Annotated in this window: 74 protein-coding genes and 1 pseudogene (1 of these 75 only partly in view); 67 read left to right on the plus strand and 8 right to left on the minus strand. The window is 51.0% G+C overall.

The window, feature by feature from the left end:
• Positions 1 to 437: 437 nt before the first annotated feature.
• The 3 genes from OCV61_RS10000 to OCV61_RS10010 are packed head-to-tail and all read left to right on the plus strand — an operon-like array spanning position 438 to position 2795.
• The gene (locus tag OCV61_RS10000) at positions 438 to 950 is read left to right on the plus strand and encodes a prepilin peptidase (protein WP_262582781.1); all 513 of its coding nucleotides are present in this window, start codon (positions 438 to 440) and stop codon (positions 948 to 950) included.
• Positions 947 to 1966, plus strand: a complete 1020-nt coding sequence (locus OCV61_RS10005; RefSeq protein WP_158421687.1) for a P-loop NTPase family protein — start codon at positions 947 to 949, stop codon at positions 1964 to 1966. Before OCV61_RS10000 ends, OCV61_RS10005 begins: the two co-directional genes overlap by 4 nt.
• Entirely contained in the window at positions 1956 to 2795 is an 840-nt protein-coding gene (locus tag OCV61_RS10010) for a TadA family conjugal transfer-associated ATPase (protein WP_158421688.1), read from the plus strand. Before OCV61_RS10005 ends, OCV61_RS10010 begins: the two co-directional genes overlap by 11 nt.
• Here the strand turns inward: OCV61_RS10010 and OCV61_RS10015 are convergent.
• From OCV61_RS10015 to OCV61_RS10025, 3 genes are all read right to left on the minus strand, one after another.
• Entirely contained in the window at positions 2785 to 4356 is a 1572-nt protein-coding gene (locus OCV61_RS10015) for a recombinase family protein (protein ID WP_151199240.1), read from the minus strand. The genes OCV61_RS10010 and OCV61_RS10015 overlap by 11 nt on opposite strands.
• Positions 4357 to 4493: 137 nt before the next feature.
• Entirely contained in the window at positions 4494 to 4988 is a 495-nt protein-coding gene (locus OCV61_RS10020) for a hypothetical protein (protein WP_158421689.1), read from the minus strand.
• 2 nt (positions 4989 to 4990) lie between these two features.
• Positions 4991 to 5527, minus strand: coding sequence for a helix-turn-helix domain-containing protein (locus tag OCV61_RS10025; RefSeq protein WP_256147290.1), 537 nt, complete (start codon positions 5525 to 5527; stop codon positions 4991 to 4993).
• 156 nt (positions 5528 to 5683) lie between these two features.
• Between OCV61_RS10025 and OCV61_RS10030 the strand changes: the two genes are divergently transcribed.
• The 60 genes from OCV61_RS10030 (at position 5684) to OCV61_RS10325 (ending at position 50865) form a co-directional block, all read left to right on the plus strand.
• Positions 5684 to 5866: a hypothetical protein gene (locus OCV61_RS10030; RefSeq protein ID WP_118651291.1), complete on the plus strand. Its 183-nt coding sequence runs from the start codon at positions 5684 to 5686 to the stop codon at positions 5864 to 5866.
• A gap of 172 nt (positions 5867 to 6038) precedes the next feature.
• Positions 6039 to 6281 (plus strand): hypothetical protein, encoded by a 243-nt coding sequence (locus OCV61_RS10035; protein WP_158421690.1) that lies wholly within the window; start codon positions 6039 to 6041, stop codon positions 6279 to 6281.
• A gap of 27 nt (positions 6282 to 6308) precedes the next feature.
• Complete coding sequence (locus tag OCV61_RS10040; protein WP_262582782.1) at positions 6309 to 7100, plus strand: cell wall hydrolase; 792 nt, start codon at positions 6309 to 6311, stop codon at positions 7098 to 7100.
• 111 nt (positions 7101 to 7211) lie between these two features.
• Positions 7212 to 7574, plus strand: a complete 363-nt coding sequence (locus tag OCV61_RS10045; RefSeq protein ID WP_243278978.1) for a hypothetical protein — start codon at positions 7212 to 7214, stop codon at positions 7572 to 7574.
• A gap of 9 nt (positions 7575 to 7583) precedes the next feature.
• Positions 7584 to 7949 carry a hypothetical protein gene (locus tag OCV61_RS10050; RefSeq protein ID WP_151165384.1) on the plus strand — a complete coding sequence of 122 codons (366 nt, stop codon included), beginning with the start codon at positions 7584 to 7586 and terminating at the stop codon, positions 7947 to 7949.
• Positions 7946 to 8140: a hypothetical protein gene (locus tag OCV61_RS10055; protein ID WP_118531304.1), complete on the plus strand. Its 195-nt coding sequence runs from the start codon at positions 7946 to 7948 to the stop codon at positions 8138 to 8140. Before OCV61_RS10050 ends, OCV61_RS10055 begins: the two co-directional genes overlap by 4 nt.
• A complete protein-coding gene (locus OCV61_RS10060; RefSeq protein ID WP_158421692.1) occupies positions 8124 to 9038 on the plus strand; it encodes a hypothetical protein in 915 nt (304 codons plus the stop codon). Before OCV61_RS10055 ends, OCV61_RS10060 begins: the two co-directional genes overlap by 17 nt.
• Positions 9039 to 9051: 13 nt before the next feature.
• On the plus strand, positions 9052 to 10419 hold the full coding sequence (locus OCV61_RS10065; protein WP_158421693.1) for a DEAD/DEAH box helicase: 1368 nt from the start codon (positions 9052 to 9054) through the stop codon (positions 10417 to 10419).
• Positions 10420 to 10430: 11 nt separating this feature from the next.
• Positions 10431 to 10595, plus strand: coding sequence for a hypothetical protein (locus tag OCV61_RS10070; RefSeq protein ID WP_262582783.1), 165 nt, complete (start codon positions 10431 to 10433; stop codon positions 10593 to 10595).
• Positions 10586 to 10849 carry a hypothetical protein gene (locus OCV61_RS10075; protein ID WP_158421694.1) on the plus strand — a complete coding sequence of 88 codons (264 nt, stop codon included), beginning with the start codon at positions 10586 to 10588 and terminating at the stop codon, positions 10847 to 10849. Before OCV61_RS10070 ends, OCV61_RS10075 begins: the two co-directional genes overlap by 10 nt.
• A gap of 92 nt (positions 10850 to 10941) precedes the next feature.
• Positions 10942 to 11130 carry a hypothetical protein gene (locus OCV61_RS10080; protein WP_158421695.1) on the plus strand — a complete coding sequence of 63 codons (189 nt, stop codon included), beginning with the start codon at positions 10942 to 10944 and terminating at the stop codon, positions 11128 to 11130.
• Between the two features lie 12 nt (positions 11131 to 11142).
• Positions 11143 to 11697 carry a MerR family transcriptional regulator gene (locus OCV61_RS10085; protein ID WP_158421696.1) on the plus strand — a complete coding sequence of 185 codons (555 nt, stop codon included), beginning with the start codon at positions 11143 to 11145 and terminating at the stop codon, positions 11695 to 11697.
• A gap of 216 nt (positions 11698 to 11913) precedes the next feature.
• Complete coding sequence (locus tag OCV61_RS10090; RefSeq protein ID WP_151164993.1) at positions 11914 to 12363, plus strand: gp33 family protein; 450 nt, start codon at positions 11914 to 11916, stop codon at positions 12361 to 12363.
• 3 nt (positions 12364 to 12366) lie between these two features.
• Positions 12367 to 12825, plus strand: a complete 459-nt coding sequence (locus OCV61_RS10095; protein ID WP_158421697.1) for a hypothetical protein — start codon at positions 12367 to 12369, stop codon at positions 12823 to 12825.
• Positions 12825 to 13094 (plus strand): hypothetical protein, encoded by a 270-nt coding sequence (locus OCV61_RS10100; protein ID WP_117689777.1) that lies wholly within the window; start codon positions 12825 to 12827, stop codon positions 13092 to 13094. Before OCV61_RS10095 ends, OCV61_RS10100 begins: the two co-directional genes overlap by 1 nt.
• Positions 13095 to 13098: 4 nt before the next feature.
• Positions 13099 to 13932, plus strand: a complete 834-nt coding sequence (locus OCV61_RS10105; RefSeq protein ID WP_158421698.1) for a hypothetical protein — start codon at positions 13099 to 13101, stop codon at positions 13930 to 13932.
• A 52-nt stretch (positions 13933 to 13984) separates the two neighbouring features.
• Positions 13985 to 14623, plus strand: a complete 639-nt coding sequence (locus OCV61_RS10110; RefSeq protein ID WP_158421699.1) for a DUF7768 domain-containing protein — start codon at positions 13985 to 13987, stop codon at positions 14621 to 14623.
• A gap of 4 nt (positions 14624 to 14627) precedes the next feature.
• Positions 14628 to 17360: a DUF927 domain-containing protein gene (locus OCV61_RS10115; RefSeq protein WP_158421700.1), complete on the plus strand. Its 2733-nt coding sequence runs from the start codon at positions 14628 to 14630 to the stop codon at positions 17358 to 17360.
• A 330-nt stretch (positions 17361 to 17690) separates the two neighbouring features.
• On the plus strand, positions 17691 to 18284 hold the full coding sequence (locus OCV61_RS10120; protein ID WP_262582784.1) for a hypothetical protein: 594 nt from the start codon (positions 17691 to 17693) through the stop codon (positions 18282 to 18284).
• Positions 18281 to 18514: a hypothetical protein gene (locus OCV61_RS10125; RefSeq protein ID WP_158421702.1), complete on the plus strand. Its 234-nt coding sequence runs from the start codon at positions 18281 to 18283 to the stop codon at positions 18512 to 18514. Before OCV61_RS10120 ends, OCV61_RS10125 begins: the two co-directional genes overlap by 4 nt.
• Positions 18511 to 19188, plus strand: a complete 678-nt coding sequence (locus tag OCV61_RS10130; RefSeq protein ID WP_262582785.1) for an HD domain-containing protein — start codon at positions 18511 to 18513, stop codon at positions 19186 to 19188. Before OCV61_RS10125 ends, OCV61_RS10130 begins: the two co-directional genes overlap by 4 nt.
• An 89-nt stretch (positions 19189 to 19277) precedes the next feature.
• Complete coding sequence (locus tag OCV61_RS10135; RefSeq protein WP_262582786.1) at positions 19278 to 19691, plus strand: VRR-NUC domain-containing protein; 414 nt, start codon at positions 19278 to 19280, stop codon at positions 19689 to 19691.
• Positions 19672 to 19926: a glutathione peroxidase gene (locus OCV61_RS10140; protein ID WP_158421704.1), complete on the plus strand. Its 255-nt coding sequence runs from the start codon at positions 19672 to 19674 to the stop codon at positions 19924 to 19926. Before OCV61_RS10135 ends, OCV61_RS10140 begins: the two co-directional genes overlap by 20 nt.
• Entirely contained in the window at positions 19923 to 20363 is a 441-nt protein-coding gene (locus OCV61_RS10145) for an ASCH domain-containing protein (RefSeq protein ID WP_158421705.1), read from the plus strand. The genes OCV61_RS10140 and OCV61_RS10145 overlap by 4 nt, the downstream gene beginning before the upstream one ends.
• The gene (locus OCV61_RS10150) at positions 20356 to 20781 is read left to right on the plus strand and encodes a hypothetical protein (protein WP_158421706.1); all 426 of its coding nucleotides are present in this window, start codon (positions 20356 to 20358) and stop codon (positions 20779 to 20781) included. The genes OCV61_RS10145 and OCV61_RS10150 overlap by 8 nt, the downstream gene beginning before the upstream one ends.
• Entirely contained in the window at positions 20765 to 21007 is a 243-nt protein-coding gene (locus OCV61_RS10155; RefSeq protein WP_151198873.1) for a hypothetical protein, read from the plus strand. Before OCV61_RS10150 ends, OCV61_RS10155 begins: the two co-directional genes overlap by 17 nt.
• A 13-nt stretch (positions 21008 to 21020) precedes the next feature.
• On the plus strand, positions 21021 to 21290 hold the full coding sequence (locus tag OCV61_RS10160; protein WP_158421707.1) for a hypothetical protein: 270 nt from the start codon (positions 21021 to 21023) through the stop codon (positions 21288 to 21290).
• Entirely contained in the window at positions 21283 to 21564 is a 282-nt protein-coding gene (locus tag OCV61_RS10165) for a hypothetical protein (protein ID WP_117689788.1), read from the plus strand. Before OCV61_RS10160 ends, OCV61_RS10165 begins: the two co-directional genes overlap by 8 nt.
• Before the next feature lie 35 nt (positions 21565 to 21599).
• A complete protein-coding gene (locus OCV61_RS10170) occupies positions 21600 to 22241 on the plus strand; it encodes a hypothetical protein (RefSeq protein WP_158421708.1) in 642 nt (213 codons plus the stop codon).
• Between the two features lie 707 nt (positions 22242 to 22948).
• A complete protein-coding gene (locus OCV61_RS10175) occupies positions 22949 to 24262 on the plus strand; it encodes a site-specific DNA-methyltransferase (protein ID WP_158421709.1) in 1314 nt (437 codons plus the stop codon).
• A gap of 51 nt (positions 24263 to 24313) precedes the next feature.
• Complete coding sequence (locus OCV61_RS10180) at positions 24314 to 24901, plus strand: hypothetical protein (RefSeq protein WP_117689978.1); 588 nt, start codon at positions 24314 to 24316, stop codon at positions 24899 to 24901.
• Positions 24864 to 26711, plus strand: coding sequence for a phage terminase large subunit family protein (locus OCV61_RS10185; protein ID WP_117689791.1), 1848 nt, complete (start codon positions 24864 to 24866; stop codon positions 26709 to 26711). The genes OCV61_RS10180 and OCV61_RS10185 overlap by 38 nt, the downstream gene beginning before the upstream one ends.
• A gap of 10 nt (positions 26712 to 26721) precedes the next feature.
• A complete protein-coding gene (locus OCV61_RS10190) occupies positions 26722 to 26967 on the plus strand; it encodes a peptidylprolyl isomerase (protein ID WP_151198867.1) in 246 nt (81 codons plus the stop codon).
• 8 nt (positions 26968 to 26975) lie between these two features.
• Positions 26976 to 28583, plus strand: a complete 1608-nt coding sequence (locus OCV61_RS10195; RefSeq protein ID WP_158421751.1) for a phage portal protein — start codon at positions 26976 to 26978, stop codon at positions 28581 to 28583.
• Complete coding sequence (locus OCV61_RS10200) at positions 28513 to 29178, plus strand: HK97 family phage prohead protease (protein ID WP_262582787.1); 666 nt, start codon at positions 28513 to 28515, stop codon at positions 29176 to 29178. The genes OCV61_RS10195 and OCV61_RS10200 overlap by 71 nt, the downstream gene beginning before the upstream one ends.
• On the plus strand, positions 29168 to 30766 hold the full coding sequence (locus tag OCV61_RS10205) for a phage major capsid protein (RefSeq protein WP_158421710.1): 1599 nt from the start codon (positions 29168 to 29170) through the stop codon (positions 30764 to 30766). The genes OCV61_RS10200 and OCV61_RS10205 overlap by 11 nt, the downstream gene beginning before the upstream one ends.
• Before the next feature lie 19 nt (positions 30767 to 30785).
• Entirely contained in the window at positions 30786 to 31121 is a 336-nt protein-coding gene (locus OCV61_RS10210; RefSeq protein WP_117689795.1) for a DUF2190 family protein, read from the plus strand.
• Complete coding sequence (locus OCV61_RS10215; RefSeq protein ID WP_117689796.1) at positions 31122 to 31412, plus strand: hypothetical protein; 291 nt, start codon at positions 31122 to 31124, stop codon at positions 31410 to 31412. It abuts the gene before it with no gap.
• Positions 31409 to 31732: a hypothetical protein gene (locus OCV61_RS10220; RefSeq protein ID WP_118531369.1), complete on the plus strand. Its 324-nt coding sequence runs from the start codon at positions 31409 to 31411 to the stop codon at positions 31730 to 31732. The genes OCV61_RS10215 and OCV61_RS10220 overlap by 4 nt, the downstream gene beginning before the upstream one ends.
• Positions 31729 to 32274 carry a phage tail protein gene (locus tag OCV61_RS10225; protein ID WP_117689798.1) on the plus strand — a complete coding sequence of 182 codons (546 nt, stop codon included), beginning with the start codon at positions 31729 to 31731 and terminating at the stop codon, positions 32272 to 32274. Before OCV61_RS10220 ends, OCV61_RS10225 begins: the two co-directional genes overlap by 4 nt.
• A gap of 10 nt (positions 32275 to 32284) precedes the next feature.
• A complete protein-coding gene (locus OCV61_RS10230; RefSeq protein WP_158421711.1) occupies positions 32285 to 32758 on the plus strand; it encodes a hypothetical protein in 474 nt (157 codons plus the stop codon).
• Positions 32755 to 33069, plus strand: coding sequence for a hypothetical protein (locus OCV61_RS10235; protein ID WP_117689800.1), 315 nt, complete (start codon positions 32755 to 32757; stop codon positions 33067 to 33069). Before OCV61_RS10230 ends, OCV61_RS10235 begins: the two co-directional genes overlap by 4 nt.
• Positions 33069 to 34523 (plus strand): phage tail sheath protein, encoded by a 1455-nt coding sequence (locus tag OCV61_RS10240; protein WP_118531374.1) that lies wholly within the window; start codon positions 33069 to 33071, stop codon positions 34521 to 34523. Before OCV61_RS10235 ends, OCV61_RS10240 begins: the two co-directional genes overlap by 1 nt.
• A 2-nt stretch (positions 34524 to 34525) precedes the next feature.
• Entirely contained in the window at positions 34526 to 35047 is a 522-nt protein-coding gene (locus OCV61_RS10245) for a phage major tail tube protein (RefSeq protein WP_117689802.1), read from the plus strand.
• A gap of 19 nt (positions 35048 to 35066) precedes the next feature.
• A complete protein-coding gene (locus OCV61_RS10250) occupies positions 35067 to 35396 on the plus strand; it encodes a phage tail assembly protein (protein WP_158421712.1) in 330 nt (109 codons plus the stop codon).
• A 142-nt stretch (positions 35397 to 35538) separates the two neighbouring features.
• Positions 35539 to 39543 carry a phage tail tape measure protein gene (locus OCV61_RS10255; protein ID WP_158421713.1) on the plus strand — a complete coding sequence of 1335 codons (4005 nt, stop codon included), beginning with the start codon at positions 35539 to 35541 and terminating at the stop codon, positions 39541 to 39543.
• Between the two features lie 14 nt (positions 39544 to 39557).
• Entirely contained in the window at positions 39558 to 39818 is a 261-nt protein-coding gene (locus OCV61_RS10260; protein ID WP_118531382.1) for a tail protein X, read from the plus strand.
• The gene (locus OCV61_RS10265; RefSeq protein WP_158421714.1) at positions 39818 to 41104 is read left to right on the plus strand and encodes a phage late control D family protein; all 1287 of its coding nucleotides are present in this window, start codon (positions 39818 to 39820) and stop codon (positions 41102 to 41104) included. Before OCV61_RS10260 ends, OCV61_RS10265 begins: the two co-directional genes overlap by 1 nt.
• A gap of 10 nt (positions 41105 to 41114) precedes the next feature.
• Positions 41115 to 41540, plus strand: coding sequence for a hypothetical protein (locus tag OCV61_RS10270; RefSeq protein WP_158421715.1), 426 nt, complete (start codon positions 41115 to 41117; stop codon positions 41538 to 41540).
• A gap of 11 nt (positions 41541 to 41551) precedes the next feature.
• Positions 41552 to 42274, plus strand: a complete 723-nt coding sequence (locus OCV61_RS10275) for a phage tail protein (RefSeq protein ID WP_158421716.1) — start codon at positions 41552 to 41554, stop codon at positions 42272 to 42274.
• 14 nt (positions 42275 to 42288) lie between these two features.
• Positions 42289 to 42597, plus strand: coding sequence for a hypothetical protein (locus OCV61_RS10280; protein WP_117689809.1), 309 nt, complete (start codon positions 42289 to 42291; stop codon positions 42595 to 42597).
• A gap of 7 nt (positions 42598 to 42604) precedes the next feature.
• Positions 42605 to 43750, plus strand: coding sequence for a baseplate assembly protein (locus OCV61_RS10285; RefSeq protein ID WP_158421717.1), 1146 nt, complete (start codon positions 42605 to 42607; stop codon positions 43748 to 43750).
• A complete protein-coding gene (locus OCV61_RS10290; RefSeq protein ID WP_158421718.1) occupies positions 43743 to 44648 on the plus strand; it encodes a phage tail protein in 906 nt (301 codons plus the stop codon). Before OCV61_RS10285 ends, OCV61_RS10290 begins: the two co-directional genes overlap by 8 nt.
• Positions 44649 to 44652: 4 nt before the next feature.
• Positions 44653 to 46599 (plus strand): phage tail-collar fiber domain-containing protein, encoded by a 1947-nt coding sequence (locus OCV61_RS10295; RefSeq protein ID WP_158421719.1) that lies wholly within the window; start codon positions 44653 to 44655, stop codon positions 46597 to 46599.
• 414 nt (positions 46600 to 47013) lie between these two features.
• On the plus strand, positions 47014 to 48168 hold the full coding sequence (locus tag OCV61_RS10300) for a reverse transcriptase domain-containing protein (protein ID WP_158421720.1): 1155 nt from the start codon (positions 47014 to 47016) through the stop codon (positions 48166 to 48168).
• Entirely contained in the window at positions 48128 to 48514 is a 387-nt protein-coding gene (locus tag OCV61_RS10305) for a hypothetical protein (protein WP_158421721.1), read from the plus strand. The genes OCV61_RS10300 and OCV61_RS10305 overlap by 41 nt, the downstream gene beginning before the upstream one ends.
• A gap of 1 nt (position 48515) precedes the next feature.
• A complete protein-coding gene (locus OCV61_RS10310; protein ID WP_158421722.1) occupies positions 48516 to 48677 on the plus strand; it encodes an XkdX family protein in 162 nt (53 codons plus the stop codon).
• Between the two features lie 145 nt (positions 48678 to 48822).
• Positions 48823 to 49197 carry a serine/threonine protein kinase gene (locus OCV61_RS10315; RefSeq protein WP_158421723.1) on the plus strand — a complete coding sequence of 125 codons (375 nt, stop codon included), beginning with the start codon at positions 48823 to 48825 and terminating at the stop codon, positions 49195 to 49197.
• Positions 49194 to 49412, plus strand: a complete 219-nt coding sequence (locus OCV61_RS10320; RefSeq protein WP_158421724.1) for a hypothetical protein — start codon at positions 49194 to 49196, stop codon at positions 49410 to 49412. The genes OCV61_RS10315 and OCV61_RS10320 overlap by 4 nt, the downstream gene beginning before the upstream one ends.
• A gap of 61 nt (positions 49413 to 49473) precedes the next feature.
• Positions 49474 to 50865: a glucosaminidase domain-containing protein gene (locus OCV61_RS10325; RefSeq protein WP_262582788.1), complete on the plus strand. Its 1392-nt coding sequence runs from the start codon at positions 49474 to 49476 to the stop codon at positions 50863 to 50865.
• Positions 50866 to 50912: 47 nt separating this feature from the next.
• Here the strand turns inward: OCV61_RS10325 and OCV61_RS10330 are convergent, their stop codons facing one another.
• The 5 genes from OCV61_RS10330 to OCV61_RS10350 form a co-directional block, all read right to left on the minus strand.
• Positions 50913 to 51155, minus strand: coding sequence for a helix-turn-helix domain-containing protein (locus tag OCV61_RS10330; RefSeq protein WP_117689819.1), 243 nt, complete (start codon positions 51153 to 51155; stop codon positions 50913 to 50915).
• Positions 51156 to 51434: 279 nt separating this feature from the next.
• Positions 51435 to 51668, minus strand: a complete 234-nt coding sequence (locus OCV61_RS10335) for a hypothetical protein (RefSeq protein WP_158421725.1) — start codon at positions 51666 to 51668, stop codon at positions 51435 to 51437.
• 12 nt (positions 51669 to 51680) lie between these two features.
• Positions 51681 to 51848 (minus strand): hypothetical protein, encoded by a 168-nt coding sequence (locus tag OCV61_RS10340; RefSeq protein WP_158555585.1) that lies wholly within the window; start codon positions 51846 to 51848, stop codon positions 51681 to 51683.
• Between the two features lie 126 nt (positions 51849 to 51974).
• Entirely contained in the window at positions 51975 to 52193 is a 219-nt protein-coding gene (locus OCV61_RS10345; protein WP_158421726.1) for a hypothetical protein, read from the minus strand.
• A 13-nt stretch (positions 52194 to 52206) separates the two neighbouring features.
• Complete coding sequence (locus OCV61_RS10350; protein ID WP_158421727.1) at positions 52207 to 52509, minus strand: hypothetical protein; 303 nt, start codon at positions 52507 to 52509, stop codon at positions 52207 to 52209.
• Between the two features lie 37 nt (positions 52510 to 52546).
• On the opposite strand from OCV61_RS10350, the pseudogene OCV61_RS10355 reads away from it, so the two are divergent.
• The 4 genes and pseudogenes from OCV61_RS10355 to OCV61_RS10370 all read left to right on the plus strand — a co-directional run.
• Positions 52547 to 52945: pseudogene (locus tag OCV61_RS10355) on the plus strand (ATPase, T2SS/T4P/T4SS family); the annotation flags it as partial.
• Positions 52942 to 53790, plus strand: a complete 849-nt coding sequence (locus tag OCV61_RS10360; protein WP_262582789.1) for a type II secretion system F family protein — start codon at positions 52942 to 52944, stop codon at positions 53788 to 53790. The pseudogene OCV61_RS10355 and the gene OCV61_RS10360, both read left to right, overlap by 4 nt.
• A 15-nt stretch (positions 53791 to 53805) precedes the next feature.
• Positions 53806 to 54837 carry a type II secretion system F family protein gene (locus tag OCV61_RS10365; RefSeq protein ID WP_158421729.1) on the plus strand — a complete coding sequence of 344 codons (1032 nt, stop codon included), beginning with the start codon at positions 53806 to 53808 and terminating at the stop codon, positions 54835 to 54837.
• Between the two features lie 15 nt (positions 54838 to 54852).
• On the plus strand, positions 54853 to 54915 hold the beginning of the coding sequence (locus tag OCV61_RS10370) for a Flp1 family type IVb pilin (RefSeq protein ID WP_158421730.1). The gene runs 117 nt beyond the window's last position; 63 of the gene's 180 nt are visible here — the first part of the coding sequence; the start codon lies at positions 54853 to 54855; its stop codon lies off the right edge, out of view.

The following is a 54915-nucleotide window of genomic DNA, read 5'->3' on the forward strand; positions in this document are numbered from 1 at the left end:
TCTGTTTTTCCCATACAAATCAGTCCTTTTTCTAACAATTTATATTTTCGACTGACTCTATTATACCACGGATTGTGTCACAGAACAAGCGTTCTTTTCGCTTTTTCGCAATTCATCTCCCACCTGCAGAGGAAGGAGAATTCTTGCTATATTTATGTTAAAGTATATGACGAAATGAACAATCTGTGAAATGGTTCTTGCAGTTTATTGTTTTTTTAGAATAAATACATAAAAATATACTGGACAAATCCAGGATACTGTTCTATACTCTTTTCATCAGCAGGGGCGAATCTTAGATCTGCTGATCCACCGGATATCTTCCGGTATCGAGAACCGTCAGTTCAGACGGTAATTTTCCTATTTTACTTAAGAACTTTATATGAGCATGTACACCCGATAAGAAATCTGAATCACTCATGAGAAACGAGGTGATATTCATGTTTTTCTATACCGGGATTCCGGTAATGATGGCAGCTGCCGCTGTAGTGATGGATCTGCGTACCGCCAGGGTCGATAATGGTTGGATCCTTTTCTGCATGGCAGCAGGCCTGGCAATGCGGATCCTGGCAAATGGAATCATAGGTGTATTTTGGTATTTTACTGGCGCCCTGATTCCTGTCATCCTGCTTGGGTGGCTTTTTGTATTCCGTATGCTGGGACCTGGAGATATTAAACTGCTGTCTGTGATCGGAGGAATTATTGGGGCAGGGGAAATCGTGAAATGTATTCTTGGAGCCATGTTCATTGGCGCTGCCATTTCAGCTGCACTGCTTATATCTAACGGCAATATCTGCCAGCGATTCCTGTATCTTTGGAGTTATATCTGCCAGACGGCCAGAACCGGAAAAAGGAAGCCCTATTACCAAAAGGGGATGTTACCTTTGGAAAATTTTCATTTTACAGTACCGGTATTTTTAAGTGTACTGTTGTATGCAGGAGGTGTGTATTGAAAAAGAATGTTTTTGCAGTGTGTGACCTTGAGGTGGATTATGCCCTGAATTTTATGGAATATCTGAATCAGAAGAGAAATATTCCTTTTGAGATCCAGGCATTTACTACAGTGGATAGTCTGACTGCTTATGGGGAAAAAGTACATATTGAGTTGCTGTTGATTTCCGGGAAGGCAATGTGCCAGAGAGTCCGGGAATTGGATATTGGAAAGATCATAATTCTGTCGGAAGGTGTACATCCACCAGAATTAGATCAATATCCAAGTGTGTACAAGTACCAGTCTTCAGCCAATGTGATCAGGGAAGTGATGGCATGTTATGGAGAAGAAAAGGCAGTTGAGCCCACTGTTTATCCTGTATTGAAGAAATGTACACAGGTTCTGGGGGTATATTCTCCACTGGGTCGCTGCCTGAAAACATCCTTTGCACTTACACTTGGGCAGGTGCTGGCCAGAGAAAAGGCGGTTCTTTACCTGAACCTGGAGGAGTATTCAGGTTTTGGAAGGTTAATGGGAAAGGAGTATGACCATAATCTTAGTGATCTTTTATATTATGTGCGGCAGGGCAGTCAGAATCTGATCCACCGGATGAATGGGATGATACAGACAGTGAATAATCTGGATTATATTCCGCCGGTACAGACACCGGCAGATATCCGTGGGACAGCCTGGGAGGACTGGGAGCAGTTGATACGGGAAATCGTCAGGGACAGCTCCTATGAGATCCTGATCCTGGATATAGGATCGGGCATAGATGGTACATTCCAGATGCTGGATCTATGCAGTCAGATTTATATGCCGGTGCTGGCAGACAGCATATCTGTATGTAAGCTGGAAGAATTTGAAAATCTTCTGAAGGTTTGGGATTTTTCACAGGTGCTGTCAAAGATTATAAAGGTAAAACCGCCTTTTCATATGGGAAACAGTTCCATGGAAACTTATACAGAAGGGCTTTTATGGAGCGAACTTGGGGATTATGTAAGAAAAATAGTAAAGAAGAATGAGAATGAGCGATGACAAATTTGGCAGATTACGGCAGATGCTCATGGAGAAGCTGGACATGGGCCGGGAATTGTCAGATGAAGAAATCCTGGAAGCAATCGATGGACTGATCCTGACTAACCTGCGAGATTCATTTACTACTTTGAAGGAAAAGGTGGAATTGCGCCAGGAACTATTTTACTCTGTGCGCAAGCTGGATGTTCTTCAGGAACTGATCGAGGATGAGACAGTTACTGAGATTATGGTCAATGGACCGGATTCTGTATTTGTAGAACGAGCCGGACGTTTGATCAAATGGGATAAATCTTTCACATCAAAGGAGAAGTTGGAGGATGTGATCCAGCAGATCGTAGGAAAATGCAACCGTGTGGTAAATGAGTCCATGCCTATTGTGGATGCACGGTTGGAAAATGGCTCCAGAGTAAATGCTGTGATTCAGCCGGTGGCTTTAAATGGACCTATTCTGACGATTCGACGTTTTCCTGACAAACCGGTGACAATGGAAAAGCTGATTGCATTGGGTAGTCTGACTAAGGAATGTGCGGATTTTTTAAACGCACTTGTAAGAGCCAGATATTCTATCATTATTGGCGGTGGTACAGGAAGTGGAAAAACCACATTTCTGGGGGCATTGTCGGAATACATTCCGGCAGATGAAAGAATCATCACCATAGAGGACAGTGCAGAATTAAGGCTTCAGGGAATTGACAATCTGGTACGTCTGGAGGCGAAGATGGCAAATATTAACGGAGCCGGGGCAGTGACCATCCGGGATCTGATCAAGACGGCTTTGAGGATGCGTCCTGAACCCCACCATTATGAAATAGTGAGGTTTAGAGCTTAATAAAAAGCCGCTCCCCGTCCCAAGTACACTCCTGAATTACAGCGCGAGCGATCGCGTTTTTTTCTTTGTCGTCGAAGCCATCCAGGCCATGAATCAGCTTCGCGATTTCCGCAGCTGTGGCCTTGGCATCCTTCGCACTGGCAGCAGCCCGGTGGCTTTCCATCTCGGCCAGCGAGGCTTCACGCTTCAGAGCGCCCAGCTCAACGTCCAAGCGTTCCATTTCCGCGATGATATATTTTGATGCAGCGGAATCCTCGGCCAGAGCTAACGATGCAGCCAGGCGGCCGATTTTACGCTCGCAGGCAGACACGCGAGCCTGCGCAGCCTTCAGATCAGGAACATCGGCCGGAGCTTCCGCTTTGACGAATTTCTGAATCAAGGCAGGATCCGCAGTGATGCCGCGGAATAGCTCCAGGACTTTCTCATCCAGCAGATCGCATTTGATCTGCCCCATGTCGCAGGCATCCACACCCTGCCTCATTCGCTTCCTGCAGTAATACCAGGAAGAACAGGTACCGTCGACCTTTTTCTTCCTGGAGACCTGCATCAAGTTTCCGCACTTGCACCGGAGCACGCCCTTCAGGAGAGGCACCGGCCACTTTGCATCCTTGATGCATTTATTCTGAGTAAACCGGGACTGCACCGCGAGCCATTTCTCGGCAGGCATGAAGGGCTTGTGCTTTCCAAGACACACGGTCCACTTCTCCGGCGGCTGCGCCTGGTGCTTTTTGTTTTTCTCCGTCGACCGGCCATAGATGATCACACCGACAGATCCGTCCCACATTTCACGCGGGGAGCCAGGATCCATGATGCAGCCCTTCGCGGCATAGAAGTCGTACACTTCCGGAGTTGCCTCGACACAATACGGCATGGTCAGCATTTTATGCAGCTGCGTGGTCGAGAAGAACTTCCCGCTTTGCGTCCGGATGCCCTGGTTTTTGAATCGCGTCTCCATACCCTGCAGGCTGCAGTTATAAGCCAGGAAAGTATCGAAGATCTGCGTCACGTAGCGAGCCCCGTCCGGATCCACCTCAATGGAGCAGTGCTTCTTCCCATTCACAACAATATGCTTCCTGACGTAACCAACCGGAGGATTGCCGCCGGTCCAGTATCCCTTTTTAGCAAGGCCCAGCATATTATCCGTAACACGGGCCGCGATGGTTTCACGCTCCATCTGAGCGAAGACCACCGTGACATACATCATGGCACGCCCGATCGGCGTCGTGGTGTCGATATTTTCCTTTATTGAGATGAACATCACGCCATGCTCCTCCAGGAGCGCGTAAATGTTCGCAAAGTCCCGGACATCCCTGGAAAGACGATCCAGCTGATAGACTACCAGGACATCGCAGAAGCCACCCTTTATAAAAGACAGCATGCGCTGCAGATCTGGCCGGGACGTATTCGCACCGGTGAAGTCTTCATCAGAGAACTGCTGCCAGGAATCCACCTGGCCGGAAAACTTCGACTCGCAGTATTCCCGGTTCATCCGGAACTGATTATCGATTGAATCTGATTTATCAGAAAATACGGATTTTCGTCCGTAGGAAAAGAACCTCATCGTCCCACCTCCCAAAAAAGAGTATAAAAAATAAACCCTTGCGGATTTATCGGAAACGCTGTAAAATTTATTCGTAGAGTTTACAGCTTCCGCAAGGAAGAACAGGTCGCCTGGTGTTCGCAGCACCGGGCGATTTTTTATTTACAATTCTTAATCAGAGCCCGTAATCCGGGAAAACTTTCCACTAATTCATCTTCCAGATCTGACAGAGTCAGCCAGGAAGATAAAAGCAATTTGTTATCGATTAAAAATTGAAGTATTGGCCGCGGCAGGCCCCGGTCTGGAAACAGCGGCTTCTCGTCAAGAGCGTGCTGGATCAGAGCTGACGCATCAGCGCGATACATCCCGTCAAGCATCGGAACTCCTAACTTTTTCATAAGCTCAAGCTGAGCCTCCGTAACTTCTGGCATTTCCAGTTCATGAGTAAACGGAGGAAGCAAGCCTGTGCGCGCTTCCACATCGGAGATCGCCTCCCAGGAGCCACAAAGAACGCGCCTCGTGTTGCGTCTTCTGGTCCCTGGGTTTTTTCCGGTTATTTTATACCGAAGGATGCGATCATTCGGCAGCTTCACGATTGGAGCCGCAGGTTCGGCTTCGGCTTGCCGCGAGAAAATTCTGCTGAAGAATCCCACGACTACGCCTCCTTTTTACCTGCCCCTTCGTCGTTTCCACCACTGGAGAGAGACGATTCTGCCGCCGCTTTTTTCTGAAGTTCAAGCTGCTGCCGGTATGCTTCGACTTCCGCATCGATGTCGATATCAGGAACCGAAGATCTAGGAGCGGCGTCGGCGGTACCAGAAACGCCAGAGTCTCCGATCGCAGAGCACACATCCATAATAAAATCAAACACATTGTCGCGCTCTTCACGTTTTAGTTTCAAATATTTTTCAAGGAATATGTACTCGCCGTGGCTCAGGTTGAATTTATCAGCCAGAGAATCTAACTCGTCGCACGGTTCCGGGTTAAACATTTCACCGGTCCCATTTCGGAGCCATTCCTCATTGACATTAAATTCTTTACAAATAAGAGAGATCACCGGAGCCGACGGATTACGTCGTCCACTTTCATATCCAGTAATCGTATTCTGAACAGAACCAATTCTGGTAGCGAACGCCTCCTGCGTCAAATCAAGCGATTTTCTTACTTTTTTTATTCGATCGCCAATGTTCATTTTCTCACCTCCACACCTGAATTATAAGCTAAAAATAGCGCACTGTCAACAAAAAATCGCAAAGGCAACAAAAAAGTATTGACAGATACCGCGCTGACAATATATAATAATCGCAGAGACAACAAAACAACGCACCAAACGGAAGGAGGAAACACCATGGCAAAAGCTAAGAGATACACAGCCGAGCAGCTCAGAGACGCTGAGAAGATGGCAGCAACCCTCGCGAACGTTCCGGAGGAAAAGAGAACTCTCGTCATAATGATGACAAACTCATTCATGGCCGGAATGGAAGCACAGAAAGCCATTGACGATACAGCCAAAGCAGCAGCGCTGGCATAAACACACAACTGAATAAGAAGCAAGAGGAAGCATGACACCTCAATAAAAACTGTCTGGTCTGGCGGAGCCGATGCAATAAATCCGCTCGGCGGATAACCGGAGCCTGCGGCCAACCGTCGTAATTGGGAGAGATAGCGTGAGCCCAAGTAAAACAATGGCGGCTAGGAGGCAGATGAGAACACCAGGAGAGAGAACATCCGGAGCATGGACTGGTGGGTGCGTAATACACCCGGATGGCGGCGATGAAACAGACCGCACTGCAGGCAACAGCTATACGGCTACCCCACACAATACTCAGGGAGCAAACAGCGGACAGGTTCTTCTTCAACCCTATGGAGAACCTGTCACAGACTGCCGGGCCCAGCCAAGCCTAGAGAGCAATATAAACAGCTCCGGAAGTCAACTACTAAATTAAAGAATTTATAAGAAGGAAGTGAGTAAGATGCAGAGGTATCAGACAGAGGATGAACGCCGGAAAGCAATGAGAGCTAAGATCAATAAAACAATAAAGAGAGGAAGACGCCGGAAACGAATCATCCGAAGATTGAGGAAGGCAGTGCCAGGAATCTGCATCGGAGTACTTATCGCAGGCATGGGAGCCTGGTGCATAGCAGCTCCACTCCCGGATCCAGACGACTATGAGCCCTACCGATTCCAGGCGGAGAACGGTCAATGGTACACCCAGGAAGAATACGAACAGATGAGCCGAGAAAGAGATGCATACCATCAGCGGGAGCGAGAGGAAGCAGAGAAGGAAGCTCAGATGATCAGAGACTACCAGGAACAGTACCAGAAGGACCAGGAAGCAGAATGGAAGCTCTACCAGGAGCAAATGCGGACAGGGCTGATACATAGCATGGACTTTGATGCAAACGACGCCTACCTGCTAGAGAAGATCGCAATGGCCGAGGCTGAATCAGAGGACACCGAAGGCAAGGCACTGGTCATGCTGGTAGTTCTGAACCGAGTATGGGATGCAAGATTCCCGGACACGATCGAAGAAGTGATCATGCAGGACGGAGCATTCACACCGGTGAGCAATGGCAGATATGACAAGGTGGAGCCGGACGCCGACTGCATGAAGGCAATGGAGCTGATCACAGTAGAACACTGGGATGAAAGTCAAGGAGCCCTCTACTTTGAAAAGGCCAGCGACGAAAGCACCTGGCATAGCAGGAACCTGCAGAAGTTATTCACACACGGAGCGCACACCTTCTACACAGAGAAAGAGTGAGGACAATGGGAATCAGAATGGAAGTCAAGCTGACGGATGGGTACCAGCAGCGCTTCACAAGTGCGTGCCTGGCTCAGATCGGAAGCAGAAAAGAGGTAACGAAGATTGAAAATGGCAATGAAGGACGGAAAGATCATGCTGATCGAAGTGGACAACACACAGATGGCGATCATAAAATCCTGGAACTCAATGAAGTACGACCGGCGCAAGAACATGATGATCGGAGACTGCAGCAAGGAACTGCTGGACAAGCTCTCCAAAATCGTGAGACTGCCACCGGCCATAGAAAGCTACAGGCAGCGATTGGATGAAACACAGCGAGCCGTAGATAAGATGCGAGTCGAGAAGGAACCGGAGGCCCTGGTCAAATACCCGGTGCAGGGCAGTCTTTACGAACACCAGGTGAGAGCAGCCAACATGGCGCTCCTGACGTTCGGTCTCGCAGATCCCAAAGAGGTACTGAAATCAGAATAGGAGGCAACTATGACATACGATGAAATCATCGAACAGCTGGAGATCACCAAGAGCAAAATCAAAGAGATCGCCCGGAACGAATATGGTGGAGAGTCATGGAACGACGACCTGGATGCGCTGACAGAAGCAGCGGACATCGTCGCAGACTACAGCAAAGCAACAGCTCAGGCATCAGAGATGAGCCAGAAGTACGAACAGCCAGCAATGGCGGTCAGACGTGCAGCAGGGCTTTATACCTGCCCGCTTTGCGGCAAGAGAACACAGGTCGGCCACACGCACTGTCACTGGTGCGGAAAGAAGCTCTCCTGGGACAGAGAAGCATACGCAGACCGCGACTACCCACATATGAGCACGAAGGGAGGCAGGAGACGATGATCATACAGTTAGAGATTCCAAAGGAATTCGCAAAAGACTACGCAAACAATAGATTTGATGACTTCTTCAGGAGAGTCTATGCGGATATTGATAACGAAGGAATGTGCGGCAATTACGAAGGCGAAACAGCTCAGATGATGGCGCGCGCGTTCAAAGAATCGAGGTGCCTGGACTATGAGAAAACTCGTTGATGCACCCAGGAAAAAGAAGCAGTGGACCGAGAAAGAGGAAGCCTACCTGCAGGATAAATGGGGCACGGTCTCCATCAAAGGACTGTCCAAAGCTCTCGGCCGATCAGAGAATGCAATCATCGTCAGAGCGCAGCGGCTCGGATGCGGCGCACACTTGGCCGGAGACACAAGGATATCCCTGAACCAGCTCATGCTTGCAATCTACGGAAAGAACATGCTCGGCTACACCAGCGACAGGCTGATCCGGTACGGGCTGCCGGTCAAATGGCACGTAGTGAAGAAGAACCGGTTCAGGGTGATCGACATCGATGCATTCTGGAAATGGGCCGAGGATAACAAGAGCATCCTGGACTTCTCCCGGTTTGAGAAATACGGTCTCGGAGCAGAACCGGACTGGGTGGATGTGAAGCGCAAGGCAGATTATAAAAAGCTGCAGCTTCACGGCCAGCACAACGCAGCATGGACGAAGACGGAAGACGACAAGCTCCGGTACCTGCTCAGCAAAGGGACATATACATACAGCGACCTGGCAGCAGAGCTGAGACATTCGGAAGGAGCTATCAAGCGCAGGATCCTAGACCTTGGAATCAATAAGAAGCCCGTGCGGTGCCCCCCCCGAAAATGGACGGAGGACGAGGTGGAAACCTTATGCCGCATGGTAGACGAAGGCTACGATTTCACACTGATCGCAGAGAAGCTGAACCGGACAGCGCTGGCCACGCGCGGAAAATACGAGCGGCTGCAGAATCCGGAATATAACAAACGATACAACCGCGGGCAGAATGAGGACTACGAATACCAGGGAATCAGAAGCATAAGCGGAAAAGACATCCTGAAAGACAGAGAGCTGATGGATGGAGCCGAGTTCCAGGAGCTGGAGCCGGTAGTAAATAAGTGAAGGAGGAAAGTAAATGGCAGCCAACACAAATAAGGGCTTCGGTCTTTTATTTGAAATGGGATGCGGCAAGACCAGAACTGCGATTGCCATCGCAGGAGCCGCATATGAAAAAGGCGCGATCCAGAGAGTCCTGGTAATCGCACCAACGTCCGTCGTGTCGGTCTGGCCAAAAGAGATCGCAGAGGTCGCAGATTTCAAAGTGACCTGCAAGGCGCTCCTGGGAACGAAGCAACAGAGGATCCGAATGATTGAAGACCTGCAGGCGTTCCCATTCAAAGCGCTCAAGGTCGCCGTGATCAACTACGAATCAACCTGGAGAGATGGACTGTTTGAGAAGCTCCAGGAATACGACGCTGACCTGATTATATGCGATGAGAGCCAGCGAATCAAGACACACGACGCAGAGCAGAGCAAAGCAATACATAAGCTAGGAGACCAGGCAAGGTACAAGCTCATCCTCTCCGGAACACCGGTACAGAATGACGCAATCGACATCTGGAGTCAGTACCGGTTCCTGGACGCTTCGATCTTCGGCCGGAACTTCTACCAATTCAGAAACCGGTACGCGATCATGGGAGGCTTCAACCGAAAGCAGATCGTCGGATACAAGGACCTGGACGGTCTGATCCGAAAAGAGCATTCGATCGCATTCAGAATCACGAAGGAAGAAGCAATCGACCTGCCGGAGCAGACGTTCATCAAGAGAAAAGTCCAGCTCGGCAAAAAGGAAAAAGACCTATACAACCAGATCAAGCGAAGCAGCTATGCAGAGTTATCCAACGGAGACAAGATCACGGCCACAACCGTACTGACAAGGCTCCTGAGACTGCAGCAGCTGGCCGGAGGTTTCCTGGTCACGGACGACAGCGACAAGCCGGAGCTCGTCAACACAGCGAAGCTGGATGCGCTCCAGGATATCATCGAGGACTACGTACTAGGCGCAGGAAAGAAGCTGGTGATCTTCGCAAGGTTTATCCCGGAAGTAACCGCCATCATGAAAATGATAGATAAGACCTTCCAGAAGACAGGAAAGAAGCAGGTGGCCATCTACGGAGCGATTAAGAAGGAAGACCGCGGACCGATCATCAAACAGTTTCAGGAAGATCCGGACACCGTGATCATCGTCGGACAGATCGACACCCTCGGCGTCGGAGTTACCCTGACAGCTGCAGATACATGCGTCTACTATTCAAAGAACTTCAACTACGCCACGTATGAGCAGAGCCTCTCCAGGATCCACCGAATCGGCCAGAGAAACACATGCACATACATCGACCTGGAGACCGAAGGAACCGTGGATGAGATGATCGGCAAGGCGCTGGCCAGAAAAGAAGACATGGCCAAGACGGTCGTGGATGACTGGCGCGCGTACTTTGAATAGGAGGTAGAGAGATGAAACTGAATGACGTATACACAAAGCCACTGAAAGACGTCGTAGAGGAACTGAACCTCACGGACATGAAGGTTCACACAGACGATGATGGAGAAGTGAGATCCATAGAGCTGAAATATGAGCCGAACAATCGCATCACGAAAGGAGCTCAGTCATGCTATTAAAAGAAATCGGCCGCAAGATAGCTCAGGCATTCAGATTAGCAAGGGCCGCGGACGAGAAGGCAGCGTCCAGCATAGCTGCGGCGCTGGATGCCAAGGCGGAGCAAATAAAGGAATACGAAAAGCGCTTCGAACCAGAACATCCGGAACCGGAACCATTACCAATGCAACAGGTGATTCAATCATTGGCGGCGTATGGATTTAGTACAGATGAAGCAGCATGCGCAATCGCGAAAGCCATGGCACAGAAGCCTTAAGCTGCTGCGCAACCTAACAAACAACTGGCGCAAGATGCACGGTCTGCCGATGCATCGAAAACCTGCATCGTTCAGGAGAAGGAGGAAAGTCAATGAAACAGGAAAGCAGAGTAAATAATCCAAAGCCGTGGATCGCGCAGCTATTCTGCAGACACCATGGCGAGTGGTTCAGAAGACAAGAGCCGTACTTCAACCTGAGCGGCGAGACGCAATATAAAGTCTGCACAAAGTGCGGAAAGAAACTAGATGAGAGATTTATTCCGAACTTTGACGGAAGCTAAGGAGGTGCCTAGATGGGCGGAAGGGCATGGAGCCAGGAGGAACTGATCCGGCTCGAAGAATTAACAGAAACATATCCGCTCGCCACGGTAGCCAGGAAGCTGAACCGGTCGGAAAATGCGGTCTTTCTTAAAAGGCAGCGGCTCGGCATTGGAGGATTTATGGCGAACACAGACATGCTGACCAGGAACACCCTCTCGCGGATCCTGGGAGTTGAGAACCGGACAATCCAATACTGGGAGCGCAAAGGACTGAAAAGCGTCCGAAAGAATCCATACGTGATGTACCGGCAGCAGGACATCATCAGATACATGAAAGAACATCCGGAAGATTGGAATGCGGCCAGAGTAACCGATGACACACTGTTCATGCAGTACCCCTGGTTTAAAGAAAAAAGGAAGAATGACATATCACACAAATACAACTGGACGCAGACCGAAGTAAGCCAGATGAAGATGCTCCGGAAGCAGGGATTCACAATCAGAGAGATCGCAGAGAAGATGAACCGGTCAGAATCAAGTATCAAATACAAACTCTACGGAAGGGAGAAAAGCGATGGCAGAAGTTAAGATTTGGCCGCGAGGCCAAAACGAAACCGGAGGCATCCTGCTGATGCCGATGAAGAAAAACATCCCAAAAGGGCATCCGGAATGGAGCCCGGTAAAATGTCCGATCTGCGGACAGGAATGCTGGAGACCAATGTCAAGACAGGAGCTCCGGCAGAAGAAAATGCAAGCAGCCTGCACAGAGTGCGGACTCAAAATAGAAAGTAGGAGGACAAACCCATGAAACTGACAGAAATGCTCGGCCAGTACGAAGAACTTCTCGACAAGAAGGATCAGCTGGCCAAAGACACCAAGGACAACAATGCAGCCATCGATAAGCTGAAGGCAGAGATCGCAGAAATGATGATCGACGAAGATATCCCGTCCCAGGGATACGGCGACTACATCTACAGCCTCCAGGATAAGGTCAAATACTCCAAGCGTGGAGAAGCCTACCTGCAGGAACGCGGCCTGGACTTCTTCGAAGTACTCAGAGAACAGGGCCTCGGCGAGCTCATCAAAGAAACCGTCAATGCAGGATCCCTGCAGAGCGCGATGAAAGAAATCGCCGAAGAAAACGACGGAGAGCTGCCGCCGGAGCTGGATGAGGTCGTAAGCAGCTATGAGATGACCGACATCGCCAGACGCAAGTCAACCAACAAAGCACTCAAAAGAGCGAAAGGAGAATAAACCATGGAACAGTTAGAATTTGATTGTCGCCTCGAATCAGAGCGCGAGCTTGAGGAAAACGTAAACATCGCCCTTGAATTTGCCTGCAAGCAGGTCAAGGAAACCAGTAAATCGAAGGTATCGAACCGCCACGACGGATACGGTATCGCTTCAGAATTCTACGCAGGCATGAAGCTCGACCAGAAGAAGGTAGATGAGAGCATGAAAGACTTCCTGCGCATCCTTCCAACAGAGGATGATGCCAAGGCGGTCGAGGCAGCCAGCAGCCTGAAGAATGCAGCAATCGGCCTGGTGCTCCAGGCGACAAAGCTCGCAGCGCAGGCAGACAGAATCATGCACGACTTATACGATGAAGTCAGCAGCTACACCACACCGGTGGAAGATTATCTGGAGGGACAGTTCGAGGACGCAGAAGCGGATCCGGAAGCTGAAGCAGAGGAAGAACAGGAGGACGCTGAGTAATGAGTGAAGCAAACTGCGGAATCTCCGTACACGAAGTAACACAGGTGAGAGTTTCAGATTCAGAAGGCAACGCAATGAACCAGGGCGACACTATCGTCCTGAGAATTGACACCGAAGACATCCTCTGCGTATTCAAAGGAATCGAGAGCGGATACTTCATCACAGAGACGTGCGAGGACGGAATCAGAAACCGCTACCGTGTCAAGAGCATCAAAAAATCCAAAGTAGTAAAGAACGCATCCGTAGATGCAGCAGATGAGGAGGAATAAGAATATGGCAAAAGCAGAACTGACAACCGTGGAAAACTTCAAGATCGTAACCGGCATGGAGGCGATGGATGAGGAACTCAGAGCAGAGCTGGAAGATGAACTCGACGACCTGGACGATGATGGCGGCATCGATGCCAAGCACATCAAGATCCCGTCTGGCGGAGGAAAAGCCTTCGAGGTCGAGACAGACGATCCGGACGATCCGGAGGTCATGAAGGAAGTAACCGGCGTGATTATTTTCACGCATCGCATGAACGCCTACTGGGCGCAGAAATTCGGAGAAGCAGGAGAGGATGGCAATATCAATAAGAACCCGGACTGCAGCTCCATGGATGGAAAACAGGGCATCAACAGAGAAACCGGAGAAATCCGCACCTGCGACACCTGCCCTTATAACCAGTTCGGATCCGACGGAAAAGGCAAGGCCTGCAAGAACATGCGCCGCCTTTACATCATGATGGACAACCGCCCGGACATTTATCTTCTGACAGTGCCGCCAACATCTATCAAGGACGTGAACAAAGCACTGAAGAAAATCATGGGACAGCAGCACATCCCATACAGCCGCATGATCGTGACATTCAAGCTGAACGTGGTAGAGAACGCGGACAAAATCAAATACTCCAAGGTAACGCTGGAAAAGACAGGACTGCTGCCAGAAGCTCTTTATAAGACAACCGCAGAGCTCCGCAAGGCAATGAAGCAGAGCTATGAGAGCGTAGCGATCACAACAGATGACTACAAGGAAGCAGCACCAATGGAAGCAACTCCGGAAGTCGGCCCCGACGGATTCATGCAGGCAGGCGACATCCAGGACGGAGAGCTGCCATTTGACTAAGCCACAGCGCAGGGCGGTTACCACGGCCGCCTTGCAGAATTGGAGGTAAACGATGGCTAAGAACTTAAAGGAATTCATACAGTGCGGAAGGGATCCCGCATACCTGAAGAACGGAGACATCATCACAGAGGAACTCGCCTGGGAGGTCGTCGGCCAGGAAGGATACGCTGACGGATGCCTGGATCAGGAGTTCGAGATCACGCAGAGCCGCATCGTGGAAGACATCATCGGAGGCGAGGGCGTCTATGAAACCATCTACAGAGAGAGCCCGGACCACCCATGGCAATACATCGGACTGTGCGCAGCAGGAAAAGATAAGAACCTCGCGCCGATCCACGCCAAGACAACCTACGTCTGCAGTAAATACAGAGCAAAAAACGAAGTGGAACTGCAGCAGCACATCAGGGACGCCGTGGAAGCATGCCGGGAGGTGCACGAAAGAGGAAACATACCAATCGCGCCGCATCTTTACTGGCCAAGATTCCTGGATGACAACGATCCCCAGGATCGCGACTACGGAATAGCAGCAGGCCTGGAAGCACTGAAGCGCTGCGATGAGATGATCGTAATCATCAGACAGGAAGGTCCGGAAGAAGAATGGATCAGTCAGGGAATGCAGGCTGAAATCGCTGCTGCGGCAAAGATGGGAATCGAGCCGCAGTTCATATACATAGGCAAAGAAAAGAGGTAACACCATGAACACGGCAGAAGTCGATCTCGACCGTTTGGTCGATTATGAAAGAGAATACAGAAGCGTCGTCAAAAGGGCGCAGGTTACCGGAGATCATATGATAGGACTCTGCCCGTTCCATGACGATTCAAAAAACAGCTTCTCAGTAGATCTGAAGACAGGAAGATGGCACTGCTTCAGCGAGGACATCGGCGGCAACTACGTGGACTTTGTGGCCAAGATGAATGGCATCAGCACGAAGGACGCATACAAGCGAATCATGGAAGACTACCATGTGGAGATGCCAGAAAAAGAAAAACCTGCAGCATCCCGCCGGAGCTATTCGATGGAGCAGTACGCCTTCGAAAAAAGGCTCCCGGTGGAATTCCTCCGGGACACATGCCACATCAGCAACGACAAAGAAAGAAAAGACCAGACCACATACATGAAGATCCCGTACCTGAAAGAAGACGGAACCGAGGCAACCTATAGAAAGAGGTTCGCAGGTAAGGAATTCAGATGGAGATACGGCAGCAGTGGAAAGATATGCCTCTACGGAGAATGGAGGCTCCCGCAGATGCGACAGAGCGGATACGCCTGCCTGGTCGAAGGAGAGTCCGACACGCAGAGCATGTGGTACATGGAAATCAGCACCCTCGGAGTGCCGGGAGCCTCCATGTTCAAGCCGAACATGAGCGACCAGCTCCAGGACTTAAAGCTATACATCCACCAGGAACCGGACCAGGGCGGCGAAACGTTCATGCGGAAAGTCATTCAGGGACTCCGGGAAGGTGGATTCATTGGCAAGGTTTACAAATTCAGCTGCAGCACACTAGGCGGAATCAAGGATCCGAGCGACGTCTTCATCAAATTCGGAAAAGAGGAAGGCGCAGCCAAGATCCAGAAGCTCCTGGAGCGGGCAGAAGAAATAGACCTGGCAGAACCAGACGTGATACCGGAATCCATCAAAGGAGCACCGGTCAATCTCCGCCAGCCGGAAGGTTGGATTTATTCAGACAAAGGAATCAGCCACATAGATGAGAAGACATACGGACCGGTCATGGTCTGCAGAACACCGATCATCCTGACGCAGCGGCTCCGAAGCCTGGAAACCGGAGAAGAAAAAATAGAGATCGCATTCAAGAGAGACGATGAGTGGCACAGAGCAATCTACCCACGATCAACGATCTTCACAGCCAGAGGCATCACTGTCCTGGCAGACCTTGGATGCACAGTAACAAGCGAAAACGCAAAGCAGGTCGTCCGTTTTTTATCGGCTCTGGAGGCAGAGAACATCGACATCATCACGAAAGCAGATGCAACGTCCAGCTTCGGATGGCAGCCAGGGAAGCGATTCATCCCAGGACACGACAAAGACATTGTTCTGGACATTGATCCATCACAGAAGGGAATGGCCGCGGCATACTGCCAGACCGGATCCTTTGACAAATGGAAAGACACCATGCAGCCGCACCGAGAACGTGACAAGTTCCGGTTCATACTGGCCGCAGCGTTCGCAGCCCCCCTGCTGCGGATCATCAAACAGAGAATTTTCTTCGTATACAACTGGGGATCCAGTAAAGGAGGAAAGACCGCCGGATTAAAAGCAGCACTGTCAGCCTGGGGAGATCCGGAACGACTCATGGTAAACTTTAACGCCACCCAGGTCGGCCTGGAGCGAACCGCTGCATTTTACTGCGACCTGCCACTCGGCATCGATGAGAGACAGCTGGCCGGAAAGAATCAGGAAGGACTGGAGAAGACAATCTACATGATCGCATCCGGTACCGGAAAGATCAGAGGCGCAAAGGGCGGCGGCCTGCAGACAATGAGACAATGGAGAACCGTAGCCATGGCAACCGGCGAGGAACCACTCTCCACAGATACATCACAGACAGGTGTCAGTACCCGTGTGCTGGAAATCTACGGCGGACCATTTGAGACAGAAGAACAGGCCAGCCTCATGCACCAGGAATCAACGCAGAACTTCGGATGGGCGGGCCCGGAATTCATCGAACACGTCCTGAAGGTTTCAGAGAAAAGCATCTGCGATAAATACGATGAGATGCTGCGATACGTGATGAGCATAGCAAAGGGAAAGAGCGGAAGCCATGTGGCCGGAATCAGTGCGGTCGCTCTGGCCGATGCCATGATAGATACATGGTTCTTTGATAGCCAGGACGCACCGGAGCCCGAAGTGGATCCGAAAAAGGAAGAAGGGAAAGACGATGAAAAACAGATAACAATCAACCAGGAGTCCTGGAACAGAGCCAAGAGGATGGCAGCGTCCATCCTTCAGGAACAGATCGCAGCAGCATCCGGAGACGTAAACGAAAACGCCGTGCAGTTCATCACCGACTGGGTAATCTCCAACAAGGCATACTTCGGAGAAAAGGCCATCGGAACATGCCTCGGCACCATGAGCGAATCCGGAAACGTGGCGTATATCTTCCCATCAACACTGAACCAGGCGCTGACCAAGGCAGGATACAGTCCAAGGAAGACGCTCAAATACATGGCAGACAATGGACTGATCGCCACGGCAAGCGAAGGATCCGACTCGAAGCAGCGATACTCAGTGAAGCGACGATTTGACGGAAGAAGCTGCAGGTTCGTGGAATTCAAGATCGGACAGTTCAGCGAAAAGGACGACGACATCGAATCTGAAGCTGATAAATACGAGCAGGAATCATTCACGGATTCAGATGGATTCATGAGCGTGCCGGAAGGCATGGAAGAAGAACTGCCATTCAAATAACAGGTGCAAAAATCGCCTGAAAATGTTCCCACTCAAAAAAGTGGGAACGCGAGTGGGAACGCAAGTGGGAACGCAAGAAACCCAGCAACCGCGCGGCTCTTAATAGATATGTTCCCACTGTTCCCACTAATTCCCACTTATTTATTGTTTCGTGGAAAATTTTACACACGATGCACGAATTTCATGCATCACATGCAAAATTCTATAAAAACATGGTGTGTATTTCAAAAAAGTGGGAACAGTGGGAACACCCAGCGCAACCCGCGTAAAATAAGGGTTTGTCACGTTCCCACTCACAAAATGCAGAAGTGGGAACAGGAAGGAGTGGGAATGGTGGAATTAGACCTGAAAAAACTAAACCAGGACATCGCAACCCTGCGTAAAAACAGGGAAAACGTGCCGCTGGAACTCCTGAAAACCAAATATAAAAAGCCTTATGCAAAATTGAAAGAGGAAATCCGTGCACAATTTGAGATTTACATGAAACACATCATCGTGCTCGGAATTTTGAAAACAGGTCCGGATCTAACTGGAGCGAAAGCCAAAAGCATGGTCGAACAGATTCAGAAAATCATCGATGAGGAAAAGGCAGCAGGGCACCAGAAGGAAGTCACGCGTGCAGTATTTGAAGAATTCAATCTGACAAAAGCAGAGAACCTGGCCTGCGGATATTACACAGACCGAGTCAAGTATGAAATATACGCGCCATACTGGCTGGAGCACATCCACCAGGAACCGGACGGAAAAGTGACAAGCGACCTGCTGCCAGGCATGACATGGCACCCGGAAGCGGGCGTGTGGGTTTCCTTTTCAGAGCCATCGTTCACTTTGATGATGCCGCCCACCCAGGCAGGAATCGATGCGCAGCATAAGGAAGACACGGAGAGATTCAAAAAATATTTGAAAGAGGTGAGGCAGGAATGAACTACCAGGGAAACAACCCGGAAGGATATCCGGATCCGACAGCCAACCAGGCAGTAGGAATCGTATCCAGGGAAGAAAAGGAAACTGCGAAAGCAAAGAAGCGGGCAACCAGGGAGTATGACATCAGAGCAGCCATGAAAGCAATCAGAGCGATCGCCGGAGCATACGGACTGACGATCGAGAACAGGATCACATTTAAGGACAAAGAAACGGAGGAAATATTCAGATGACCAACAAGGAAAGATTTATCGAATTATTAAGAAGCACAAAGAGAGAAGGAATCGAGAAGCTCATCGACTTCCTGGAGAAGACCGACTTCTTCACAGCACCGGCGTCAACCAGATTCCATATGAGCTGCGAGGGAGGACTGCTGCAGCATTCGCTCAATGTTTACGACTGCCTGGCTGGCCTCGGAACCACGACCGGAGACGTTCAGGAATTCCAGGCTGCAGGTATGAGATTAGACTCCATCCCGCAGGAATCCATCATCATCGTGGCGCTGCTCCATGACCTCTGCAAGGTGAACTTCTACGCAACCGAGATGCGCTGGAGAAAAGATGCGAACCAGAAGTGGGAACAGTATCCGGTCTACACCGTGAACGACCGCAACCCATACGGACACGGAGAAAAATCAGTCATGATGGCATCAGAGTTTATCCACCTGACAATGGAGGAACGATACGCAATCAGATGGCACATGGGAATGAGCGAAGCCAATATCATCCAGACATACTGCCAGGCCGCAGAGAAATACCCGCTGGTATTATTCACGCACATGGCAGACCAGATGGCCACAAGCTACCTGGAGACCAACACCGGAAACAAGAAACCGGAAGACGTCTACCTCGGAACAGAACCGGCAGCGCAGGATCCGGAAGAATTCGCAGAGGCAGAGCCTATCTAACAGGAGGGCAGCCATGAACACAGAAAGAGACGACAGAGAGCAGATTGAGGCCATCAGAAAGATGATGGCCGAAAAGGAGGAAAAGAAGCGTGCTAGAGAAATACGAAAAAGACTTCGACGAAAACGAATTCATGCTTTCTTTCATGGAAAGAAAGCAGATAAGCACTAAGAAGCAGGCGCTGGCTGAGCTTCGGAAGCTGATCAAGAAGGAAGGCTACTACCAGACGAAGATCAAGGAAGCCCTGAAGAAACGATACCCGGATGCCTTCGTGGCCAAGATCTCCCAGGGAGCATACAGCCAGGCAGGCATCCCGGACGTCATGTTCATAAAGGATGGTCACTACTTCGGATTTGAGGTCAAGCGTCCAGTCGTCGGAATCAGATCCAAGCTGCAGGAGGAGACAGCCAGGATGATCCAGGCCGCAGGCGGAACCGCAGCGTTCGTCTGCTGGCCAGAGGAAGCAATCAGAGAGGTGGAAGAATATGAAAAGAGCCAAAGATAAATACATGATCAACCGCACCAAATACAAAGACATCAAGAGATATGACCACAAGCAGATGGAAGACTTTCTGACAGACGTCTACAAGAACGGATATGCAGACGGAAAAGAATCCGTGCCCGGAGTAGAGCTTCAGGACGTGGAAAAAGCGCTGCAGGGCGTCAAGGGCATCGGGCCGATCGTGTGGAACAGAATCAAGGAACGTCTGGCCGAGCTTTTCAGAAAGGAGCAGTCATGAAAGCACTAACCATTATACAGCCATGGGCGACACTGATCGCAAGCGGTCACAAAATGAACGAAACGAGATCCTGGAAAACCAACTATCGCGGGGAAGTTTTAATCCACGCAGGGAAGAACCCGAAGGACTATACAAGCGGATGCTACATTGACGATCCGGATGGCCGACATTTCCAGGAAGCTGGAATCACACCGAATAACTTCGAGGACCTGCCAAGAGGATCAATCATCGGAAAAGCAACCCTCGTAAATTGCATCCACATCAATAAGGAGTTCAGAGATCACCTGAAAAGAAGCAATCCCGCAGAGTATGCGTTCGGAGACTACCGGATAGGAAGATACGCGTGGGTGTTTGAAAATCCGGTGCTATTTGAAAAACCAATACCGGCAAGGGGAAGACAGGGATTGTGGAACTGGGAGGATGACGCCAATGAGTAAAAGAGAGTCGATAAACCAGGAACCGCTCACCATTAAAGAACTGAAGACAATGGCTGGACTTCCGGTCTGGTGCCCGGAGGAAGAAGCATATGGAATCGTGATGTGCGATAAAATCGGACAATGGGCTGGAATCCCATTCTTGCACGGAGTCTGGTACAGCGACGATGACGGAGTAGGCGTGGAATTCAACCACAACATCATCGGAAGAAAGCTGAAATGCTTCAGAGTAGAGGACAAGAAAGAGATCGCCATGCCGCTGCAGAACAAAGAGATCGGCTTCGGAGACCAGACGCTGGCATGCCCGAACTGCGGTCAGAGCGCCATAGTGAATCCGTTCAGAAAAGACAGAGAGATCTATCCATACTGCCCGTGGTGCGGTCAGAAGCTAAAGGAGGCAGAAGATGAGCAGACAGAGTAGAGAACTGAAGAAACAGCAGGAAAGAGCCAAGAAGTACGGATGCGACGGAAGATGCTACTGGAGCACCGGAATGTGCCCAAGCGTCGAGATCTGCGACGAAACCAGAGTCGGAGAAGCCATCGCAACGGCGATCGGGCTGATCACAGTCTTAGCAATGATAGCCATGGTTCCAATCATCGTGATCGGCGGAGCGATCATGCTGATCTGGTCGATATTTGCAGGATAAGGAGGGAAAAGGAATGGAGAACGATAAAATTCATGATTACACAGACGCATACCTGGAAAGCTACCTGAGAGCGCTGGACAAGACGCACAATCCAGATCTGGCCATTCAGACAGCGATGGGCGTCACTATGGTTTTAAGAATGATCGATGCGCAGAACGAACCGAAGCAGCCAGCGCAGCCGCAGATCAATCCAATGGCGGCGCTTTTTGGAGCCATGATGCAACAGGCAGCGCAGAACCAGCAAGAGGAAGGCAGCGAGATCGAGAGCGACGACGATGAATAAGTCGAAAAAATACAGTGAAATCATTCTCCTGGGGCAGATGCTCCAGGAGAGAAAGATCGAGCATGAGCAGCACGACCTATACGACGGATATCAGATCATAGTCCCGCTGCCGGAACCAACGAAGGAAATATCCGTCATAGAGCACCAGTGCAGCTACGGAAGCATCATGAACTTATTGGAGATATGGGCCGATGGATCGATTCAAGGATACCTGTCGGCAAAGCAGACGCTAAGAATCATCGAGCGCGTAAAAGCCAGGGAATCTCCCCGGTAACAAGCTCGGAAATCAAAGAAAAGGAGAGAAATGCGATGCAGGAAATCAACGAAGAATTGGAGAACGATAGATCAGTATTAGAATGGATGCTCGGCCAGTATGTCCGAGCGAAGCGCCGAAAAAAACAGCTAGAGGTCCGGCTTCTTGAGATCAATGCTGAGCGTGACTCTCCGATCGGAGGGCAGGGATACGATCCACTGCCGAGAAGTGGAGGCAACAGCGAAGGCGCAGCCGGAATCCTTATGAAGCTGGCCGACATTGAAGACAGGATCTACGAGCAGAAAGCCAAGGCCGATAAATCCATGGTCAGCGTGGCAACGATCCTGAATTTTTTACCGGAGGAATCTATGGAGCGCGAGATCTGCGAGCTCCGCCACATCGATGGCCATGAATGGGGAGAGATCGCAGAGGGAATCCCGATGTCAAAAAGCCAGTGCCACAGAATCCACAAGGCCGCCATGTACGAGCTCCTGGAATTTAACTACGTGAAAGAACTTGTCACGGAGAACCGGGAATCGTATGAATATTACATCGAGAAAAAAGAGGAAGCCAGATACCGCCGCGAAAATCAGGCCAGGAAAAATGCCGGGAAATTTTCTCCGGAAAAATCTACGCGAAAAAATCCGGAGAAAAAAATCCAGCCTTTGAGGCCCGGAAAATCTGGCCGGAAATTTTAAGGCGAAAATAAAGCCCGAAAAAAGCCTGGAAATACATAGCCGAAAAAAACAGGCGAAAATAAAGCGCTTTTTCAGAGGCCCATATAAGGCCCGAAATACAAGGCCGCAAAATAGGCCCATATAGCAGGGGCTTATACGAGGCCTATACACAAGGCCACGGCACAAGCCAAGTCCACAGGGCAGGCATAGCAGGCCCACACACCAGGGAGCAGGGCAGAGCACAGCCCCACAGCACCAGGCCACAGGGACACAGGCAGGCCAGGAGAGCAGGGCACACAGCAAGGCCAGGCTCACGCACACACCCAGCAGCCACGCTCGCAGCACGCACAGCACAGGGCAGCCAGGGCACCAAGGCAAGCAGCACACCTGCATCAGATGAAAGATGCGACACCATGCACCACTTGCATGTGGTATAGTAGTAGCATCGAGGCAGGCGGATGAGAGAGACAGACGCACCAAGGCATAGAGCGAACATTCTGCAATCTAAACAAACAGAAGCAGCACCACATCGAAAGAGATCAGCACAAGAGCTGGTCTCTTTTGCTTTGTCAGTAATGCACAAATCATAGGTACTACTTTTGTTTAATTTTTACAGCGGGGCGAGGAAGGCCCGATGCTTTCCCGGATATGACCTTAATTTTTTTTCGCGTTTCGTTACGCCCAGCCCGGTACATCAAGGAATTTATAACAGATTGGAGGCAGATCGGATGACAACAGAAATGAAAATGGAGACACGAAGCCTGGCCAGCTTGCGCCCGGCGGAATACAACCCAAGAGTCCAGCTGCAGCCAGCCGATCCAGAATATCAGAACATCAAGCGTAGCATTGAGACCTTCGGATACGTGGATCCGATCATCATAAACCAGGACGGAACCATCATCGGAGGCCACCAGCGCTACAACGTTATGAAGGACCTCGGATACACCGAGGCGCAGGTCGTCGTGGTCGATCTGGACAAGAATAATGAGAAGGCGCTCAATATTGCGCTGAACAAAATCACAGGAGAATGGGATGAGATCAAGCTGAAAGACCTGCTGCTCGACCTCGATCTCAATGATTACGATCTGACAGCGACCGGTTTCAGTTCCAAAGAGGTCGAAGACCTCGTGATCCGACTCGACAAGGACGTGGAAGCCGAAGATGACGACTTCGATGCCGACGCAGACTATGAATCCATCGAGGAACCGGTCACCCAGCGCGGAGACATCTGGATCCTGGGAGACCACAGACTCATGTGTGGAGATTCCACCGACCTCGGCGACGTCAACACCCTGATGGGCGGCGAGGAAGCAGACCTCGTGATCACGGATCCGCCGTACAACGTCAACTACAAGGACGGATCCATCAAAAACGACAACATGGACGAGGGGTCCTTTGAGGATTTCCTTCAGAATGCATTCCTGGCCATGTTCGAGAACATGAAACCAGGAGCCGCAGCGTACATATTCCACGCAGACAGCGAAGGCCTGGCGTTCAGGCGTGCATTCAGAGATGCCGGATTCAAGCTGGCAGAGTGTCTGATATGGGAAAAGAACTCCTTCGTGCTCGGCCGCCAGGATTACCAATGGCGCCACGAACCAATCCTCTACGGATGGAAAGAAGGCGCTGCGCATTACTTCATCGACGACCGAAGCCAGGACACAATCCTCCTGGAAGATGAACTCGACCTGGAATCCATGAAGAAAGAAGACCTGATCACATACATCAATCAGATCATCGCCCAGTACAAAGACCAGACGACCGTCCTCTTTGAGAAGAAGCCGACAAAGAACGACGTGCATCCAACAATGAAGCCGGTAAACCTGGTCGGAAGACTGATGCGGAACTCCAGCAAGCCAGGATGGAACGTCCTCGATTTATTCGGAGGCAGCGGATCCACACTCATGGCAGCAGAGCAGATCGGCCGCCGGGCGTTTCTAATGGAGCTTGATGAGAAGTTCTGCGACGTAATCGTCCACCGATGGGAAGAATTCACAGGAAAGAAGGCTGTAAGAGCCGGGAAGTTGGAGGTGAGCCTATGATGAACCAATATGAAATCATGGCCGAAATTTTGCGGGGGGGGGTACGCTCAGATGAGTGATGGAGAAGTAAAAGGCAGCTTTTATCGGACAGAGATCATCGCGCAGCTTTTCGGAGTGACCGTCCGCCGCGTGCAGCAGCTCACCCAGGAAGGCATCATATCCACCACCAAGATCCTGGAAGATGGAAAGAGCGTCCGAAGATACGACCTCGTGCCTACGATCCAGGCATACGTCAAATACCTATCAGACAAGGCCTACGGAAAGCAGCACCGTACCGATAAGGAGATCGAACTCAGGGAACAGAAGATGCAGGCCGACATCGCCCTGAAGGAGAGCCAAGGAGAACTGCATAGATTGAAGACCGAGATAGCAGCCGGTCAGTACATTAGCGTAGAAGAAGTAAAACTCGACTACGCTAAATTTTTTGTTGTATTTAAAAAATTCGCTATGAGCATACCGGCCAGGGTAACCGGGATGCTTTCAGGACAGATGGAACCGTCTGAACTGAGGCGATGCGAAAAGGAGATAGCCGCGGAAGTAAACAGACTGCTCGGAGCGTTTGTCATTGCCGGAATAGTGGGACCAGAGGATGTGAAGAAAGATGGCACCCTTAAAGAAGAAAAGAATACAGATTCGTAAATTTCCAGTCACACAATACCAGGCAGACGCACTCAAGCAGCTCTGCCCGCCTGAGAACATAACCGTTTCAGAGTGGGCAGAAAACTACAGAGTCCTAGACTCAAAGACATCCGCCCTCCCAGGACCATGGCGAAATGACAAGACGCCGTACCTGAAGGAGATCATGGATGAGCTCATCAATTACGACACGGAAAGAATTATCTTCGTAAAACCGACACAGGTCGGAGGAACCGAAGCCCTTCAGAACATGCTCGGATACGTTATCCAGCAGGATCCATCCCCGACCATGATCGTCTACCCAACAGACATCCTGGCCAAGAGTATCAGCGAGAACCGACTGGAACCAATGATCATGGCAACCAGGACGCTGAAATCGCTTTACAACAAAAACGAATCATCGCAGCTGGAGCTGCAGTTTGATGGAATGTACCTGTCGCTGGCCGGATCCAACTCGCCATCGTCCCTGGCGTCGAAGGCGATCAAGTACCTGTTCCTGGATGAGGTGGATAAATACCCAGGATCATCCAAGAAAGAGTCGGATCCAATCTCACTGGCGATGGAGAGAACCAAGACCTTCCGAAACAGGAAGATCTACATGACGTCAACGCCAACTCTGGCCACCGGCCATATTTGGAAGGCACTCATGGATGCGGATATCGAAAAGCATTACTTCATACCGTGCCCGCACTGCGGATCCATGATAGAGCTCACGTTTCAGAATTTGAAGTTTCCATCCGGGGACGACCTGAGCAACCAGGACAGAGCCGACATGGCAGTCTACCGGTGCCAGGAATGCGGCGGAGACATCACGGACCAGGACAAGGAACAGATGCTCCGATACGGAGAGTGGAAGACTGTGCGCGAGAATTCAAAGTACAACCGCAAGGTAGGATTTTGGATCAACACACTTTATAGTCCGTTCGTCCGCTTTTCAGAAATCGTGAAAGAATTCCTAGACAGCAAGGACGATCCGGACAAGCTGCAGAACTTCACGAACTCATGGCTCGCAGAACCATGGGAAGACACCAAGCTGAAGACATCGGCCGACACCGTCCTGGAACGTCAGACAGAACGGCCGGAATTCACAGCGCCAAGCTGGACGAAGTTCCTGACTGCAGGAGTGGACGTTCAGGAGACATCGCTCTACTGGACCATACGAGCGTGGGGCAGCTACATCACGAGCCAGAACATCGCGCACGGCCAGGCGTTATCCTTCCAGGACATCGAGCAGATCATGAATACGCCGTACTTCACAGAAGACGGAGACCAGCTGATCGTGGCATTATGCCTGATCGACTCCGGATACGACGCAGACAGCACGTATGACTTCTGTGCCCTGAATTCAGAATGGGCGCTGCCGGTCAAGGGTTCCAACAACCCGATGCTATCACACTTCAAGCTATCGAAGATCAACAAGCAAGGAAGCCAGGCATACGGAATGAACCTGGTGCTAGTTGATGGCGACAAGTACAAGGACATGATCGCCGGTCGAATGAAGAAGCCAAACGGCCGCGGAAGCTGGATGGTCTTTGAAGGATGCGACAGAGAATACGCCGAGCAGGTAACCGCAGAGCACAAGGTCAATGTCAAATCCGGAAACCGAACCGTTCAGAGATGGGTGCCAAAGCGCAGCCACATCGACAACCACTACCTGGATGCAGAGGTATATGCGCTGGCAGCAGCTGATATCTCCGGAGTCAGAACACTACACCTGCAGGACGAAGCTGAGGCCAAAGCCAAGGCGGAGCGTCCGGAGGAAGCATACGCTCCGGAGGAAACATGGATCAAGCAAAACGAGAACTGGATATAGGAGGAACGACATGAGTGAAGAAAGCAAAGAGCTCGACGGTAACGTCAGCACCGCCGAGCTGCTCGGAGAAGTCAAAACAGCAATCCGAAAAATTCTGATCGGCGGCCAGTCTTATCAGATCGGTAGCCGTAAGCTGACAAGAGCCGACCTCTACCAGCTCAGGAAGCTGAAAGAGGAACTGGAGGCAGAGATAGCCGCAGAGGGCGACACCAGTCTCCTGGACAACACATACGTCGCCTTTTTTGATGGGAGGTGATGGACCAAATGAGCTGGCTAGATAACGTCGTCGCATGGATCAGCCCGGAAGCGGGAGCAAAGCGTGCGGCATGGCGTGCAACATACAACGAACTGCGTAACTATGACGCAGGCAACAACTCCAGACTGAATGCAGGATGGAGAGCGGCAAACTACTCCGCAGAAATGACGGACAGAACGTCCAGAGACACCATCAGAGCCAGAGCGCGAGACCTGGAGAGAAACTCCGACATCGCGAATTCACTGATATCAGCATACAAGCGAAACGTCATCGGCGCAGGCTACAATCTGCAGGCCAAGACGAAGAACGCAAAGCTGAATGCAGACATCGAGAAGCTCTGGAAAAAATGGTGCAAAGCAAGGAACTGCGATGTGACCGGAACGCAGACCTTGAACCAGATACTCCGAATGGCAGTGACCAGGAAGAAGGTGGATGGAGGAATTCTATTCGTGAAGGTTTACACCAACGACGGAATGATCCCGTTCAAACTTCAGATGATCGAGGTTGATGAGCTCGACACTCTCCAGGTTGGAGAGACAGCCGGAGGAAACCGAATCGTCGGAGGTATTGAGTACAACAAATACAACAGACCGGTCGCATATTGGATCAGGCAGTACGGCATCGACGGATTCTCGCTGGAGAAGCCAAGAAGAATCGATGCAAATGATGTGATTTTTTATTACACAAAGCGCCGCCCTTCTCAGATCAGAGAAATGTCCGATATGAGCCAGACAGCAACCAGAATCCGTGACACAAACGAATTCATGACTGCAGTATCCGTCAAGGAACGAATCGCAGCCTGCCTGTCTGTTTTCATAAAAAAGCAGCTGCCGACAGTCGGCATCGGAAGAAATGCAGCGACGGAAAACGTCGGAAAGCATGAGTACGATGGAAAGACGCTGACACCTGGAATGATTAAAGAGCTCAATGCCGGAGATGAAGTCCAGGTCGTAAATCCGACCGGCCAGGGAAGCGATGCTACATCCTTCACGAAGCTGCAGCAGCGTATGATCGGAGCAGGTCAGGGACTCTCATACGAGGCGACATCCCGCGACATGAGCGAGACCAACTACGCATCCGCAAGACAGGGAGCCATCGAGGATGAGATGACCTACCAGGAGGAAGTCGAAGCAATTCTGGCCATTCTCGATGAGATTTATGAGACATTCGTGATCAGCTGCTATCTGGCAGGACTGATCAAGGTAAACAAAGACTTCTGGACAAAGAAGGATGACTACCTGGAGCACGGATGGATCAAGAGCCCTAAGAAGTGGATCGATCCACTGAAGGAATCCAGCGCAAACAAGACCGCGCTGAATACCGGACAGAAGACATACAAAGAGATCGCTGCCGAGAACGGCCGCGACTGGAAGCAGCAGATCGATGACAACCTGGAAGTAATCGAGTATGCGAAAAAGAAAGGCTATGACTTAGGAGGTGTGATATTCGATGGCAAACTCGGATCAGAAAAAGAAGAAGAACCGAAGCCAGAGCCGCCAAAACCGGATGATCAAACCGGAGACGGCCAGGAGGAAGGAACCAACGATGATGACAAGGGCACACAGTCCGGAGACGGAAAAGAAGGTCAGTCAGCATCAGGCGAAGGACAGGAATAGAGGCCTGAGAGAACTGAGAGGTTCAATCAGAGCACTCGAAGGAGATGGCAACGAGCGAACATTCGAGCTGAGCTTCTCATCTGAAGAACCATATACAAGATGGTTCGGACAGGAGATCCTCGACCATTCAGAAGGCTGCGTCGATCTGACCAGACTGAATGAGATCGGATGCGTGCTTTTCAACCATGACCGCGACGAAGTGATCGGCAAGATCACCAAGGCGTGGATAGATAACGGACGCGGAATGGCTACAATCGAATTTGATTCAGACGAAGCGTCCGAAGTGATCTACCAGAAAGTAAAAGGCGGAACCCTCAAAGGCGTATCCGTGGGATACCTGGTAGACGACTGGGAGGAAGTAATGCCAAACAAGACCTCGACGGATGGCAGATTCATGGGACCATGCTCGATCGCTAAGAAGTGGGCGCCTTACGAGATAAGCATCGTTAGTGTCCCAGCAGATCCAACCGTAGGTGTGGGAAGGGAAATGGAGGAAAAATCCGAACCCGGAACACAGGACATCCCACTCGATATCTATGAGCGGCAACTTCAAATAAACAAAAACCGAATGGAGGTAAAAGAAAATGACGATTGAACAGATGATCGCACGTCAGCAGGAATTATTAAACGCTGCCAGATCCGCAGGTCGCAACATGACACGCGAGGAAGCCGCAGAATTTGACTCCCTGCAGAGAAGCATCGACGCAGCTAGAGCAGCTGGTGCTGGCATCGCCCATGGCGGCCAGAGTTCCACTCCTGCTGCACCAGCAAACAACACACCGGAAGGCCAGAGACAGCAGACACCTGCTGCAGGCGAAGGTGGAAACGGCGGACAGGATCCACAGAACGCACAGAGAGCCATCGAGGCAGAAAGACAGAGAATCCGCAGCATTGAGGACCTCTGTACAGAGTTCGGTCTTGATGCCAGATCTTACATCGACAACGGATCTACCGAGGAGCAGGTAAGAGCCGCAGTCCTTGAACACTTGAGAAGCCAGCACTCACCAGTAGCGACCGGCATCCAGGTAACAGATACACAGGAGGATAAGTTCAGACGCGCCGCTGCTGATTCCCTCCTCATGAGAAGCGGCATGACATTAGAGCGTCCGGAAGATGGAGCCAGAAGCCTCATGGGAATGTCAATCAGAGACCTCGCCATCGAGTGTCTGCAGAGAGACGGATCCAGCGAGAGCAACTTAAACCGCAGAAGCTCAGATGAGCTTTACACAATGATGGCCAGAGGTTTCTACAATCCAGAGGCATCCTTCCCGGCAATCCTCGATCAGACAATCGAGAAGGCATACAAGGAAGGATACCGCAAGGTAGCCGTGACCTTTGATAAGTTCACAAAGAAGGGATCCCTGAAGGACTTCAAGAAGCATGACAACTACTACGTAGCTGGACCAGTCGGCGAGTTCTACGAGGTACCGGAGAACGGAGAGCTCAAGCATGACATCTTCAAAGATGACAAGCTCCCTCAGAGACAGCTGAAGACTTACGGCCGCCAGTTCACTCTTTCCAGAAAGGCATTCATCGATGACGACATCGGTCTCGTGACAAGCCTCCCGGCGAGATATGCAGCCGCAGCAAGAAAGACCATCAACAAGCAGGTATACCAGATCCTGATCAACAACTCCAACATTTACGACGGAGCTGCGCTCTTTGGCAAAGAGCACAAGAACCTCCTCGCATCCGGTACCGGAGTAACACAGGAAGCAATGCAGACCATGATCATGGCACTGGCAAACCAGAAGGATCAGTTCGGAGAGAGCATCATCATCAATCCGGCAACCATCGTCGTACCTTCAGGAATGAAGTTCGACATGTACACGCTCTTCTTCAGTCCGACAATTAACACAAGCGACAACACCCAGGCAGTGAACCCACTCTACCAGTACAGAGACAGCATCGAGGTAGTCGAGGATCCGACAATCAACGCATTGTGCGGCGGCCTTGGAAACGTGATGCCATGGTTCCTGATTGGCGATCCTGGAGACACAGACTTCATCGAGGTCGACTACCTGAACGGTCAGGAGATCCCGAACATCAGAAGAATGGAAGCTCCTGGACAGCTTGGATTTATCTGGGATATTTACCTCGACTGGGGTATCTCCGTAATGGACTACCGTGGAGCCGTAAAGAACCCAGGAATCAAGGTCGACACGAAGCTGAAGCTCGTCTAAGAGGAAGGAGGAATAAATCATGGCAACAGCAACATTCTGGCAGAGAGGCGAGACTATCGATCGCATCAATGACACAGCAAAAACCATCCCGGCCAATACCATCCAGGCTATCGGTAAGAGAATCGGAGTCGTAGCGATGGAAGCAGCACCGGGACAGAAATACAGCGTCAATGTGGTAGGCGTTTACAGCTTCCCAAAGAAGGCAAGCGAGGCAATCACTGCAGGCGCCGATGTTTACTGGGACAACACAAACGGAGTGATCACCGCAACAGCCGAGTCCAACATCCTCGCAGGCTACGCTATCGCAGACGCAGCCGCAGCGGACGCGGTCGTATCAATTAAGATCAACGCCTAAATGAAGCTCGTGGCAGTTTATCCGATCTTATACGGAGCACGTCAGTATGAGGTCGGAGATGAGCTTCCTGATTCAGAGATGAAGCAGACCTGGCTGGATGCCGGAACCGCCACCCTGGTAGAGGATGAGCCAGAGGCACCGGCTCCAAGAGCACAGATGCTGACAGCTCAGCCAGGACAGATCGGAATCAGCAATAGTGGCAACGAAGATGACCTCGCTGGAAGAATCCCAAAGAGCATCGAAAGAGCCACTGATCCGGTAAAGAAACCAACCCGGAGCCGAAAAAAATGAGTTTCAAAGACGTAATCGCGTCGGACGTGCACGACACATTCATGAACGCGGATGAGTTCTCAGACATGCATGACCTCAATGGAAAGATGATGCCGGTTCAGGTAGACTCCAACGAACAGATCGAGCGCGAAAAGAGATTCAACCAGCACATGGATGGAATTTATAAAAACCAAAAACTGATCTACGTAGCAGCCACCGACTATGGCCCAATGCCGAAGCAGGGATCCCTGATCCAATTCGACAAGAGGCCATACAAGGTGGCTGATGCTATTTCAGAGGACGGTATCTATTCAATCACACTGGAGGCGAACAGAGCATGATCGAATACCAGGTAGACGAACAGATGCTGGAGGAAGTGCAGGCGAAGCTCGGAGAAATGAGCCGAAAAGCGCCAACGGTAATATCGCGGGCCCTGAATAAAGTAGCAGTCACAGCGAGAGTAGACCTCGCAAATAAAGCGCAGGCGACCTACACGGTAAAATCCGGAGGCTTTAAGAAGGACATGACGATCCGGAAAGCGTCCGCAGGAAGACTGGAAGCGGTGATCCATTCACAAGGCAAGCCGCTCTCAATCACTAAGTTTCACACGACTGCACCGAAGAAAACCGGAGCGAAAGCAAACATCATCAAAGGCAGCGGCCTGAAGCAGCTTATATATGGCAATATCAAAGCCTTTAAAGGACCAAACGGTCAGATTTATCAGAGACGAAGCACCGCCAGGCTGCCAATTAAGAAGCTGAGCTCCAACTCAATCCCGAAGATGATCGGCAACGAGGAAAAGGTATACGGAGTCGTGAAACCATCCATCGACCGGAACCTGCAGCATTACGTGGAGCAGCAAATAGAATTACTCACAAAGTAGGAGGAAGACAATGACACCATGGGACCTTCAGAAATCGCTAATCGCTGAAATCGAGGAACTCCTGGCGCAGATGCAGCTGAAAAATGCTGCAGGAGAGGACGTGTTCGGAGTAAAAGGCTACGAACAGAGGCTGCCGGAGACCACAGACGATGAGGAAGACCAGTCGCAGTTCTTCCCTTACTTCATCGTGAGAATCGAAGAAGGCAACACACCGACGGACGATGAGCCATGGCTCGTCGGAACCACGGTATTATTCGGAATTTGTGACTACGACAAAGAAACGAACGGACACAGAACCATCCTGGAGATGATCACAAAGATTACAAACCGGTTCCTGGAAAGACCGCTCCTGGATAGCAAATTCAGAGCAAACCAGAACGTGAGCTTTGCACTTCAGGATGAGGACACGTATCCGTTTTACTTCGGAGCCATAGATATCAAATTCTACGTACCAAAAATAGGAAGGAGCGATGACTGGTCATGAGCGAATCAGTAAAGGCGCCGGAGACAAAAGCACCGGCAAAAAAGACACAGGCAGTGACGGAGGCAAAGACTGAAGCAGTCCTCTACGTAGGACCAACAATCAGTGGAATCGCCATCACCGGCACAGTCTACACGACAATCCCGGAGGCAGCGAAAGCAGCCAAAGCGGATGCACCAATGATCCTGAACCTTTTCATTCCGATCAGAGAATACGGCGAGGCCGAGAGAATGATCAGAGAAAAGAGAGGATACGTATACAGCGCTTACGCAGAAGCGCAGAAATTCAAACTTGAAAGAGGAGGTAAGAACTAATGAGCATCAGACATGGAGTTTATATCCAGGAAGAAGCTACAGCCGTTCAGGTACCGAAGACCGGCAACAGCTCCGTCCAGGTAGTCGTCGGAACAGCTCCGGTCAATATGGCCGAGAATCCAAGCGAAGCCGTGAACGTTCCAATTCTTGCGAATTCAGGAACTGAAGCCATGGCAGCACTCGGATATTCCGTAGACTTTAAGAATTTCACACTTTGCCAGACGATGTTCGCAACATCAAACCTGTTCCAGGTTAGTCCGGTCGTTTACATCAACGTCCTGGATCCGGCAAAGCACAACAAGGAACTCGCAGAGGCAGAGTACCAGGTAAACCAGAAGCAGGCAGTGATCGAGAAAGAAGGCATCATCCTCGAAGGGCTCACCGTCAAGAATTCAACCGGCGATACAGAGCTCAAGGCTGGCGAGGATTACAGTGCTGCATTTGACAGTACAACTGGATTCCTCACAATCACAATGCTCGCAGGCGGAAAAGGCGCAGCAGCAACAGCCATCAAGGTAAGCGGAAAAGTCATCGATCCGTCCAAGGTTACGAAAGAGGACGTCATCGGAGCCGTGGATCCATCCACAGGGGCTGAGACAGGAGCGCAGGTCATTAGACAGGTATACCCAAGACTCGGCATCGTTCCGGGACTCATTCTCGCACCAGGCTGGTCACAGATCCCGGAGGTCGGTCTTGCACTTGCAGCCAAGGCAGCCAAGATCAATGGCGTATACAGCGCAATGGCACTTCTTGACCTTGATACAGCCAAGGCAAAGAAATACACAGACACCAAGAGCGTGAAAGAGGAATCCGGATACACAAGCCCATTCTGCTATCCGCTCTGGCCATGCGACAGAGTCGGCGAGTACATTCTCGCAAAATCTGCAGTGGCAGGAGCCATGATCCAGTACATGGCATCAGATAACGAGGACGTACCAAACCAGTCACCGTCCAACCATTTACTCGGAGTCGGAGGCCAGTGCCTCGAAGATGGAACGGAAGTATATCTCGACCAGGACCAGGCAAACACGGTCAACGGCTACGGCGTAACCACAGCGATCAACCAGAACGGCTATCGCTTATGGGGTAACTACACCGGAGCGTATCCAGCGAGCTCAGACGCGAAAGATATCTGGTTCGCAGTTCGCCGCATGTTCAGCTGGCAGGGAAATAACTTCATTCAGACATACTTCGATGAAGTCGACGATCCGATGAATAACGTCCTGGTTCAGAGCGTAGTGGACAGCGAGAACATCCGCTGCAGCGCATACGCACCTAAATACTGGGCCGGAGCTTCCATCGAATACAAGTCAGATGACAATCCAAAGACTGCCATCCTGGCCGGAACGATGAAGTTCAGACAGCACATTGCACCGTACACACCAGCGCAGGAAATCGTGGACATCATCGACTACGATACAGACACGCTGGCAGCAGCAGTAGGAGGTAACTAATTATGGCAAGCATTATTCCTGAAGTATTAAACCACTTCAACATTTATAACGGCGCCAATGCCCTCGTCGGAGTATCCGGCGAGGTGGAGCTTCCGGAGCTTGAAGCCATCACGGATACCGTGGAAGGCACCGGAGTGCTCGGCGAGATCGAGGATCCGGTAACTGGACAGTTCTCCAGCGCCACAATCAAGATCCCATTCGCAGTTTTATACAGCGATATGTTCTCCATCGTAAACACTACAGAACCGCCGCTCCTGACACTCAGAGGATCTATGCAGTGCACGGATCCAAAGACCGGAGCAACCGGATACTACCCGATCAGAGTCGTGGTACGAGGCAAAGCCAAGACAACCACACTCGGCAAGGTAGCCAAAGGAAAGAAGATGGAATCAGAGGTCGAGCTTGAGATTTTATACATCAAAGTAGAGATCAACAACGCCGTCGTTTTGGAGCTCGACAAACTGAACTTCGTATTTGTATTAAACGGAAAAGACATGCTGGCGCAGATCAGAAGCCAGTGCTAGATAACAGGAGGAACGCAAAATGAGTGAAAAAGTCACAGAAATCAACAAGCCAGAAGATAACGAGATGAAGCTCAAGCTCAGTAAAGAGTATGACTTCGAAGGACAGAAGATCGGCGAGATCGACCTCAGTGGGCTCGACAATTTGACTGCTGCAGATATGATCCAGGCCAACAAGGTCCTCACAAACAACGGAACCGTGTCGGTTCTTCCAGAGACAACTCTGGAATACGACCTCATCATCGCAGCCGGAGCTTTGAAGATGCCGATCGAGTTCTTTAAGCAGCTGAAGCCAAAGGACGCCCTGGCGCTCAAGAACAGAGTGACATCTTTTTTATTCGGCGAGGAATAAATCCTGCGGACTTCTCAGAGTTGCGGAAATGCTGTCTAACCCTGTCGCTGAACCTCAGCACAGGGTTAGATTATTTTTTGCAAATGAACATCTTTGACCTTATTGATTTATGCGCCGATTTGAAGGAGGTGACACCTAAGAAATGAGCGAATTCGAAGTAGCGATTAAGATCGCCGGAAAATTAGATAAATCGCTGCAGACGTCAGTCAGCAGCGCACAGAAGATGCTCGGCAGCCTTGGAAAAGGCGGTCTGTCTTCCGCATTAACCGGTATCGGAAATGTAATGGAAAGTACCGGAAAAGCGCTCACCACAGGAGTCACGATGCCGGTAATCGCGCTCGGTGCCACATCCGTGAAGGAGTTCGGATCCGTAGATAAGTCCATGAAGCTCGTCCAGGCAACCATGGGATCAACAGATGCCCAGGCCAAACAGCTCGAATCAACAATGAAAAAAGCAGCGGCAAATTCCGTATTCGGAATGCAGGACGCAGCAGACGCAACGCTGAACTTCGCACGCCAGGGTTTCAATGCAAAGCAGGCAGGAGACATGCTGACGCCCGCGCTGAACCTGGCAGCAGGAACGGCGACGGATTTATCAGTCGTAACCGGCGGCCTCGGAAACGCCCTGAAGATGTTCGGCAAGGACTCAAACTACGCAGCGACAGCAGCAGATATCCTATCGACAGCCCAGGCGCAGGCCAACACGACTGTCACGGATTTATTCGACGCCATGGCAACAGCAGGACCGATCTGCAGCTCAGTCGGATGGTCAATGTCCGATCTGGCCGCAATTACTGATATCTTCGGCGATGCCGGAATCAGTGGTGCTGAAGGAGCCACGGCACTGAAAACAGGTCTGGCCAGATTAGCAAGTCCGGCCAAAGACGGAGCTACCTGGATTAAAAAACTAGGCCTGGAGATATTCAATTCAGATGGATCCATGAAAAGCATGGTCGACGTGCAGAAGCAGCTGCATGATAGCTTTCAGGGCTTAACCAGCCAGGAACAGATGAGTGCGGCGGCCGCAATCTTCGGAAAGAACCAGATGGCCAAGTGGATGACGCTGATCAATGCATCACCGGATCAGGTACAGAAATACGCAAGCTCGCTGGAAGGAGCGGCCGGAAGCTCGCAGAAGATGGCAGACGCACTCCTATCCGGAATGGGTGGATCCCTGGAAAAACTGAATTCATCCTTTGACGTTATGAAATATACGGTCGGAGGAATCGCCAGCGAAGTCCTGAAGCCTTTCGTGGACAATTTGACCGGGCTAATTGACAAGTTCAACAACCTAGATCCGTCGATGCAGAAGAACATCGTGAAATGGGTAGGCATTGCAGCCACAGCGGGACCAGTTCTGCTGATCGGCGGTCGACTGTTCAAAATGGCCGGATCCCTGGTGGGAACATTCGGCAAGGTTGGAAAAGCGATCGGAAGCATCGGAAAGAAAACTAAAGGCATGAGCGCACCGCTCAAAGAAGGAAGCAGCGTAATGTCCGCAGCAGCCAAGAATGCGCTCGGATTCGGAATCGGATTCGCGGCCGCAGCCGCAGGCGTGTGGATATTAGTAAAAGCAGCCAAGGAACTCGCTGCAGCGGGACCAGGAGCGCAGATAGCAACCGTCCTGATGGCCGGAGGCATTATCGCATTGATGGCAGTAGCAGCACAGCTCGCACCGAAGCTGCAGGCAGGCACGCAAGGTCTCCTGGCATTCGGAGGTGCAATCTTAATGGCCGGAGCCGGTATGAGTTTGATGGCAATGGCAGCAACACAGGTGGCAGCCGCAGGACCTATGGCATTCGCAAGCCTGGCACTCATGGAAGGCGGCATCATTGCACTATTGGCAGTAGCCGGAGCAATGGGACCACAGCTCGCCGGAGCATCTGCGGGACTTCTTGCATTCGGCGGAGCAGTTCTGATGGCAGCGGCCGGAATGAGCCTCATGGCGATGGCAGCAACACAGGTAGCGGCAGCCGGACCGATGGCAATCGCAGCACTCACAATCATGGAAGTAGGAATGATCGCAATGATGGCAGTAGCCGGAGCGCTCGGACCTGCACTCACAGCAGCATCAGTCGGACTGATTGCATTCGGAGCTTCTATCGTTCTGGCGGCAACAGGATGCCTGATCATGGTCCAGGCGGCGACGCAGATCGCAAGCGCAGGACCGGCAGCGCAGATCGCTCTCGCACTCTTAGCGGCGGGACTGATCGCATTCGGAGCAATAGCCGGAGCCTTGGCGCCAATACTCCTGGCAGGAGCTGCAGCGATCGCAGCACTGGGAGCAGCGCTCACATTAGTAGCAACAGCGGCCATGTTAGGAGCAGCAGCGCTGGCCATTATATCGGTATCGCTTCCGCTTTTATCGACATACGGAGCGACCGGAGCATCGGCAATCCTGACACTTAGCGGAGCACTAACAGCATTCGCAGCATCTGCAGCAGTATGTGGAGCCGGAGCATTAGTGGCAGCCGCAGGACTTCTCGCAATGGCAGCCGGAGCCTTGGCGGCCGGAGCGGGCGTTTTAATGGTTGGAGCTGGAGCCGTGGTACTCGCTGCAGCAATCGCAATGATCGCAGCCGGAGCAACAGCCAGCATGGCTTCATTTATGCTTTTAGCAACAATGGTCCGTTTATTCGGAACCGCAGCACTATCAGCAACAGCACCAATCCTGGCACTCACAGCGGCAATGCTGCCATTCGCGGCGGCCGCACTTGCAATGGCAGCCGGAGCAACGGCAGGAGGCGCAGCCCTTCTGATACTGGCAGCCGGAGCACTAGCCGCATCAGTCGGCATGGTACCACTTGCAGCAGCCCTGGCACTTGCAGCAGCATCGGTGAAAATCATCGGAGCCAGTGCAAAGGCAGCTGGATCGGCGCTTAAATCAATGGCCAAAGGTGCAACAGGAACCGCGGCCAAGATGGCAATCATAGCTGCAGGAGCCGCACCACTTGCAGCAGCCCTGGCACCACTCGCGGTCGCAGCGGCAGCAGCGGCAGCGGCAGTCCTGGCCTTAGCGGCAGGCAGTACAGCGGCGGCAGCAGCAATCATGCTCCTGGCAGCAGGAATCACAATGACAGCCGGAGCGCTGACACTTTGCAGCGCATCAATAACAGCATTCAAAGCAAGCGCGGCAGGAATCAACGCAGTGGCGACACCAACAGCTGCAGCATTCACAAGGATGGCAGTGGCAGTGGCACCGTTCACCGCAGCGATCATAGCGCTGGCCGGACCGATGATGGCAACATCAGCATCCATGGTCGTATTTGCAGGAGGCATCACAGTAGCGGCAGCTTCAGCAACCGCGCTGGCCGTATCCCTGCGGTCGACAATGGCAACACTTGGAACGCTCGGAGCTTTAACCACAGTAGCCATGAATATGGTCACAGTGGCCATCAGAAGCTCCATGACACAGTCGAACCAGGCCGTGGTAACCGGAATCACCGTGATGCGGACAACAACGCAGACCGGAATGACAACCATCGTGGCCGTGACCAGAAACGGCATGACCATGTTCGTGGTGGCGGTCAGAACAGGCGGAAGCCAGGCAGTGGCAGCATGCAGAAGCACAAGCAGCCAGATGGTCGGAGCTTTCTCCGGACTTTCAGGAAGCATGTACAGCGCCGGATCATTCGCGATGGCCGGACTCAGGAACGGTATCGCAGCCGGTGGAGCTGCAGCGATCGCCCAGGCGAGAAGCATAGCCAACCAGGTAGCAGCAACCGTCAACAGCGCTCTGAAGATTCACTCTCCATCAAGAGTCCTGGATCAATCAGGACAGTACGCAGGCCAAGGTCTCGCAGGAGGTATCCAGAAGACCGGAGCACTCGTTCAGAAGGCAGCCAACGAATCACTCGCGCAGCCAGTAATGAACGCAGGATCCAAGACGCTAGAGGCTCCACAGTTTGAAAACCGGTCGAGCGTGATCGGAGACACCGTGAGCGCATTTACTGGACAGAAGCAGTCCGGGAATGGCAACAGCAATGAATCTGCAAGCCAGCAGTTCGTATTCAGTCCAACGTACCGATTCGAGGCGGGCACACCGTCCAAGGAGGACATGGTAGAGGCGAACAGAATGAGCCAGGCAGAATTTAAGAAAATGATGAAAGAATACCTGCGGACGGAAGGCCGCCGGGCATTCGCATAGAAAGGAGGATATAAGTGGCGAACGTTTACTACACAGAAGCAGGAGACACATGGGACAAGATCGCATACGACCAGTATGGATCCGAAAAATTCATGCAACAGCTAATCCTGGCAAACTGGGACAAACTGGACGTGCTTGTATTCTCCGACGGGGAGGAAATCATCCTCCCCGATATCCCCGAAGATGAACTCAACGACACACCGGTATGGAGATCTGATTCAGACAGAGACGATGGAATACCGGCGGCAGATGAAGACGAATCGGAGGTGGAGTAATGGCAGAAGCAAGACGCGTGATCCCGGATATAGACTTCAATGGGAAAAGCGCAAAGAAGTCGCTGGACGGTCTCACGGAGCAGATCGAATACGACGACGTGGCATCCGGAGCCAGCGACACGCTCTCTATTCAGGTCTTCAACAAAGACATGAAATTCTTAAAAGGCTGGCTGCCGAAGAAGGGAGACCGAATCACGGCCAGCCTCACCTTTAAGAATTGGACCAAAGAGGGGGCAGACAAAAAGCTATCATGCGGAGACTTTCTCCTGGATGAGATGAAGATGACCGGAGGTCCGCTCGTGGCCACGCTTGGAGGAATATCAATCCCGACAAACTCGGCCATCAAATCAACTAACAGGACAAAGACCTGGAAGAAAGTCAGCATTAAACAGATCGCCCAGGAGATCGCAAAGAGATACGGCCTGAAGCTCATCTTTGATGGACCGAACTACACCATCAAATCCATAGAGCAGACAGATAAAAGCGACAGCTCATTTTTATATGATTTGTGCAAGGATTACGGTCTCGGAATGAAAGTCTACAAGAGCAAAATCGTGATATGGGGGAAAAGCAAGTACGAAGGCAAAAAAGCCACGGCAACCATAAAGCGCGCAGACTTCATCGGGGATGATTGGGACTACACAGACACACTGGAAGGCACGTACACCGGAGCCCGGACGTCATATAAAAAGGGCAATGACAGCAAGGAAATCAGCATCTATGTCGGACTGGTTGGAGAAAAAGCAAAAGGAGCCCGGACGCTGAAAATCAGCGAGCAGAGCGACAGCGAGAACGACGCCAGATACAAAGCTGCTGCCAAGGTCAACCTGGAGAACGAAAAAGCAACCGTACTCACAGGAACGATATTCGCAAGGCCAGAAATCGTGGCCGGAATCTGCGTAACCGTGAAAGACCTCGGCAAAGCAGACGGAAAATACTTCGTGGACGAAGTGAAGACCAAAGTATCAGACAGCGGAACCACACAAGAGATTCAGCTGCATAAGTGTCAGAAGCAGCTCAAAGGAGATCCGCCACCAGCGCCACCGGCGCCACCAGCACCAGCAAAGAAGACATACAAGGTCGGCGACATTGTAAACTTCCATGGCGGAACACACTACTACAGTTCATATCCAGGAGCGAGAGGCTACAGAGCAAGAGCAGGCAGGGCAAAGATAACGCTCGGACCTAACTGCAGAGGAAACGGCCATGCGCATCCATGGCACCTGATACACGTAGACAGCTCGTCGAACGTTTACGGATGGGTAGACGAGGGAACATTTGACTAGGAGGTAAATCATGGCAGACAGAACCATCAGAATCGGGAAGGTCTCGTCCGTTGATTACGGAAGCGGAATGATTAAGGTCACATATCCGGATCTCGACAATTCCGTGACCGACGACCTCCCTTATTTAACATTCAACGATGAATACAAGATGCCGAAGGTCGGAGCCAGCGTGCTGGTCGTTCATCTTTCCAACGGATCCGCGATGGGAATCGTGGCCGGAACGTACTGGAACAGCAGCCACAAACCACCGGTCAGCGGCAAAGGCGTATACAGAAAAGACCTAGCGCAGGCAATCGGTGAAGCCTTCCTGCAGTATTCAGGAGGCTCGCTGCAGATTCACGCGCCAGCAATCACGCTCGACGCTTCAAGGATCACACTGGCCACAAAGAGCGGAAGCATCACCGCGGCCGAAATCATCAATCACATCAAAGGATAGGAGGTATTCAGATGGCGACATACAAAGTCACAGCGAGGTCTGGGCTCCGCGTGAGAAGCAAGCCGAACGGAACCATCCTGACAGCAATGCCATACGGAACCACAGTATCCGGAGATGGGAAAAAGCAAGGCGGATGGTACCACGTAAAATACAAAGGAAGATGGGGCTGGTCTTATGGCCAATACCTGAAAACGGTCGCAGAGAAAAAGAAGACCGTGGCCAGCATTGCGGCCAAGAAGAAACCGGCCAAAAAGCCAAAGACGAAAAAAGCTAACAGCAAAAAGAAAACAGACACCAAGAAGAAGACCGACGAATCAAAGAACCGCGCAAAAGCAAAAGGAACACTCGGCTGCTGGGGCACAGATCTGATATTCGAGGTCAATAGCAAGAAGATCCTGACAGCTAAAGATATCAAGGTATCGCAGGACTCCAGATGGACGAAGCACAACATCCTTCAGAACGTGCCGCGCGGAGAATTTAGCGGTCCGGATACAATGGGCGTCACTCTTACCATCACGCTATCTGCAGAGCATGGCGTGAAGCCAAGAAGCATGGTCGAGAAGATCCGGAAAGCCAACCGGAGCGGACAGGTCGAATACCTGGTCATTGGAGGCAAAATCATGGGCTCTAATAAAATGGCAATCACAGCAACATCGGAGGCCTGGAACACGATCTACAACAAGGGCGAGCTTGTGAAAGCTAAGATCGACGTCACATTCATGGAATATTCATAAGGGAGGGAATCTAAGTGGCTTTTATAAGAATTAACCAGATCAAAGACGCGGACGGTTCCATCGAACCGGATGAATTGGAACTGGCCAACGACATCATCGAAGCAATGATGATCACAAGAAAAGGATCTATCCCTGGAAGCCGGGGATACGGTCTTACACAGATCTTTATTGACATGCCAGGGCCGGACGCAATCAACATGATCACAGTGGAGCTCGCAGAGGCGATGGACGAATACATACCAAGCCTGGAGCTTCAGGACATAAAAGGAACCCAGGACGAAGAAGGCGTGCTGGAGCTAGATATTTACTTAGGAAGGAGGTAAAAAGAGCATGGCAATCGAACAGATCGAGAGACTCCCGGACGTCAGCTTCATCGATGATGACATCAACCTGGATGGAATCCAGAAGCAGATGCTCCAGGACTACCAGGACAAATACATGGAGGAAACCGGAGAAGAAACCGTGCTGGACAGAGGCGAACCGATCGCCCTGATCTTATACGCCTGCAGCGTGCAGATTTACCAGATGTACATGTACGTCGATAGAGCCGGAAAGCAGAACCTTCTCAAGTACGCATTCGGAGCCTTCCTGGACAACCTGGCAGCGCTCAAGGGCATCGAGAGAACTGCTGCCAAGCCAGCGACCGTGACGATGCGCTTCACACTTTCAGAGGCGCAGACCGGAGCGATAGCAATCCCGGCCGGAACCAGAGTCACGGATGGCGAGGCATACTTCACGACCGATGAGTATGCGGAGATTAAAGCAGGAGAGACCACAGTCGACGTGGCCTGCACTTCCATCGAGACCGGCGTAGATCTGAATGGAATCCATGAGGGAGCCATCCAGACACTCGTGGATCCGATCCCGTACATAGAAAGCGTGACCAACATCACGGAAACAGATGGCGGCGCGGATCCGGAGAGCGACGAATCCCTGAAGGACAGAATCTACATCGCACCGTCCCGCTATTCAACAGCAGGAACCGAGGAAGCATATATCTACTGGGTAAAGACTTACAACAGCACCATCGCAGACGTCAAGGTTTCAAGTGATAACCCAGGCGAGGTAGATATCGTATTCCTGATGAATGACGGAATACCAAGCCAGGAGATGATCACAGGGCTGACGAAGTACATCACGGATCCGAACATCCGGCCGCTGACTGACAAGGTCGTCGTGAAGGCGCCAACAGCGGTGAATTACAGCATCAGCCTGACCTATTATATCAATTCTTCAGATTCAGGATCCGTGGCAACAATCCAGAGCGAGGTCGCCAAGGCAGTGGATGACTTCGTAACCTGGCAGCAGTCCAAGATCGGCCGAGACATCAACAGCTCGGAGCTGATCAAGAGAGTGACTGCAGCAGGAGCCAAGAGGGTAGAGATTAAGAGTCCGGTCTTTCAGAAGATCGGCGGCACTTCCATCGCGTACTGCACAAGCAAGAACATGACATACGGAGGTGTTGAGGATGATTGATATTAGAAACGGAGAGCTCGCAGACCTCTGGCCGGATGAGACAAGTCCGGAATTTAAGAGCATAAGCTACGCGCTGCACATGGCAATTATTAGAATGCTGGAAAAAGCTGCAGGCGTAGGCAGCTCCTGCGACATCGACCACCTGGCAGAATCCACGCTGGACTACCTGGCCGTGGAGATGCGAGCCATGTACTACGACCAGGGCGCAGACATCGAGACAAAGCGCTCAATCATAAAGAACACGCTCAAGTGGTACACACAAGCCGGAACGGTCAAAGCAACAGAGGAACTGATCGCCTCAGTGTTCGGAGGCGATGCGAGACTGATCGAGTGGTTCGACTTTACCGAGCCGCCGATCGAAGCAAACACATTCGATGTGGAGACGGAGGCGCTGATGACAAAGGACATCATCAACGAGCTGACCTCGGTCATTAAAAAGGTCAAGAATTCAAAGTCCCATATTCGAAGGGTGACCGTGCTGCGAGAACTCCACTCAGCAGCAACCATGGCCACCTGCATCACAGCAATAAATGAATGCACCGTGAGCAATCACGAGATATCAGATACAGACGCAACCGAAGGAATGAACGTGGCAGCAGTCGCCGCACCGGTTACAGAGACCTACGCTCTGAATACCACAGCAGGAGACGTCCAGGCTACGGCCGGAGCATTTATCGCAAGTGCAACCGGTACCGAAGGAAGCACATACGTCCTGAATGATAATCAGGGAGCCACGGAGGCATCCGGCATCATCGATGTCGGGCCAGTCAATGCATCAGAGGAAAGCACCCACGCGCTGAACGCAGAAACCGGCAAAGCGGACCTCTCACAAAGCGAAAGAGCAGCCATGAGAGCAAACATCGACTATCAGACAACAACAGTCATAAAGGAGGAATAAATCAATGCTTATTTGGAATCCAAGTAAACTGACCACAAAAGGAAAAGCGCTCCTGGCAAAAGCCCAGGCGGGCAGATGCACAATCAAGATCACGAAGGCGCAGACCGGATCCGGTCAGTACAGCTCCGGAGAGGCAACAGACACCAGAACGTCACTCAAGGCACCAGTGCAGACACTGCCAATCCACAGCAAAGAGATCCAGAACGGAAGTACACTCGTTCTGAAGGTAGCGATCACAAATAAGACCAGCGACACGGACGTCCTGAAATCAGGATACGAAATCCGCGAGTTCGGTATTTTTGCACAGGATCCGGACGACGGCGAAATCTTATACAGCATCGCAACCGCAAGCACCAGCGACTACATGCCAGCATACAATGGCGTGATCCCGTCCGTCATTTCCATGAGTTACTACCTGGAGGTAGCCAACGCATCAAGCGTCACAATCGTGACCGCAGGAGGCCTGGCACTTCAGAGCGACCTGGAAGCACTGGCAGACAGAGTAACCATCATCGAACAGGCAGCCGTGAAGAAATACGGAGCCAGGAAGAAAGTCGGCCAGCAGAGCTGCGGCGCAGAGAGCTGGGAGAGACTCGGTGGAGCTGTCGGCCTTACAGCCAAGGCAGCAGTCGGAACCGGAGACGTCCAGAACGACTTCATGAAGTCGGTATATCCATACAATGCCTGCAGACCGTGCAACCTTTCAGAAGACAGAAAAGTCACCGCGTACCTGGGAGACGCCAACTTCTCCTGGACCGGAGACAACGGAGACGTCATGCTGGAAATGCCGCTCTGCTATACATCCCGCTACTTTGAGACGGATAGCGACGGAGTAGAGTGGGAATACCGCTGGGTATCATCTGCACCGGTGGATGGCCTGCACGTCAACCCTGCATTCACAGACGGAAGCAGCATCAGCGACAAGATCTACATCCCAATCTTCAACGGATCTGCAGGAAAAGATGCAGCCACAGGAGCCAAGGACGTCATCCGTTCGATTGCCGGAGCGACACCGCTCACAGAGGCAACCAGGGCAACCTTCAGAACCCGCAGCCGCAACAAAGGCGAAGGCTGGCAGCTTGACGATGTATGGAACATGTTCCTGCTCGACCATTTATTTATAATCATGTTCGCAGGAACCCAGGCGCAGAGAATCCTCGGATCCGGACGTACCGAATTCAGAGAGAGTGGAGACGACAAGGCCCTGAAAGCCAAGACAGGAACCAACTGCATCACAATCGCAAGCGACAGAGCTGCGCAGTTCTTCGTAGGACAGCAGATCGCCATCGGAACAGCACTCTGGAATCATTCAGTATTATGGGGCAGAACGATCACGGCATTCAAGGCGTCAACAGAGGTGGAAGCAGCGACAGAAATCTACTTCGACGGAGATCCGGTGAATATCGCAGTCGGAAATGTAATCTGGTCATGCGTTCAGAAGACCGGTGAGACAACCGCAATGAAATGCCCGAACGGATGCCTGGAAAATCCCGAAGGGCCTACCGGAACCAAACTCTCCGGAAGACGTGCAGTCCGTTTCTTATGGATCGAGGACTGGTTCGGTAACATGTGGCAGTTCCGCGACGGAGTCAACATCAAGAACCGCCAGCACTACTGCTGCAATAAGCGTGCAAGCTACGCAGACGACACATACACCGGAGACTACCAGAAGCTCGGCTACGTATGCCCGACAAATGAAGGCTACATCAAAAAGATGGGATTCGACAGCCTGCATCCGGAGTACGAAATGCCGGTAGAAGTAGGAGGCGGAGCAGACAGCTACGTCGGAGACTATTACTATTCCTCCGAAGGAGGAACGCTGGTGCTCTCTGGCGCTGGCGTGAACAACGGTCCGGATGCCGGCCCTTTCTACCGGAACTGTAACAACGGTACGGGTAATCTGAGCTGGGGCATCGGCGGTCGCCCTCATTGCCGCAAGGCTGCCATTTAAAGGGGGACCGGGGGAACTTTATCCCCCGGAACTACCGGCAGCATAACTGAAAAATAGGCAGGCGCAAAGACGAAGGCGCCTGCTGCCAATAAATAAAACTAAACACAGGGAGCGCAACTGCGCGCGGCTGGTGATCTCTGGCGCTAACGTGAACAACGGTACGAATGCCGGACCTTTCTACCGGAACTGTAACAACGGTACGGGTAATCTGAACTGGAACATCGGCGGTCGCCCACTTTGTTAGATTCTCGATTTTTTATGGCATCATCGATTTATTCGTTAAGATAATGCCGCAGGTGCGCTTCCTTACCCCTTGGTAAAAATAGGCCGCGAATGGCGCTGGTTAGTACGCCAGGAATGGAGCTGGAAAGTCAGCGAGGCTAACAAAGAGAGTCTGAAAGGAGATATCCATTCATGGAAGATACACAAAAGCAAGACAAGCTACCACCAATCAAATACACGAAGCGAGTCGGTCACTTATTCGAGCACGTCCGAGACATCGACAACCTGAAGGAAGCGATCAAGGACGCGGCGAGACATAAGCGGAAGCGCAAAGAGGTCCAGAAGGTCCTGGAGGACATCGATGGACACGCGCTGGAGCTGCAGAGGATGCTGGATGAGGAAACCTTCATACCAGCCAAGTACACAATGCGACGAATCAACGATGGCATTCAGAAGAAGACCAGAGACATCGCAATCCCGCGATTCTGGCCAGATCAGTGTGTACATCACGCATTCGTTCGCATTTTCAAACAGATCGTTCTGCATAGCGCCTATCCGTTCAGCTGCGGATGCGTACCGGGAAAAGGAACGCACGGAGCAAAGACCGCGATCGAGAAGTGGATCAGGAAGGATCCGAAGCATACCAAGTACGTTCTGAAGCTGGACGTCCGAAAATGCTATCCAACCATGAACCACGAAGAACTCCGGAAGAAGCTGCAACGCAGGATAAAAGATAAGAAGTTCCTGCGCCTGGCAGATCGGATCATCGCGAGCTTTCAACAGCCGATGGCAACGCACGAAAGACTGCTGCCGGAGACCGATGCGGTAGGCATCCCGGTCGGGCTCTTTACCTCGCCATGGTTCTGTAACTTTTTCTTTCAGGACATCGACCACAAGGTCGCCGAGAAAACCGGAACCGCGCACAACGTGAGATACGTGGATGACATGGTCTTGTTTGATTCAAGCAAACGACGACTGCACAAAGCTCTCGAATTCATCGAAGCCGAAGTAAAAGCCACGAAGCAGACCGTCAAGGATAATTGGCAGGTTTTTATATTGAGTAAGCGCCCGCTTGACTTCTTAGGTTTCAAGTTCCATCCGAACAAGACAACCATCAGGAAGTCGATCATGCTAAGGATTAGCCGGAAAGCCAGGACGATCGCCAGAGCTGCATACGCATCCATCCGGAACGCGCACGCCATGGTTTCATACATCGGATACATCGTGAATTCAGACAGCCAGCACTTCTATGAGAAGTGGGTGCGGCCGTTTGTTAATATTAAGCATCTGAAAGGAGTAATCGCTGATGAAGACAGAAAGCAACATCAGGCCTGCGTCGAAGTTTGAAATTGAGGCGCTCCCGCCAATCGAAGGAAGATCCTGCACCGTCATTTTATATGACAATATCCAGGGACCATTCACACGCCAGGCTTCAGGAGAAGACCAGGAGCCACAGGAATACTTCACATTTGACCGCTACACAGTAGACACAATCTACAGAGAAGGCCTCGCTGCAGCAGTCGCAGCAGACACAGAGACCTGGATCCAGAATGCCAAGGAGGCGGAAGCATCCGGAGAACAGCCATCAGAGCTGGAAATCCTGACAAAGACCGTCACAAAGCAGCAGGCTCAGATCGAGTCGATCAACCAGAGCGTCGATGACATCACGCTCGCGATTCTTGGAGGTGAGTAAAATGTATGAAAGACTGAAAAGATTATACCAGGAAGGACGCGCGTCCGAAGCAATGCTGAAGAACGCAGTCAAGAGAGGATGGATCACAGATGAAGAAATGCAGGAGATCATCGCCTCAAAGAAAGAGCCAGAGGTTCCAGTGTCTACACCGGAATCCAGATAACACCTGCAGAAGGACATACGAGCCATGCACGGAAAGCTGCCGGTACTTCGGTACCTGCGGCGAGTGCGTGGCTTATTTTATTCCGGCAGGCCAGCAGCCATGCAGAAGCTGCAACAAATTAAATGCAGGAGGGAGGTAGGAACCAATGGACATGACAACAATCGTCGTGGCCGCCAGCATTCCGTCCGCGTTCACAGGCTTCTGTTTCTGGCTCATCGAGCAGAATCTCAAGAAGCGTGCGGACAACGAAAAAGAGGAACGCGAGGAGCGCCAGAAACAGCTGGACGAACGCGAACAGATCAGAGAGAAGAATGAGCTCTGCATCATCAACAGCGTGAACGCAGCCATAGCGCTCGGAGAGGCCACAGCCAGAGCCGTGCAGAGAATCCCGGATGCACACTGCAACGGAGACATGCACGCAGCCCTGGACTACGCTCAGAAGGTCAAGCACGAACAAAAGAACTTTCTGAACGAGCAAGCACTGAAACATATCATCGAGGAAGGAGAACAAACATCATGAAAAACATCGACTGGAAAAGAAAACTGACAAGCAGAAAACTCTGGACAGCAGTGGCATCATTCGTATCAATGATGATCGTAGCCACAGGAGGCGCAGAGAACACAGCCACACAGGTGACGGCACTCATCATGGCCGGAGCATCCGTCGTGGCATACATCATCGGAGAAGGACTCACCGACTCCGCAAACATTGGATCCGACGATTCAGAGGAATAAGAAGCACAAAGCACCCAGGGCGGCCACCAGGCTGCCCTTTTTTATTTAGGAGGTATGCAAGATGGCAATCACAGAGAAACAGCAGAGATTCATCGAAGACATAGCTAAGCACGTGCAAAAGTACGCGAGAGCATACGGAATCCTGGTACACAGTCCCATCATCGCCCAGGCGATCCTGGAATCCGGATGGGGAGAGAGCAAGCTGTCCGCGAAGTATCATAACTACTTCGGACTGAAATGCGGATCCAAATGGACCGGCAAGAGCGTCAACCTCACCACCCAGGAGGAATACCAGCCAGGAACCCTGACGACCATCAAGGATAATTTCAGGGTTTACGACAGCATGGAGGAAGGCGTCAAGGGATACTTTGAATTTATCCAGCTGCAGAGGTACCAGAATCTGCGAGGAATCACGGATCCGAAGGAATACCTGCAGACAATCAAAAACGACGGATATGCCACATCGAGCACATACGTCGAAAACAACTACCAACTGATCACTCAGTACAAACTCACTGAATATGACAAGGAAGGAGCAGAAATGAGCAAGATAGAAAAAGCAGTACAACAGATGGAAGCATGGGCCGGAAATGACTCACACGGATACGACCAGACATACAGATGGGGACAGCATGGAGACTTTGACTGCTCCGCAGCAGTGATCCAGGCGTGCGAGAACGCAGGAATCCCGGTCAAGAGCAAAGGCGCAACCTACACCGGCAACATGCTCGCGGTATTCAAAAAATGCGGATTCGTTGACGTTACCAGCAAGGTAAACCGCTTGACCGGCGCAGGGCTTCTCCGTGGAGACGTTCTCCTGAACACTTCACATCACACCGCAATGTACTGCGGCAACGGCAAAGAGGTAGAGGCAAGCATCAACGAAAAAGGAACCGCAACAGGCGGCAAACCTGGCGACCAGACAGGTAAAGAGTTCCTGATCAGAAGCTACCGCAACTATCCATGGACCAACGTCCTCAGATACGCTGCAGAGTCCCAGGCTTCCGGATCCGGAAAGAAAGACGTCACCACAGTGGCCAAGGAAGTGCTGGCAGGCGCATGGGGCAACGGTGATGATCGAAAGAACAGATTGACTGCTGCCGGTTACGATTACGCAGCAGTGCAGGCAGAGGTCAATCGTCTCGTAAGCGGAGCCTCGACTCCAAAAAAGAGCACGACGGAAATCGCAAAAGAAGTCCTCGCAGGCAAGTGGGGAAACGGCGATGATCGCAAGAAGAAGCTCCAGGCAGCAGGATATAACTATGCAGCAGTGCAGGCGGAAGTCAATCGCCTGGCCAAAGGTGGAAGCTCCACAAAGAAAAGCGTGACTGCCGTGGCCAAGGAAGTCCTCGCAGGTAAGTGGGGAAATGGAGATGCCAGAAAGAAAAAGCTGCAGGCGGCTGGTTACAACTACAATGCAGTTCAGAAGGAAGTCAACAGACTCATGAGATAAGATGATCCCGACATCAATGTCGGAAACATAGATAGAAGCCAGGGAGGTCAAGCCTCTCTGGCTTCTTTTTTGATGGCCTCAGCGTCGGCCAGGAAGAATATATCCCACACGTCCTGCGGGGAGAGTTGATACCGGACCGCGATCCGGACTATGTGCTTGCGCTGGAATGGCTGCCGCCCGTTCCAAATCGTCGAGAAATTGGATGCAGTCATGCCCAGGAAGACCGCAAGCGCCTTATTTGTATCGCCATGATCATCCATGGCCTGTTTCAATTTTTCTTTGTCAAACATTTTGATTCATTCCTTTCTAAAAGGATTACCGTGGAGCGCTTCGATTAAGCTGCGCGGGGAAGCTGCAGAAAACCCAGGATAAAATTTATACAATCATAGGCGACGCCTTTCTGGCCGGTGGCCGGGTGTAAGATTTACGAGGACGTCCAGCGGGGCTGCCAGACCTTCAGGCTTTCACATTAAAAACCAGGGAAACTTGTCGAACATCAATCCACGGTATCCGTCGCGCTTCTTCCTGCAGGGCTTCGGACCTGCCATCGGCGGTTTAATACCGGAGGCCTAAGCCTCCTCGCGATAAATTTCTTCGAAATCTTCAACAACGATCGTCCGCTCGGTTCCACCAAGAGCCAGCTCGATCTGAACATAATCGCCATCATCGTCGCAGGATACCGTGATGCTTTCACGGTTGGACTCCAGGACTTCAAATCCGTAATGCTTCAGATCCTGGAACAGATCCTCCATGCTGCCATACCAATCATTCATAATTCCACAAAGTAAAGATTGTTCATACATAGCCAAGACCTCCTATCTCACTAAGCCGCGAATATAATTCTTGTTTTTAACGCTTGCGAGAAGCCGTTCGTATTCAGCAACCGGAAGAAGAATCACGGTGCTATCTTTTACCACCCAGCCCTGCAGGTTAAACTTTTCAATCATGTTCCATACGTCAATTATATTTCTCAACTGCTTCATACCAAGACCTCCGATTCATTTATTGCTTTCCTTTAGGTTGTCTGTATATTAGCTCTGGTGCCGCTACTATTCAAGTTATTTATAACCGTAATTTGCACAAAGATCTCGGCCGGTTTTTGGTGGTAATTATGACATTTCAACCAGAAATTCATTCGCAAGAGCGCGCACATATTCAACGCTCGCTGAACGATCAACGATCACCTCCTTCGGTCCGAAATATTGATACAAAATATCGCAGTCAGGACACCAGAGAAGCGGCACACGACGATCACCGCACACTGTCGCGACCTCAAGATCATGCCTGCAGTGTTTGCACTGCAGGAGCGTTTTAATTTTACAAGCCACGCTGAATCACCTCCTATCGTTTTTTGATTTCACCGAAGGCAAGGATATCCTTCACCATCCAGTCGTAACCACAGAATCCAGCGTTTGCTTTGCGGAGTTTCCTGGCTTCCTTCGCATCAACGATACGAGCAGAAATCACGGCACACCAACCATCGTCCCAACGATAAGCCCAGGAGCCTCCGTCGAGTTTGGCAAACAGCTTCTGCATAGAGGCAGCCTGGGACGTTTTGAAAATGTAGTGTCCTTGATCCGCTCCGGACCATTTACCATTCCAGCTTGCCGCGTGCGGCATTGATAATTCAAAACACAAAATCATAAAAAGACCTCCTTTATTTTACATTCACTTTTTTATATTGCGGGCGGACAGGATTATTGTTGGAGAGGTGAGAGGCGGTGAAGCGGTGGATATGCTGCAGGCGCTTAATACAGGACATGAGGGAAGTTTTTGTACTGCTCATGCCAACAGCAGCAGGGATATGCTTTCAAGATTGGAAATGATGGTTCTGATGGGAGTGGAACTTCCGCTGGACGCTATTCGCAGACAGATCACAGCAGGAGTAGATATTGTGATCCATCTGGGGAGACTGCGGGATAAGTCCAGAAAAGTTTTGGAAATTTCGGAAATCTGTGGATACAGGGACGGAGAGATTCAAATGCAGCCTCTGTATCAGTGGCAGGAGGAAAAGGGACTTGTGTCTACAGCCACTCTTCTGCACAGGGAGAAGCTGGAAAGGGCAGGGATATGTTTATGAAAAAGAAAAACAGGCAGAATGATATGGAAAATACCCGGAAACATGTGCGGGGGACAAATAGCCTAAGCTATGGAAAAGATAATTCTGTCAGGGAGTGGGAAAAAAGCAGGGATTATGAGAATTATCGGTTCAGTACAAAGGAACTGGCATTGTATCTGATGCAAGGCAGTTTTTTGGCTCTGGGAATTAATTATCTGTTTTATAAAAGTATATGGGCAGCAGTTGTATTTTTGCCTATCCCAGTCGTTTACATTTGCTGGCAGCGAAAAAGGCTGGCAAAGGAGCGAAGAAAGACTTTGAATTTTCAGTTTAAGGATGCTCTTAATTCCATGAGCGTGGCAGTGCAGGCCGGTTATTCTGTGGAAAATGCGGTGTCTGCCTGTGTGCGGGATTTGCGGCAGCTGTATGATGGGAATGCGGATATCCTACGGGAATTTCAGTATATTGATCATCAGCAGCATGTAAGCGTTCCAGTGGAAGAACTGTTCCTTGATCTGGGGCAGAGAAGTAATGTGGAGGATATAGAAAATTTTGCTGAAGTTTTTTATGTGGCAAAAAGAACAGGCGGAGATATGAATCAGGTGATTCAGAAGGTGGCTAGGATGTTGGGAGATAAGATTGATGTAAAAAAAGAAATCGAAGCTACCCTTGCGGCCAAGAAGTCGGAACAGCTGATCATGAGCCTGATGCCGGCTGGGATCATTCTTTATCTGAGGCTTACATCTCCCGGCTTTTTGGATGTACTGTATGGAAATCCATTCGGGATTTGTGCAATGACTGTATGTTTGGGGATTTATACAGGTGCTTATTGGATGGGCAGGCGCATTGTTGATATAGAGGTTTGAAAAGCAGGAGGAAAGATGTGGATACATATAGTTATTTTTGGAATCCTGCTGGTGGTTTTTATTGGCAGCAAAGCAGGATGGTTTTCTTCCAAAAAAGAAGAAAAAGACAGAAGCCTTTCTTTGTTTCTGGCAGTAGCATTGGCTGGAAACCTGCTTGGAATGGCTCTGACTGTGCAAAATGGAGACAGTCAGGTCTATGTGGAAGGAACAGGACTGAAAAAAGAGGAGGATCAGACCTATGAGGAGAAGTTCATGGTATCCGTGGATGGAAAAAAAGCAGGCAGTATGTATGTACAGATTCCAGAGAAAGAATTGGAGGAAGAACAGGAGAAGACCCAGGATCAGAATATAACTTCTGAACAGCAGCAGAAAAAGGAACTGGAGGAAGCAATTGCAAACTACAATCTGGAAAAGAATGATCCAGACTATTATTATCTGCCGGAAAAGTGGAAGGGGAAACATCTGGAATGGGAAAAACCAGGAAGTAATATGGGTAATCTTCTTGCTTTTCTATTTCTTATTACAGGGACGGTGCTGTTTCTTATAAAACGAAGGGAAGGACAGGCTGTTCTAGTGAAACGACAGGAAGAACTTCTAATGGATTATCCAGGACTGATTATGAAATTTACTTTGCTCGTACAGGCTGGAATGACTGTGCGCAAGATTTTTCAGAAAATGGCATTCGATTATCAGCGAAAACAGGGAAAACGAAAAAGAACTGCGTATGAAGAAATCCTGATCCTGTGTCATGAGATGGATAGTGGAGTCTCAGAGATGGAAGCATACAGAAGATTCGGAGAACGATGCGGGCAGGTGAAGTATAAGACCTTTGCCACAATGCTGATTCAGAATCTGCAAAAAGGGAGCAGGCAGCTTGCAGATATGTTGGAAAAGGAATCCATGGAGGCTTGGGATGAACGGAAAAGGAAGGCGCGGGTACTGGGGGAGGCTGCAGCGACTAAGCTTCTGGTGCCTATGATCCTGATGCTTCTGGTAGTAATGGCAGTGATCATGATACCGGCCTGCCTGGCCTTTTATGGGAACTAGAAAGGAGGTGAAAGGATGAAAGGATTACGACAGCTGATAAAGGAATTTGCAATGGAAGAAGATGCAGTAGGCGTTGTG

It is taken from the genome of Blautia ammoniilytica (assembly GCF_025566965.1).
Taxonomy (GTDB): domain Bacteria; phylum Bacillota; class Clostridia; order Lachnospirales; family Lachnospiraceae; genus Blautia_A; species Blautia_A ammoniilytica.

Coding starts and splice junctions, on each gene's coding strand:
- OCV61_RS10105 (WP_158421698.1), top strand. CDS start 13,099: ATGGCAAAAGCAGAACTGACAACCGTGGAAAACTTCAAGATCGTAACC.
- OCV61_RS10335 (WP_158421725.1), bottom strand. CDS start 51,668: ATGTATGAACAATCTTTACTTTGTGGAATTATGAATGATTGGTATGGC.
- OCV61_RS10255 (WP_158421713.1), top strand. CDS start 35,539: ATGAGCGAATTCGAAGTAGCGATTAAGATCGCCGGAAAATTAGATAAA.
- OCV61_RS10305 (WP_158421721.1), top strand. CDS start 48,128: ATGAAGACAGAAAGCAACATCAGGCCTGCGTCGAAGTTTGAAATTGAG.
- OCV61_RS10055 (WP_118531304.1), top strand. CDS start 7,946: ATGATCATACAGTTAGAGATTCCAAAGGAATTCGCAAAAGACTACGCA.
- OCV61_RS10185 (WP_117689791.1), top strand. CDS start 24,864: ATGGCACCCTTAAAGAAGAAAAGAATACAGATTCGTAAATTTCCAGTC.
- OCV61_RS10250 (WP_158421712.1), top strand. CDS start 35,067: ATGAGTGAAAAAGTCACAGAAATCAACAAGCCAGAAGATAACGAGATG.
- OCV61_RS10360 (WP_262582789.1), top strand. CDS start 52,942: ATGAAAAAGAAAAACAGGCAGAATGATATGGAAAATACCCGGAAACAT.
- OCV61_RS10210 (WP_117689795.1), top strand. CDS start 30,786: ATGGCAACAGCAACATTCTGGCAGAGAGGCGAGACTATCGATCGCATC.
- OCV61_RS10095 (WP_158421697.1), top strand. CDS start 12,367: ATGGAACAGTTAGAATTTGATTGTCGCCTCGAATCAGAGCGCGAGCTT.
- OCV61_RS10155 (WP_151198873.1), top strand. CDS start 20,765: ATGAGCAGACAGAGTAGAGAACTGAAGAAACAGCAGGAAAGAGCCAAG.
- OCV61_RS10040 (WP_262582782.1), top strand. CDS start 6,309: ATGCAGAGGTATCAGACAGAGGATGAACGCCGGAAAGCAATGAGAGCT.
- OCV61_RS10265 (WP_158421714.1), top strand. CDS start 39,818: ATGGCAGAAGCAAGACGCGTGATCCCGGATATAGACTTCAATGGGAAA.
- OCV61_RS10315 (WP_158421723.1), top strand. CDS start 48,823: ATGGACATGACAACAATCGTCGTGGCCGCCAGCATTCCGTCCGCGTTC.
- OCV61_RS10070 (WP_262582783.1), top strand. CDS start 10,431: ATGAAACTGAATGACGTATACACAAAGCCACTGAAAGACGTCGTAGAG.
- OCV61_RS10075 (WP_158421694.1), top strand. CDS start 10,586: ATGCTATTAAAAGAAATCGGCCGCAAGATAGCTCAGGCATTCAGATTA.
- OCV61_RS10050 (WP_151165384.1), top strand. CDS start 7,584: ATGACATACGATGAAATCATCGAACAGCTGGAGATCACCAAGAGCAAA.
- OCV61_RS10010 (WP_158421688.1), top strand. CDS start 1,956: ATGAGCGATGACAAATTTGGCAGATTACGGCAGATGCTCATGGAGAAG.
- OCV61_RS10065 (WP_158421693.1), top strand. CDS start 9,052: ATGGCAGCCAACACAAATAAGGGCTTCGGTCTTTTATTTGAAATGGGA.
- OCV61_RS10015 (WP_151199240.1), bottom strand. CDS start 4,356: ATGAGGTTCTTTTCCTACGGACGAAAATCCGTATTTTCTGATAAATCA.
- OCV61_RS10130 (WP_262582785.1), top strand. CDS start 18,511: ATGACCAACAAGGAAAGATTTATCGAATTATTAAGAAGCACAAAGAGA.
- OCV61_RS10275 (WP_158421716.1), top strand. CDS start 41,552: ATGGCGACATACAAAGTCACAGCGAGGTCTGGGCTCCGCGTGAGAAGC.
- OCV61_RS10085 (WP_158421696.1), top strand. CDS start 11,143: ATGGGCGGAAGGGCATGGAGCCAGGAGGAACTGATCCGGCTCGAAGAA.
- OCV61_RS10170 (WP_158421708.1), top strand. CDS start 21,600: ATGCAGGAAATCAACGAAGAATTGGAGAACGATAGATCAGTATTAGAA.
- OCV61_RS10150 (WP_158421706.1), top strand. CDS start 20,356: ATGAGTAAAAGAGAGTCGATAAACCAGGAACCGCTCACCATTAAAGAA.
- OCV61_RS10165 (WP_117689788.1), top strand. CDS start 21,283: ATGAATAAGTCGAAAAAATACAGTGAAATCATTCTCCTGGGGCAGATG.
- OCV61_RS10300 (WP_158421720.1), top strand. CDS start 47,014: ATGGAAGATACACAAAAGCAAGACAAGCTACCACCAATCAAATACACG.
- OCV61_RS10035 (WP_158421690.1), top strand. CDS start 6,039: ATGAGAACACCAGGAGAGAGAACATCCGGAGCATGGACTGGTGGGTGC.
- OCV61_RS10240 (WP_118531374.1), top strand. CDS start 33,069: ATGAGCATCAGACATGGAGTTTATATCCAGGAAGAAGCTACAGCCGTT.
- OCV61_RS10235 (WP_117689800.1), top strand. CDS start 32,755: ATGAGCGAATCAGTAAAGGCGCCGGAGACAAAAGCACCGGCAAAAAAG.
- OCV61_RS10190 (WP_151198867.1), top strand. CDS start 26,722: ATGAGTGAAGAAAGCAAAGAGCTCGACGGTAACGTCAGCACCGCCGAG.
- OCV61_RS10080 (WP_158421695.1), top strand. CDS start 10,942: ATGAAACAGGAAAGCAGAGTAAATAATCCAAAGCCGTGGATCGCGCAG.
- OCV61_RS10220 (WP_118531369.1), top strand. CDS start 31,409: ATGAGTTTCAAAGACGTAATCGCGTCGGACGTGCACGACACATTCATG.
- OCV61_RS10120 (WP_262582784.1), top strand. CDS start 17,691: ATGGTGGAATTAGACCTGAAAAAACTAAACCAGGACATCGCAACCCTG.
- OCV61_RS10295 (WP_158421719.1), top strand. CDS start 44,653: ATGCTTATTTGGAATCCAAGTAAACTGACCACAAAAGGAAAAGCGCTC.
- OCV61_RS10330 (WP_117689819.1), bottom strand. CDS start 51,155: ATGTTTGACAAAGAAAAATTGAAACAGGCCATGGATGATCATGGCGAT.
- OCV61_RS10200 (WP_262582787.1), top strand. CDS start 28,513: ATGATGACAAGGGCACACAGTCCGGAGACGGAAAAGAAGGTCAGTCAG.
- OCV61_RS10205 (WP_158421710.1), top strand. CDS start 29,168: ATGACGATTGAACAGATGATCGCACGTCAGCAGGAATTATTAAACGCT.
- OCV61_RS10225 (WP_117689798.1), top strand. CDS start 31,729: ATGATCGAATACCAGGTAGACGAACAGATGCTGGAGGAAGTGCAGGCG.
- OCV61_RS10320 (WP_158421724.1), top strand. CDS start 49,194: ATGAAAAACATCGACTGGAAAAGAAAACTGACAAGCAGAAAACTCTGG.
- OCV61_RS10100 (WP_117689777.1), top strand. CDS start 12,825: ATGAGTGAAGCAAACTGCGGAATCTCCGTACACGAAGTAACACAGGTG.
- OCV61_RS10180 (WP_117689978.1), top strand. CDS start 24,314: ATGAGTGATGGAGAAGTAAAAGGCAGCTTTTATCGGACAGAGATCATC.
- OCV61_RS10175 (WP_158421709.1), top strand. CDS start 22,949: ATGACAACAGAAATGAAAATGGAGACACGAAGCCTGGCCAGCTTGCGC.
- OCV61_RS10060 (WP_158421692.1), top strand. CDS start 8,124: ATGAGAAAACTCGTTGATGCACCCAGGAAAAAGAAGCAGTGGACCGAG.
- OCV61_RS10090 (WP_151164993.1), top strand. CDS start 11,914: ATGAAACTGACAGAAATGCTCGGCCAGTACGAAGAACTTCTCGACAAG.
- OCV61_RS10310 (WP_158421722.1), top strand. CDS start 48,516: ATGTATGAAAGACTGAAAAGATTATACCAGGAAGGACGCGCGTCCGAA.
- OCV61_RS10285 (WP_158421717.1), top strand. CDS start 42,605: ATGGCAATCGAACAGATCGAGAGACTCCCGGACGTCAGCTTCATCGAT.
- OCV61_RS10245 (WP_117689802.1), top strand. CDS start 34,526: ATGGCAAGCATTATTCCTGAAGTATTAAACCACTTCAACATTTATAAC.
- OCV61_RS10365 (WP_158421729.1), top strand. CDS start 53,806: ATGTGGATACATATAGTTATTTTTGGAATCCTGCTGGTGGTTTTTATT.
- OCV61_RS10160 (WP_158421707.1), top strand. CDS start 21,021: ATGGAGAACGATAAAATTCATGATTACACAGACGCATACCTGGAAAGC.
- OCV61_RS10030 (WP_118651291.1), top strand. CDS start 5,684: ATGGCAAAAGCTAAGAGATACACAGCCGAGCAGCTCAGAGACGCTGAG.
- OCV61_RS10110 (WP_158421699.1), top strand. CDS start 13,985: ATGGCTAAGAACTTAAAGGAATTCATACAGTGCGGAAGGGATCCCGCA.
- OCV61_RS10230 (WP_158421711.1), top strand. CDS start 32,285: ATGACACCATGGGACCTTCAGAAATCGCTAATCGCTGAAATCGAGGAA.
- OCV61_RS10000 (WP_262582781.1), top strand. CDS start 438: ATGTTTTTCTATACCGGGATTCCGGTAATGATGGCAGCTGCCGCTGTA.
- OCV61_RS10140 (WP_158421704.1), top strand. CDS start 19,672: ATGAAAAGAGCCAAAGATAAATACATGATCAACCGCACCAAATACAAA.
- OCV61_RS10115 (WP_158421700.1), top strand. CDS start 14,628: ATGAACACGGCAGAAGTCGATCTCGACCGTTTGGTCGATTATGAAAGA.
- OCV61_RS10325 (WP_262582788.1), top strand. CDS start 49,474: ATGGCAATCACAGAGAAACAGCAGAGATTCATCGAAGACATAGCTAAG.
- OCV61_RS10125 (WP_158421702.1), top strand. CDS start 18,281: ATGAACTACCAGGGAAACAACCCGGAAGGATATCCGGATCCGACAGCC.
- OCV61_RS10270 (WP_158421715.1), top strand. CDS start 41,115: ATGGCAGACAGAACCATCAGAATCGGGAAGGTCTCGTCCGTTGATTAC.
- OCV61_RS10195 (WP_158421751.1), top strand. CDS start 26,976: ATGAGCTGGCTAGATAACGTCGTCGCATGGATCAGCCCGGAAGCGGGA.
- OCV61_RS10340 (WP_158555585.1), bottom strand. CDS start 51,848: ATGAAGCAGTTGAGAAATATAATTGACGTATGGAACATGATTGAAAAG.
- OCV61_RS10025 (WP_256147290.1), bottom strand. CDS start 5,527: ATGAACATTGGCGATCGAATAAAAAAAGTAAGAAAATCGCTTGATTTG.
- OCV61_RS10290 (WP_158421718.1), top strand. CDS start 43,743: ATGATTGATATTAGAAACGGAGAGCTCGCAGACCTCTGGCCGGATGAG.
- OCV61_RS10045 (WP_243278978.1), top strand. CDS start 7,212: ATGGCAATGAAGGACGGAAAGATCATGCTGATCGAAGTGGACAACACA.
- OCV61_RS10215 (WP_117689796.1), top strand. CDS start 31,122: ATGAAGCTCGTGGCAGTTTATCCGATCTTATACGGAGCACGTCAGTAT.
- OCV61_RS10350 (WP_158421727.1), bottom strand. CDS start 52,509: ATGATTTTGTGTTTTGAATTATCAATGCCGCACGCGGCAAGCTGGAAT.
- OCV61_RS10145 (WP_158421705.1), top strand. CDS start 19,923: ATGAAAGCACTAACCATTATACAGCCATGGGCGACACTGATCGCAAGC.